At 44.1% G+C, this 57,671-nt stretch carries 58 protein-coding genes (2 of these 58 cut by a window edge); 19 read left to right on the top strand and 39 right to left on the bottom strand.

Annotated elements, in window-relative coordinates:
* The 10 genes from KNO76_RS04415 to KNO76_RS04370 form a co-directional block, all read right to left on the bottom strand.
* On the bottom strand, positions 1-890 hold the 5' portion of the coding sequence (locus KNO76_RS04415) for a hypothetical protein (RefSeq protein ID WP_026826518.1). The gene continues 22 nt to the left of window position 1, outside the view; only the first 890 of its 912 coding nucleotides appear in the window; its start codon is at positions 888-890; its stop codon lies beyond the left edge, outside the window.
* Positions 891-1,433: 543 nt separating this feature from the next.
* On the bottom strand, positions 1,434-1,946 hold the full coding sequence (locus KNO76_RS04410) for a metallophosphoesterase family protein (protein WP_214882958.1): 513 nt from the start codon (positions 1,944-1,946) through the stop codon (positions 1,434-1,436).
* Positions 1,947-1,951: 5 nt separating this feature from the next.
* The gene (locus KNO76_RS04405; RefSeq protein WP_214882954.1) at positions 1,952-2,542 is read right to left on the bottom strand and encodes an XTP/dITP diphosphatase; all 591 of its coding nucleotides are present in this window, start codon (positions 2,540-2,542) and stop codon (positions 1,952-1,954) included.
* A complete protein-coding gene (gene rph, locus KNO76_RS04400) occupies positions 2,539-3,288 on the bottom strand; it encodes a ribonuclease PH (protein ID WP_026826521.1) in 750 nt (249 codons plus the stop codon). Before rph ends, KNO76_RS04405 begins: the two co-directional genes overlap by 4 nt.
* Positions 3,281-4,084 (bottom strand): glutamate racemase, encoded by an 804-nt coding sequence (racE, locus tag KNO76_RS04395; protein WP_026826522.1) that lies wholly within the window; start codon positions 4,082-4,084, stop codon positions 3,281-3,283. Before racE ends, rph begins: the two co-directional genes overlap by 8 nt.
* A gap of 112 nt (positions 4,085-4,196) precedes the next feature.
* Positions 4,197-4,460, bottom strand: a complete 264-nt coding sequence (locus KNO76_RS04390) for a phosphocarrier protein HPr (RefSeq protein WP_214882951.1) — start codon at positions 4,458-4,460, stop codon at positions 4,197-4,199.
* A 74-nt stretch (positions 4,461-4,534) separates the two neighbouring features.
* The gene (locus KNO76_RS04385; protein WP_214882949.1) at positions 4,535-4,975 is read right to left on the bottom strand and encodes an acyl-CoA thioesterase; all 441 of its coding nucleotides are present in this window, start codon (positions 4,973-4,975) and stop codon (positions 4,535-4,537) included.
* Positions 4,976-4,983: 8 nt separating this feature from the next.
* Complete coding sequence (gene sdhB, locus KNO76_RS04380; RefSeq protein ID WP_193343274.1) at positions 4,984-5,772, bottom strand: succinate dehydrogenase iron-sulfur subunit; 789 nt, start codon at positions 5,770-5,772, stop codon at positions 4,984-4,986.
* An 8-nt stretch (positions 5,773-5,780) separates the two neighbouring features.
* Positions 5,781-7,538: a succinate dehydrogenase flavoprotein subunit gene (gene sdhA / locus KNO76_RS04375; RefSeq protein WP_026826525.1), complete on the bottom strand. Its 1,758-nt coding sequence runs from the start codon at positions 7,536-7,538 to the stop codon at positions 5,781-5,783.
* Between the two features lie 16 nt (positions 7,539-7,554).
* The gene (locus tag KNO76_RS04370; RefSeq protein ID WP_026826526.1) at positions 7,555-8,172 is read right to left on the bottom strand and encodes a succinate dehydrogenase cytochrome b558 subunit; all 618 of its coding nucleotides are present in this window, start codon (positions 8,170-8,172) and stop codon (positions 7,555-7,557) included.
* A gap of 213 nt (positions 8,173-8,385) precedes the next feature.
* On the opposite strand from KNO76_RS04370, the gene KNO76_RS04365 reads away from it, so the two are divergent.
* Entirely contained in the window at positions 8,386-8,787 is a 402-nt protein-coding gene (locus tag KNO76_RS04365; RefSeq protein WP_214882946.1) for a YslB family protein, read from the top strand.
* Positions 8,788-8,838: 51 nt separating this feature from the next.
* On the opposite strand, the gene uvrC is transcribed toward KNO76_RS04365, so the two are convergent.
* Positions 8,839-10,629 (bottom strand): excinuclease ABC subunit UvrC, encoded by a 1,791-nt coding sequence (uvrC, locus tag KNO76_RS04360; protein WP_214882943.1) that lies wholly within the window; start codon positions 10,627-10,629, stop codon positions 8,839-8,841.
* A gap of 70 nt (positions 10,630-10,699) precedes the next feature.
* Between uvrC and KNO76_RS04355 the strand changes: the two genes are divergently transcribed.
* Complete coding sequence (locus tag KNO76_RS04355) at positions 10,700-12,013, top strand: dihydrolipoyl dehydrogenase family protein (RefSeq protein WP_214882939.1); 1,314 nt, start codon at positions 10,700-10,702, stop codon at positions 12,011-12,013.
* Positions 12,014-12,055: 42 nt separating this feature from the next.
* Here KNO76_RS04355 and mnhG read toward each other — a convergent pair whose 3' ends face one another.
* The 16 genes from mnhG to KNO76_RS04275 all read right to left on the bottom strand — a co-directional run bounded on the left by mnhG (position 12,056) and on the right by KNO76_RS04275 (position 25,768).
* The gene (gene mnhG, locus KNO76_RS04350; RefSeq protein ID WP_015881097.1) at positions 12,056-12,415 is read right to left on the bottom strand and encodes a monovalent cation/H(+) antiporter subunit G; all 360 of its coding nucleotides are present in this window, start codon (positions 12,413-12,415) and stop codon (positions 12,056-12,058) included.
* Positions 12,393-12,689: a Na(+)/H(+) antiporter subunit F1 gene (locus tag KNO76_RS04345; protein ID WP_026826530.1), complete on the bottom strand. Its 297-nt coding sequence runs from the start codon at positions 12,687-12,689 to the stop codon at positions 12,393-12,395. The genes mnhG and KNO76_RS04345 overlap by 23 nt, the downstream gene beginning before the upstream one ends.
* Positions 12,689-13,174 carry a Na+/H+ antiporter subunit E gene (locus tag KNO76_RS04340; RefSeq protein WP_214882937.1) on the bottom strand — a complete coding sequence of 162 codons (486 nt, stop codon included), beginning with the start codon at positions 13,172-13,174 and terminating at the stop codon, positions 12,689-12,691. Before KNO76_RS04340 ends, KNO76_RS04345 begins: the two co-directional genes overlap by 1 nt.
* A gap of 7 nt (positions 13,175-13,181) precedes the next feature.
* Complete coding sequence (locus KNO76_RS04335; RefSeq protein WP_026826532.1) at positions 13,182-14,666, bottom strand: Na+/H+ antiporter subunit D; 1,485 nt, start codon at positions 14,664-14,666, stop codon at positions 13,182-13,184.
* On the bottom strand, positions 14,659-15,000 hold the full coding sequence (locus KNO76_RS04330; protein ID WP_026826533.1) for a Na(+)/H(+) antiporter subunit C: 342 nt from the start codon (positions 14,998-15,000) through the stop codon (positions 14,659-14,661). The genes KNO76_RS04335 and KNO76_RS04330 overlap by 8 nt, the downstream gene beginning before the upstream one ends.
* Positions 15,000-15,437, bottom strand: coding sequence for a Na(+)/H(+) antiporter subunit B (locus tag KNO76_RS04325; protein WP_026826534.1), 438 nt, complete (start codon positions 15,435-15,437; stop codon positions 15,000-15,002). The genes KNO76_RS04330 and KNO76_RS04325 overlap by 1 nt, the downstream gene beginning before the upstream one ends.
* On the bottom strand, positions 15,409-17,850 hold the full coding sequence (locus tag KNO76_RS04320) for a Na+/H+ antiporter subunit A (RefSeq protein WP_214882934.1): 2,442 nt from the start codon (positions 17,848-17,850) through the stop codon (positions 15,409-15,411). The genes KNO76_RS04325 and KNO76_RS04320 overlap by 29 nt, the downstream gene beginning before the upstream one ends.
* 347 nt (positions 17,851-18,197) lie before the next feature.
* A complete protein-coding gene (gene trxA / locus KNO76_RS04315) occupies positions 18,198-18,512 on the bottom strand; it encodes a thioredoxin (protein WP_026826536.1) in 315 nt (104 codons plus the stop codon).
* A 107-nt stretch (positions 18,513-18,619) separates the two neighbouring features.
* Positions 18,620-19,585, bottom strand: coding sequence for an electron transfer flavoprotein subunit alpha/FixB family protein (locus KNO76_RS04310; RefSeq protein ID WP_026826537.1), 966 nt, complete (start codon positions 19,583-19,585; stop codon positions 18,620-18,622).
* 14 nt (positions 19,586-19,599) lie between these two features.
* Positions 19,600-20,373 (bottom strand): electron transfer flavoprotein subunit beta/FixA family protein, encoded by a 774-nt coding sequence (locus KNO76_RS04305; protein WP_214882931.1) that lies wholly within the window; start codon positions 20,371-20,373, stop codon positions 19,600-19,602.
* Positions 20,374-20,452: 79 nt separating this feature from the next.
* Positions 20,453-21,031, bottom strand: coding sequence for a fatty acid metabolism transcriptional regulator FadR (locus KNO76_RS04300; RefSeq protein WP_214882929.1), 579 nt, complete (start codon positions 21,029-21,031; stop codon positions 20,453-20,455).
* Positions 21,032-21,110: 79 nt separating this feature from the next.
* A complete protein-coding gene (locus KNO76_RS04295; RefSeq protein WP_214882925.1) occupies positions 21,111-22,784 on the bottom strand; it encodes an AMP-binding protein in 1,674 nt (557 codons plus the stop codon).
* Positions 22,785-22,919: 135 nt separating this feature from the next.
* Positions 22,920-23,384, bottom strand: coding sequence for a DUF4825 domain-containing protein (locus KNO76_RS04290; RefSeq protein WP_214878168.1), 465 nt, complete (start codon positions 23,382-23,384; stop codon positions 22,920-22,922).
* Positions 23,385-23,396: 12 nt separating this feature from the next.
* On the bottom strand, positions 23,397-24,521 hold the full coding sequence (locus KNO76_RS04285; RefSeq protein ID WP_214702495.1) for an ABC transporter permease subunit: 1,125 nt from the start codon (positions 24,519-24,521) through the stop codon (positions 23,397-23,399).
* Complete coding sequence (locus tag KNO76_RS04280) at positions 24,511-25,392, bottom strand: ABC transporter ATP-binding protein (RefSeq protein WP_214882920.1); 882 nt, start codon at positions 25,390-25,392, stop codon at positions 24,511-24,513. The genes KNO76_RS04285 and KNO76_RS04280 overlap by 11 nt, the downstream gene beginning before the upstream one ends.
* A complete protein-coding gene (locus KNO76_RS04275; RefSeq protein ID WP_214882917.1) occupies positions 25,379-25,768 on the bottom strand; it encodes a GntR family transcriptional regulator in 390 nt (129 codons plus the stop codon). Before KNO76_RS04275 ends, KNO76_RS04280 begins: the two co-directional genes overlap by 14 nt.
* 180 nt (positions 25,769-25,948) lie before the next feature.
* On the opposite strand from KNO76_RS04275, the gene KNO76_RS04270 reads away from it, so the two are divergent.
* The 6 genes from KNO76_RS04270 to KNO76_RS04245 all read left to right on the top strand — a co-directional run bounded on the left by KNO76_RS04270 (position 25,949) and on the right by KNO76_RS04245 (position 28,927).
* Positions 25,949-26,716 carry a hypothetical protein gene (locus KNO76_RS04270; RefSeq protein ID WP_214882915.1) on the top strand — a complete coding sequence of 256 codons (768 nt, stop codon included), beginning with the start codon at positions 25,949-25,951 and terminating at the stop codon, positions 26,714-26,716.
* Between the two features lie 105 nt (positions 26,717-26,821).
* The gene (locus tag KNO76_RS04265; RefSeq protein ID WP_214882913.1) at positions 26,822-27,232 is read left to right on the top strand and encodes a MarR family winged helix-turn-helix transcriptional regulator; all 411 of its coding nucleotides are present in this window, start codon (positions 26,822-26,824) and stop codon (positions 27,230-27,232) included.
* Between the two features lie 23 nt (positions 27,233-27,255).
* Positions 27,256-27,894, top strand: coding sequence for a nitroreductase family protein (locus KNO76_RS04260; protein WP_214882909.1), 639 nt, complete (start codon positions 27,256-27,258; stop codon positions 27,892-27,894).
* Positions 27,895-27,921: 27 nt separating this feature from the next.
* A complete protein-coding gene (locus tag KNO76_RS04255; RefSeq protein ID WP_214882898.1) occupies positions 27,922-28,206 on the top strand; it encodes a putative quinol monooxygenase in 285 nt (94 codons plus the stop codon).
* 1 nt (position 28,207) lies between these two features.
* Positions 28,208-28,567, top strand: a complete 360-nt coding sequence (locus KNO76_RS04250) for a DUF1304 domain-containing protein (RefSeq protein ID WP_214882896.1) — start codon at positions 28,208-28,210, stop codon at positions 28,565-28,567.
* Positions 28,568-28,648: 81 nt separating this feature from the next.
* A complete protein-coding gene (locus tag KNO76_RS04245) occupies positions 28,649-28,927 on the top strand; it encodes a CPCC family cysteine-rich protein (protein WP_214700600.1) in 279 nt (92 codons plus the stop codon).
* A gap of 32 nt (positions 28,928-28,959) precedes the next feature.
* Here KNO76_RS04245 and KNO76_RS04240 read toward each other — a convergent pair whose 3' ends face one another.
* The 4 genes from KNO76_RS04240 to KNO76_RS04225 form a co-directional block, all read right to left on the bottom strand.
* Positions 28,960-29,391 (bottom strand): stage III sporulation protein AH, encoded by a 432-nt coding sequence (locus KNO76_RS04240; protein ID WP_251127880.1) that lies wholly within the window; start codon positions 29,389-29,391, stop codon positions 28,960-28,962.
* A gap of 12 nt (positions 29,392-29,403) precedes the next feature.
* Positions 29,404-29,766: a hypothetical protein gene (locus KNO76_RS04235; protein ID WP_214702507.1), complete on the bottom strand. Its 363-nt coding sequence runs from the start codon at positions 29,764-29,766 to the stop codon at positions 29,404-29,406.
* Positions 29,767-29,852: 86 nt separating this feature from the next.
* Complete coding sequence (locus KNO76_RS04230; RefSeq protein WP_214882894.1) at positions 29,853-31,385, bottom strand: hypothetical protein; 1,533 nt, start codon at positions 31,383-31,385, stop codon at positions 29,853-29,855.
* Positions 31,386-31,513: 128 nt separating this feature from the next.
* Positions 31,514-31,780: a hypothetical protein gene (locus tag KNO76_RS04225; RefSeq protein WP_251129030.1), complete on the bottom strand. Its 267-nt coding sequence runs from the start codon at positions 31,778-31,780 to the stop codon at positions 31,514-31,516.
* 137 nt (positions 31,781-31,917) lie between these two features.
* Here KNO76_RS04225 and dndD (KNO76_RS04220) point away from each other — a divergent pair, with 137 nt between their 5' ends.
* The 7 genes from dndD (KNO76_RS04220) to KNO76_RS04190 all read left to right on the top strand — a co-directional run bounded on the left by dndD (KNO76_RS04220) (position 31,918) and on the right by KNO76_RS04190 (position 41,003).
* Positions 31,918-34,164 (top strand): DNA sulfur modification protein DndD, encoded by a 2,247-nt coding sequence (dndD, locus tag KNO76_RS04220; RefSeq protein ID WP_214882889.1) that lies wholly within the window; start codon positions 31,918-31,920, stop codon positions 34,162-34,164.
* A 5-nt stretch (positions 34,165-34,169) separates the two neighbouring features.
* Positions 34,170-34,565: a hypothetical protein gene (locus KNO76_RS04215; protein WP_214882886.1), complete on the top strand. Its 396-nt coding sequence runs from the start codon at positions 34,170-34,172 to the stop codon at positions 34,563-34,565.
* A 154-nt stretch (positions 34,566-34,719) separates the two neighbouring features.
* Positions 34,720-35,820 (top strand): DNA sulfur modification protein DndB, encoded by a 1,101-nt coding sequence (gene dndB / locus KNO76_RS04210; RefSeq protein WP_214882883.1) that lies wholly within the window; start codon positions 34,720-34,722, stop codon positions 35,818-35,820.
* Between the two features lie 28 nt (positions 35,821-35,848).
* Complete coding sequence (dndC, locus tag KNO76_RS04205) at positions 35,849-37,504, top strand: DNA phosphorothioation system sulfurtransferase DndC (protein ID WP_214882880.1); 1,656 nt, start codon at positions 35,849-35,851, stop codon at positions 37,502-37,504.
* Entirely contained in the window at positions 37,494-39,506 is a 2,013-nt protein-coding gene (dndD, locus tag KNO76_RS04200; RefSeq protein ID WP_214882877.1) for a DNA sulfur modification protein DndD, read from the top strand. The genes dndC and dndD (KNO76_RS04200) overlap by 11 nt, the downstream gene beginning before the upstream one ends.
* On the top strand, positions 39,503-39,883 hold the full coding sequence (locus KNO76_RS04195; RefSeq protein ID WP_214882874.1) for a DndE family protein: 381 nt from the start codon (positions 39,503-39,505) through the stop codon (positions 39,881-39,883). The genes dndD (KNO76_RS04200) and KNO76_RS04195 overlap by 4 nt, the downstream gene beginning before the upstream one ends.
* 1 nt (position 39,884) lies before the next feature.
* Positions 39,885-41,003: a cysteine desulfurase family protein gene (locus KNO76_RS04190; RefSeq protein WP_214882871.1), complete on the top strand. Its 1,119-nt coding sequence runs from the start codon at positions 39,885-39,887 to the stop codon at positions 41,001-41,003.
* Positions 41,004-41,036: 33 nt separating this feature from the next.
* On the opposite strand, the gene dptH is transcribed toward KNO76_RS04190, so the two are convergent.
* From dptH to dptF, 3 genes are read right to left on the bottom strand one after another with little or no spacing between them, the layout of a single operon-like run.
* Positions 41,037-45,074, bottom strand: a complete 4,038-nt coding sequence (dptH, locus tag KNO76_RS04185) for a DNA phosphorothioation-dependent restriction protein DptH (protein ID WP_214882868.1) — start codon at positions 45,072-45,074, stop codon at positions 41,037-41,039.
* On the bottom strand, positions 45,055-46,464 hold the full coding sequence (dptG, locus tag KNO76_RS04180) for a DNA phosphorothioation-dependent restriction protein DptG (RefSeq protein ID WP_214882865.1): 1,410 nt from the start codon (positions 46,462-46,464) through the stop codon (positions 45,055-45,057). Before dptG ends, dptH begins: the two co-directional genes overlap by 20 nt.
* Positions 46,465-46,488: 24 nt before the next feature.
* A complete protein-coding gene (gene dptF, locus KNO76_RS04175) occupies positions 46,489-48,786 on the bottom strand; it encodes a DNA phosphorothioation-dependent restriction protein DptF (RefSeq protein ID WP_214882862.1) in 2,298 nt (765 codons plus the stop codon).
* A gap of 122 nt (positions 48,787-48,908) precedes the next feature.
* Here dptF and KNO76_RS04170 point away from each other — a divergent pair, with 122 nt between their 5' ends.
* Genes KNO76_RS04170 through KNO76_RS04155 form a run of 4 tightly spaced genes read left to right on the top strand, consistent with a single transcriptional unit; the run spans position 48,909 to position 52,989 of the window.
* The gene (locus tag KNO76_RS04170) at positions 48,909-50,297 is read left to right on the top strand and encodes a DNA phosphorothioation system restriction enzyme (RefSeq protein WP_214882859.1); all 1,389 of its coding nucleotides are present in this window, start codon (positions 48,909-48,911) and stop codon (positions 50,295-50,297) included.
* A gap of 24 nt (positions 50,298-50,321) precedes the next feature.
* On the top strand, positions 50,322-50,507 hold the full coding sequence (locus KNO76_RS04165; RefSeq protein WP_214882856.1) for a hypothetical protein: 186 nt from the start codon (positions 50,322-50,324) through the stop codon (positions 50,505-50,507).
* 1 nt (position 50,508) lies between these two features.
* The gene (locus KNO76_RS04160; RefSeq protein WP_214882853.1) at positions 50,509-52,527 is read left to right on the top strand and encodes an AAA family ATPase; all 2,019 of its coding nucleotides are present in this window, start codon (positions 50,509-50,511) and stop codon (positions 52,525-52,527) included.
* A complete protein-coding gene (locus KNO76_RS04155) occupies positions 52,528-52,989 on the top strand; it encodes a hypothetical protein (protein ID WP_214882850.1) in 462 nt (153 codons plus the stop codon).
* A gap of 250 nt (positions 52,990-53,239) precedes the next feature.
* Here KNO76_RS04155 and KNO76_RS04150 read toward each other — a convergent pair whose 3' ends face one another.
* The 5 genes from KNO76_RS04150 to KNO76_RS04130 form a co-directional block, all read right to left on the bottom strand.
* Positions 53,240-53,443 (bottom strand): hypothetical protein, encoded by a 204-nt coding sequence (locus tag KNO76_RS04150; RefSeq protein WP_214882847.1) that lies wholly within the window; start codon positions 53,441-53,443, stop codon positions 53,240-53,242.
* A 30-nt stretch (positions 53,444-53,473) separates the two neighbouring features.
* Complete coding sequence (locus KNO76_RS04145; protein ID WP_214882844.1) at positions 53,474-53,944, bottom strand: hypothetical protein; 471 nt, start codon at positions 53,942-53,944, stop codon at positions 53,474-53,476.
* A gap of 33 nt (positions 53,945-53,977) precedes the next feature.
* Positions 53,978-54,811: a bacteriochlorophyll 4-vinyl reductase gene (locus tag KNO76_RS04140; RefSeq protein ID WP_214882841.1), complete on the bottom strand. Its 834-nt coding sequence runs from the start codon at positions 54,809-54,811 to the stop codon at positions 53,978-53,980.
* A gap of 254 nt (positions 54,812-55,065) precedes the next feature.
* Entirely contained in the window at positions 55,066-55,476 is a 411-nt protein-coding gene (locus tag KNO76_RS04135; protein WP_026826566.1) for a DUF350 domain-containing protein, read from the bottom strand.
* A 12-nt stretch (positions 55,477-55,488) separates the two neighbouring features.
* Positions 55,489-57,671 carry the 3' portion of an endonuclease MutS2 gene (locus KNO76_RS04130; protein ID WP_214882838.1) on the bottom strand. It continues 172 nt past the right edge of the window, so 2,183 of the gene's 2,355 nt are visible here — the last part of the coding sequence; its start codon lies off the right edge, out of view; it ends in the stop codon at positions 55,489-55,491.

Here is a 57,671-nt window from a genome sequence, read left to right as displayed (position 1 = left end):
AAGCGCAGATCCGCCTCTAAAATCGCAGCTGCCAAACCATCGACCGCCTTGTCATGCAAAATCGCTTGTTTCGCTTGTGCGAGTGACTCTTCGATATCCTCTGTTGGAACCGGCACATACGGATAATGCGTGTACATGTAATTCATCAACAACTGGGTTCCGATCTCATCACCTTCCACTGATTTTTGAAGTGACAATACAGTCTTCTCCCATTTCTCAATGTGCGCCGTCGCCTCTACTTGCGACATCTCGTTCATCGATTCTCCATCCGTCCATTTGATGTTCGCAAGCTCGGTAAACGCTTTTTCTAATACAATCAGTTTGATGAGCTTTGGTCGCTCCGACTCGAGCAATTCGTGAAGCACATTGTCGAGCACCGAATCGATATTAAAATGGACATGTTGTAACGCTTCAATTTGCTCCCCTGTACTCCCTCGCGTCAACGTCCGTTTCAACTTGGCAATCGCCGCCGGAAACTCAGTCATCTTTAAAACTTGAAGTACCTGATGCGCCTGTGTGTTGACCGTATCTTTATCTTTTTGCCATTCAAGATACTGGTTAATCCAATGCGCCGCTTCAAACGGTTGGTCACGCATAATGTAATACTGCGCAATCTGAAGCCCACCAGAGGCCGGTTCCTCTGCTTCCGTCATCTGAATCGCGACAAGTTCCTGTAGTTTTTCGAGTGTTTCCGGATCATCCGGTCGTTCCATCGCACATTGGAAGATTTCCATGAAAATAAATGGGTCACCCGGAATCACCTGATACCAATCCCATAAAATCGGTTCGATCCGCTGTCGTTCCCCAGAAGCATCCGCCTCTTGAATCATCTTATGCAGACGCGACCAATTCCCAGGGAACGGATAGTCTTGGTCCTTTTCCTTCTCCATCTTCCCTCACCCTCTCTTCCATACTCTTTCATCTTCCTTTAGGACGCAATTCCTTGTCAATCGATTTCCCGGAAAATGAAAAAAGAGATGATCTCCGTAGAGACCATCTCTATTTTAAATGGAAGCGTCCCAAGAGGGATTCGAACCCCCGACCGACGGCTTAGCTTACCACCATGACTTTCGTCACCAACATTGCGTTGTTTGTAGTCTGGACTATATCTTCACCATTTCAGGTGCGACACGTGTAGTCTCTACGGAACCTCACGAGCATGATGCCCCTCCATTGATTCTACCTCTACGTTCGTAGCCATTCGAATCAACTCGACCCGATTATACGGGAATGAGTTTCCTCGGTATTACCATCAGCATCATCTGTTAAGGCTTCACCGATATAGTGTCGTCCACTTTATAGGTTTCTGTTTCCCTATAAAGGCTCCTATTTGTCTTGAAGGCCGTTGCTCTATCCTGCTGAGCTATTGGGACATTGACATGAAAACTATAATAGAAAAATGGTTTCCTGTCAATCGATTTCCTATATGAAACTCATAGTTTTCCTACGATGTCCAAATCTTCGACGTGCGAACCGTCCTCCGAGCGATAGAAACGCACTGCAGCTTCTCCTTTTTCTAGGTCAAGTAACGCATACGTTTTGTCCATTCGTCCCCGCGGCATTCGTATCGAACCCGGGTTGATGTAGACGACACCATCCTCGATCAAAGCACCCGCCACATGCGAGTGACCGAACAAGACGACGTTCGCGCCGACTTCTTCAGCCCGATATCGCAAACGATTCAAATCGAATTTGACGTCGTGATGGTGCCCATGGACGATCAGAATCGTACCGGCATCTGTCGTCTCGATTCGCTCGAGTGGAAGGTCTCCCCCAAAATCACAATTCCCACGGACTGTCCGATACGGTAACAAATGTTCATCGACCAAAGCGAGTTGTGAGTCCCCACAATGAAACGCATCATCGATTTCTGCTTCATGTCGTTCAAAAATCGTTGTCAGTTCTTCGGTCAGACCATGACTATCACTCACTATTAGAAAACGCATAAGCTTCATCCTTTCATGAATGGTGTGATTTCTGCCTCCAACTTCCGTAGTGCTTGTCCACGATGGCTGACGACCGCCTTCTCTTCGCGTTCAAGTTCTGCCGCTGTCTTATGGAGCGATGGGACGATAAAGAGCGGGTCGTATCCGAAACCATTCTCGCCTCGTGGCGAGTAGCCGATTGTCCCTTCAATCGTTCCGCGAACGGTCAACGTTTCTCCAGTCGGTTTCGCCAGACAGAGCGCACAAACAAAACGGGCCGTACGATTCGTTTCCCCGTTCAATTTTTCAAGAAGAAGGGCATTGTTCGCCTCATCCGACTTTTCTGGGCCGGCGAAGCGGGCCGAGTACACACCTGGTGCCCCGTCGAGCGCATCGACTTCAAGACCTGAGTCGTCCGCGAGTACGGCGTGTCCGAAATAAGTAGCCACCTCTGTCGCTTTTAATGCAGCATTTTCTTCAAATGTCGTACCAGTCTCATCAGTTTCCGGTGCATTCGGATAGTCGAGTAGTGACTCGATCTCGAACCCGAGCGGGGTCAACATCCCTTCGAGTTCCTTCACTTTTCCAGGATTGTGTGTCGCAATAATCAACTTCATAAAGTCTCCTCCGAACGTTCTCCGACGTACCACCACGAAGCACCGAGTGCTTCTTCAGCCGCCTTGAATAATGATTCGATTCCTCGCTCGGCGAGACCGAGCATCTCGTTCATCTCTTGAAGCGTAAACGTCGCCTCTTCTCCAGTACCCTGTACTTCGACGAAACGACCACTCGCCGTCATGACGACGTTCATATCAACTTCTGCCGCGGCGTCTTCCAAATAATTTAAATCGAGCACGAGTTCGTCTGTCCGCCCGACAGAGATTGCGGCTACACCTTCTTTAATTGGTGTGTCCTCGAGTTTCCCTTGACGTATCAACCGATCGACAGCCAAGACGAGCGCACAGAATCCACCAGTGATGGATGCCGTACGTGTACCGCCATCCGCTTGAATGACATCGCAGTCAATCCAGATTGTTCGTTCTCCAAGCCGTTCTAAATCAACGACCGACCGAAGTGAACGAGCAATCAAACGTTGAATCTCCATCGTTCGTCCCGACTGTTTCCCGCGTACCGATTCCCGGACTGTCCGGTCCCCGGTTGCTCGTGGTAGCATCGCGTACTCGGCATTGATCCAGCCTTGTCGCTTCCCACGTAGGAAGTTTGGGACACGTTCTTCGACAGTCGCTGTACAAATCACTTTCGTATCACCAATTGAAATAAGGACAGACCCTTCCGCATGTTTATTTACATGAGGCACGATTTCAACCGTGCGCAGTTCGTCATATCGTCTAGTGTCACGCAATGCCTGTCACCTCCACTTTCTCCGCATGGACCGGACGACCGAGCCATTCGCTCGCAAGTCGGTCAAACAGTTCAATGTCGCCGGTCGCATAAAAAGCATGCGTCGGGACTGTATCTAATCCATTCTCGAGTTCTTGATAATCAAGGATTGCCGCAACCTCAAGCGCAGTCTCGTCACCAGATGAGATGAGGTGGACGCTCGGTCCGACCACGTCTTGGATGACGGGAGCGAGAATCGGATAATGCGTGCAACCGAGGATGAGCGTGTCCATCTCGGATGTTTGGAGCGGACGTAGTGTCTCTTCCACTACTTGATAGACACGGTCCCCATACACTTCCCCTGCCTCTACGAGCGGAACAAACGGCGGACAGGCGAGCGAGTATACGTCTACCTCACCCGCAACGTGACGGAGCGCCTTCTCATACGAGCCGCTCTCGATTGTCATCTTCGTACCGATGACACCGATATGTTTGTTGCGCGTCCCTTTTACGGCCGCGCGGGCACCCGGGTCGATGACTCCAATGACCGGGATATCAAGACGTTTCCTTGCCTCTTTCAAAACGACGGCCGTAGCCGTGTTACAGGCGATGACAATCATTTTGACATCTCTCTTTAATAAAAACTCAATGAGTTCCCATGTGTATGCTTCAATCTCATCGTGCGGACGCGGCCCGTACGGACAGCGTTCCGTATCCCCGATATAGATAATTTCCTCTTTAGGGAGTTGACGCATCAATTCTTTGACTACTGTCAATCCGCCGACTCCTGAATCGAGGACTCCAATCGCTCGTTTCATTTGTATCACTTCCATTCTCACCTATCTTATCAAAAAACATCGGACGGAAAAAGAAACGTTCCCATGACAAAAAAAGACGAGGTCGCCAATGGCGCCTCGTCCCTTACCCAAATTACTGAGCAAGACCTTCGCTAGTGAGCATGTCAGAAAGCGTTTTGATCGCTTCTTCTGCATCTTCACCTTCAGCAGTGATCTTGATTGTAGAATCTTTTGCGATTCCGAGTGAAAGTACACCCATGATTGATTTCAAGTTAACTGTTTTGCCATTGTACTCAAGGTTGATGTCTGATTGGAACTTAGATGCTGTGTTAACAAGCTGAGTAGCTGGACGAGCGTGAATTCCTGAATCAGCAACGACTGTGAACGTTTTTTCCATGAGATGATGGTCTCCCTTCAAAATTCAATTCTACAGGCGAACCAGCAGAATATTTTTTGTTTGTGAACTCATTATCAAATGATAGCGGATTCGCAAAAATTCCGCAAGCGATTTTTATATTCCGGAGCCCATTCCATAGGACGACCTTCTTTCGACAAATGAACAAGGCTTGTCCGTCCTGCGAATAAAAGTCGGTCTCCGTCATACGCCCCGTAATGAATATCACATGAAGTATTTCCGACCGTCAAGATATTGGCATGCACGGTCAGCTGTTGACGTGGCATGACTTGTCGAACATAGTCACATTGCGCATCGGCGACGACGACAAATCCATCCTTCAAGGAGAAACCTGTCGCCTCTAACAACTCGATTCTCGCATCTTCAAAATAGATGAACGGAATTGTGTTATTCATGTGACCATATGGATCGCATTCAGAAAATCGAACTTTCACATCGAGCGCGATCCCTGCTTTGACACTTGTTTCCCAACCCGGCTCTCGAAAGTACTTGGTCATCGGCTCGCTTATGCCTCGACCGCAGAACCGGTGCGACCTTTGTCACTACCGAAGAACTGTTTGAACGAGTGAAGCGTCGTTTGACGGTTCATCGAAGCGATCGACGTCGTGAGCGGGATGCCTTTTGGACAAACTTCGACACAGTTTTGTGCGTTTCCGCACTGCATGATACCTCCGTCTTCCATGAGTGCCTCGAGGCGATCTTCCGCGTGGAAGGCACCTGTTGGGTGTGAGTTGAAGAGTCGAACTTGCGAAATAGCCGCTGGACCGATGAAGTCCGATTTGTCGTTCACGTTCGGACACGCTTCAAGACAAACCCCACAAGTCATACATTTCGATAGTTCATACGCCCATTGTCGTTTGTTCTCCGGCATACGCGGTCCTGGACCGAGGTCGTATGTGCCATCGATCGGGACCCATGCCTTCACTTTTTTCAACGCGTCGAACATACGTTGACGGTCGACTTGAAGGTCACGGATGACCGGGAACGTCTTCATCGGTGCAAGACGAATCGGTTGCTCAAGTTTATCGACGAGTGCCGTACACGATTGGCGCGGCTTCCCGTTGATGATCATCGAACAGGCCCCACACACTTCCTCGAGACAGTTCATATCCCAGTTGATCGGTGTCGTCTTGTCCCCGTTCGCGTTGACCGGGTTACGGCGGATTTCCATCAATGCCGAGATGACGTTCATGTTCGGACGGTACGGAACCGTGAATTCTTCAGTATACGTCGCTTGGTCCGGTCCATCTTGGCGTTCGATGATGAAACGGATGTCTTTTTGTTCAGATTGCATTGGCGTCGTCATTTCGTCTTCGCCCCTTTCTTCGAGTAATCCCGCTTACGTGGCGGGATTAACGAAACGTCGATTTCTTCATAAGAGATATCGACTTCCCCATCTTTGTAACGTGCCATCGTCGTCTTCATGAACTGCTCATCATTACGTTCCGGAAATTCCGGCTTGTAATGGGCACCACGACTCTCGTCTCGCTTGAGGGCGCCGAGTGTGATGACGCGTGCGAGGTCGAGCATGTGGTCGAGTTGTCGAATGAACGATGCCCCTTGGTTGCTCCAACGTGCCGTATCCGTAGCCGAGATGTTATGGAAACGTTCACGCAATTCTTGGATTTTCTTGTCGGTCGCTTCAAGCTTGTCATTGTAGCGAACAACCGTGACGTTGTCCGTCATGAGTTCACCGAGTTCACGGTGGATTTGATACGCATTCTCTGTACCATCCATCGCGAGGATCTCGTTGAAACGCTCGATTTCTTCACGTTCGTTGAAGTTAAAGAGTGCGTCCGAGACGCTTTCTGTCGCTTGATCAAGACCACGCATATAGTTGACCGCCGCAGGACCGGCCTCCATTCCACCGTGAACGGCTGAAAGAAGAGAGTTTGCGCCGAGACGGTTCGCACCGTGCATCGAATAGTCACATTCACCGGCTGCGAAGAGTCCTGGTATATTTGTCATTTGGTCGTAGTCGACCCATAGTCCGCCCATTGAGTAGTGAACGGCAGGGAAAATCTTCATCGGTACTTTACGTGGGTCATCTCCTACGAACTTCTCGTAAATCTCGAGAATCCCACCAAGTTTGATATCGAGCTCTTTCGAGTCTTTATGAGACAAGTCGAGGTAAACCATGTTCTCACCGTTGACGCCGAGTTTTTGATTGACACAAACGTCGAAGATTTCACGCGTCGCGATGTCACGCGGTACGAGGTTTCCGTAAGCAGGATATTTTTCTTCGAGGAAGTACCATGGCTTCCCGTCTTTGTATGTCCAGACACGTCCACCTTCCCCACGAGCCGATTCACTCATGAGACGAAGCTTGTCATCACCAGGAATCGCTGTCGGGTGAATTTGAATAAACTCCCCGTTCGCATAGACCGCGCCTTGGCGGTAAACCGCTGCCGCTGCTTGTCCTGTGTTGATGACCGAGTTTGTCGACTTCCCGAAGATGACCCCTGGACCACCTGTCGCCAAGATGACCGCGTCTGATGGGAACGCTTTAATTTCCATCGAGCGCAAATCCTGACAGACCGCACCGCGGCAGATTCCTTCTTCATCCACGATTGCACGAAGGAATTCCCAACCTTCATATTTCTCGACAAGACCTTGTGCCTCGTATCGGCGAACCTGCTCATCAAGCGCGTAGAGAAGTTGTTGCCCTGTTGTTGCTCCTGCATAGGCCGTACGGTGGTGAAGTGTTCCTCCGAAACGTCGGAAGTCTAAGAGCCCCTCAGGCGTACGGTTGAACATAACACCCATCCGGTCGAACATGTGAATGATTTTCGGAGCATTGTCCGCCATCTTTTGAACTGGCGGTTGGTTGGCGAGGAAGTCGCCTCCGTAAACCGTGTCGTCAAAATGTTGCCAAGGAGAATCGCCTTCTCCTTTCGTATTGACGGCTCCGTTGATGCCACCTTGGGCACAGACTGAATGTGAACGCTTGACCGGTACAAGCGAGAATAGTTTTACCGGAACACCCATCTCTGCCGACTTGATTGTCGCCATGAGTCCAGCTAGACCGCCTCCGATGACGATCAAACTTTGATTTGCCATGTAAAATTCCCCCTAATTACAAGATGCCTGCAAACGTCAAAATTGAACGGATGCCGACAAAAGATAGTGCCAAGAACACGACACCTGATACGTAGCTCATGAGACGTTGCGAACGAGGTGACTGTGTGATTCCCCATGTGATCGAGAACGACCAAAGACCGTTTGCGAAGTGGAACGTAGCCGAAAGGATTCCGACTATGTAAAAAATGAGCATGAGCGGGTTGTCGACGATGTTTTGCATCATCTCCGCATTGACTTCAACGCCACGTAACTTCGCAAGGCGCGTTTCCCAAACGTGCCACGAGATAAAGATCACGAGGAAGACTCCTGTGAAGCGTTGTAAAATGTACATCCAGTTGCGTGCGTATGAATAGCGGTTCGAGTTGATCGATCCAAGAAACGCATAGTACACGCCGTACACTCCATGGAAAATCATCGGCAATGCGATAATCGTCACTTCAAGGAAGTACAGATACGGTAAGTTCTCCATAAATTTTGCTGCTTTGTTGAATGACTCCACTCCATCGACGATGTAGTAGTTGACCGACAAGTGAACGATCAAAAACAAACCGATTGGAATGACCCCAAGTAGCGAATGGACTTTACGACTAAAATAGTCACGATGCGCTGCCATTCTAGTTCCCCCTTTTCACGAGCATTGGCTCGTTTTGTCAATAAAAGCGTTTTCAAATGCAGATATAGCTTTCTGTCTTTTATTCTACTCTTGTGAAATTTGTATGACAAGACAACCTAGCCGATTTGTGCCACATTCTTTTCAAAAATTCAGGATGACCAAATTCCGATTGGTCGTTATAATAATATAGAGAGATTGGAGTGATGGGATATAATGGAAACGATAAGCCAACCAATTTTCGCGATTGAACTTCTTCGCGACTATGTGTTGACGGACTTGCTAGGTGAAGATTACGCCCAAGTCATCTATTGGTCAGGGAAACGGGTCGCCCGTAAATTCCCGACGATGTCTGACGATGAACTGATTGCCTTCTTCGCAGAGGCAGGTTGGGGCGAGTTAACACTCAAGAAGGAACGAGGGAGTAAATTTACATATGAATTGACCCCACCACCTGCGACTCAAGCTAAAGCGACAGGCTACTATCAACTAGAAGCCGGATTTTTAGCCGAACAGATTGCAGGTCGTTTCCAGTGTGTTGCAGAAGGCTACGCCGATCCCGCTCGAAAAGCCGTCCAAATCACCGTCCAACTAGACCGGAAAGACGATTACAAATAAGAGTCGATGCCCTCCGCATCGACTCTTATTTTTGTTTCTGCTTCAACTCTCTCATTCATCCGTCTCCTCATGTACATATTGAAGCACGGTCTCCGCTAATTTTTCAGGCAATCCTGCTTCCTTCAATTGTTCAAGCGATGCCAGACGGATTTGCTTCATCGAACCGAAATGTCGGATGAGCTGTTGACGACGTTTCGGACCGACACCCGGAATCTCGTCTAGTATCGATTTCGTCATCTTCTTCGTCCGCAAGCTACGGTGGAAGGTGATGGCGAAACGGTGGACCTCATCTTGCATCCGCTGCAACAGATAAAACGCACTCGACCGTGGATGGAGCTCGACGACAGCACCACTTTCTCCGAACAACAGTTGGCTCGTCCGATGTCGGTCATCCTTTTTGAGCGAGCCGACCGGTAAGTCGAGCCCGAACTCGTTTTGGATGACGTCGAGCGCCGCATTCAATTGCCCGACCCCCCCGTCGATCAACAGAAGATCTGGCAGTCGCTTCTCTTCCGTCAACAAGCGACGGAACCGTCGACGGACGACTTCACGCATCGTCTCGTAGTCATCCGGCCCTTGGACGGTTCGAATCTTATACTTCCGATATTCTTTCTTAAGTGGCTTCCCGTCCTCGAAGACGACGAGCGCTGACACGGCGTCCGCCCCTTGAATGTTCGCGTTATCGATGATATCGACGCGTGACAAGTTGGGGATCCCGATGGCTTCCCCGAGTTCTCGCATCGCGAGTAGCGTGCGCTCTTCGTCACGGGCAAGTAACTCGAACTTCTCGTTCAACGCAATCGTCGCATTCTTCGTCGCCAAATCAAGCAACTGTTTCTTTGCCCCACGTTTCGGTTGCATCACCTTCGTACCAAGCGCTTCGTTTAGAAGATCGAGCCGAACCGTCTCCGGAACAAGAATCTCTTTCGGGACGACGTTTTGTTCATAAAACTGAACGATGAAACTTTCGAGTTCTTCCGAAGGTTCTCCGTGCATCGGGAAGAGCGAGACATCTCGCTCAATCATCTTGCCCCCACGCATATAAAACACTTGGACGCACATCCAGCCTCGGTCAAGCGTATAGCCGAAGACGTCACGCGCTGTCGGGTCGGCCGTGATCATATTCTGTTTGTTCATGATCGATTCGACCGCTCGAATCTGGTCACGCAGTTCAGCTGCCCGTTCGAATTGCATCTCTTCAGCGGCATGTCCCATCTCGACGTTCAGCTTCTTGAGCGTCTCACTCGTCTCGCCGTTCAAGAAGCGCCGGATTTCACTGACGATCTCTTTTTGCGAATCCGTGTCAATCGCTAGTTCACATGGTCCTAGGCATTGGCCGATGTGATAATACAGACAGAGTTTCTTTGGCATCGGCTGACACTTCCGGAGCGGATACAGTTTATCGAGGAGACGTTTCGTCTCATTCGCCGCATAGGCGTTCGGATACGGTCCAAAATAATGTCCGCCGTCTTTCTTCAAGTTCCGTGTCGTCAAGAGCCGCGGATACGGTTCATTCGTGATCTTGATATACGGGTACGTTTTATCATCTTTCAAACGGATATTGTACTTCGGGTCGTGCTTTTTGATGAGTGTCATCTCAAGCAGGAGGGCCTCGAGCTCGCTCGCCGTCACGATGTATTCAAAGTCACGAATCTCGGCGACGAGGCGCATCGTCTTGATGTCGTGGGCGCCCGTGAAATAAGAGCGGACCCGATTCTTCAAGTTTTTCGCTTTACCGACATAAATGACCTCGCCGTATTCATTTTTATGCAGATAGCATCCCGGTTCATCCGGAAGTAGCGCTAATTTATGTTTTATGTGGTCGCTATGACTCAATTCCATTCACCTCAGTTTAGCTTCCTCCTAGACGGGAAAAAGAGTGTGATATCTCGTCAGAGGAGGATTTTATATTATGAAACGATACGATGTCATTATTATTGGGAGCGGGTCTGCCGCGAGCCAAGCCGCCACGATTTTACGCGATGCCGGTAAAGAGATCGCCATTATTGAAAATTGGACGTTCGGGGGAACGTGTCCTCAACGCGGGTGTGACCCGAAAAAAATGCTTGCCGAAGGGGCCGAACTACTCGCCCGTGCCGAGCGTATGCGCGAACTTGGCGTAGAAGGCAGCCTCTCACTCGATTGGTCATCTTTCAAAAAGCGGATTGATGAATACCGCTTCTCGATTCCTACGTCTAAGACGCAACATTGGAACGAGATGAACATCGATTTATATCAAGGAGAACCTCACTTTATCGATAAAGACTCAATCGTCATCGATGGTCACGAACTTTCCGCCCCTCAATTTTTGATTGCGACAGGTCAAACGCCCCGCCCTCTTGATATCCCAGGAGGCGAACATGCCATCACGAGTGATGATGTGTTCGACCTCGACGTCTTACCTGAATCGATTCACATTGTCGGGGCCGGTTATATCGCATTTGAATTCGCTCATATTTTCCGACGTTTCGGAAGCGAAGTGACACTCCTCATACGTTCACGTGCATTGAAAGCATTCGACCCGAACGTCGTCCACCGACTCGTCGAGGAATCGAAGCATATCGGCATTACCGTCCGACATGACGTTGAGCCAACTAGAATCGATGGGAACATCTTAACGTTATCAGATGACTCTACCCTTGAAGGAGTGGTCCTTAACGCCACCGGACGAATCCCGAGCATCGAGCGACTCCACCTCGATACGGCCGGAGTCGAAACAGACCACGACGGTGTACATGTGAACGGTTATCTTCAGTCGAGCAATCCAAATATTTATGCAGCTGGTGACGTCGCCAGCAGTCCAAACCCGGCACTCACACCGTTTGCTGGTCAGGAAGGACGAATCGCCGCATTGAACATGCTTCATGGGAATACACGGGCACTCCCGGAGCGTCCGGCACCGACAATCGTCTTTACAACGCCACCAATTGCCAAGGTCGGACTGACCGTGGAGGAAGCGGAAGCTGAGGGCATCGCCTTCGACGTGAAAGAGACGGACATGTCCCACTTTTTGACTTACAAACGAATCAATGACCCGACCGCCTATTCGAAACTATTGATCAGCACAGAAGGTCATGTGATTGGGACACACTTGATCGGTCAGCACGCCCCTGAGCTCATCAACTTATTCTCTTTCATTATACAGAACAAACTGTCGCATCAACACGTCAAACACTTAGAGGTCGCCTATCCGACCGCCGCTTCCGACCTCACCTATCTCATCTAAACAAAAGACGGGACTCGCCTCGTGGCGAATCCCGTCTTTTTCTCATTCGATTCCTTTATCTTTATCTTCTTTCAGTGCGTCTTGTAACGACTTCTCCCAAAGCGGGACGCCTTTCGCGTGCGCCGCACGCGAAATGAGGTGCCCGCCAACGGGAGCCGTCAAGAGGACGAAGAAGAGACCGAGCAAAAGTCTTGCGTCAAATACCCGTTCATCGACATATACGTGAAGGACGGCCGCAAAGAGGACGAACATGACACCGAGTGTCGCACTCTTTGAGGCAGCGTGTGTTCTCGAATAAATATCTGGGAGACGGATGAGACCGATCGCGGCGACGACAGTGAAGAAGACGCCGATGATCGTGAAGATGCCGGTAATGAGATCAAAGATCATTGTCGCGGTCATGTTGAATAATCTCTCCCCTCTCTAAGAATTTCGAGAACGCCACCGTTCCGATGAAAGCTAGAATACTGAGTAGCAAGATGACTTCAAAATAAAGGGTCGTATCGAGCAGGATCGACAGCAGGGCAACGACCGAGATGAGCGCAATCCCGATGGAATCGAGCGCGATGACTCGGTCTGCCGTCGTCGGTCCCTTGACGACGCGATACAACATCATCAACATCGCAAGCAAGAGAATGGCGAGCGAGATGTAGATGAGAATGTCTAGTAAATCCATCACTCTGTCGCCTCCTTAATGCTTGATTCAAAGTTATCGTAAATGTCTTTTCGTAACGCTTCTTTATCCGGCATATTGAGTGCGTGGATATAGAGCACAGAATTGTTTTTTGACACTTGAACGACGAGCGTCCCTGGTGTGAGTGTGATCAGCATCGACAGCAAGCTGATTTTCCATCCCTTGTCGAGTGACGTCTCATAGCGGAAGATTCCTGGTTGAATCTTCAGTTTTGGACTGAGGACGAGACGTAACACCTCGAAGTTCGCAAGGAACAGTTCACGGATGAAAATCAAGAGTAGTTTAAATAACCGCCAAACACGCGCAAAATAGAAACTACCTCCACCCGATTTGAAGAATCGGCGCATCATGAACAAGATGAGTAACCCGAGTATATACCCGATAAAGAATCCGCTCGATGTGAACGATCCCGTGAGGAACATCCAGATGAACGCCAGGAAAAAGTTAATCAATAGTTGATATGCCATCTGTATTTCACTCCTTTATCACGGCATCGATATAGATTTCTGGATTGACGAGCGGCTCGATTGCTTGCGTGATGTACGGATGGATGGCTTCTGCCCCGAATCCGTAACCGACCGCAATGACGAGCAGCAAGAAGGCAGGGACAATTAAACGTTTCGTATATGGGACGAGCGGTCCATCATACTCACGCTTCGCCTCTCCCCAAAATCCGTTCAAGAAGATTTTCATGACCGAATAGAGGACAAAGAGACTCGATAAGAGGACGAGCAACGGACCGAACAACTGCCCTTCATCCATTCCACCTGACACAATTAATAGTTTCCCGAAAAATCCACTGAGTGGCGGGATTCCCGCGAGCGAGAGAGCTGCGACGAAGAACGTCCATCCGAACAGCGGGAAACGGGTGATGAGCCCTCCCATATCACGGAGTTGACCTGATTTGGTGATGCCAATCATCATCCCGACGAGCATGAAGAGAACCGCCTTGATGATCATATCGTGAATCAAATAGTAAAGCGACCCTTCAAGAGACGTTTGCGTATTGACCGAGATTCCGTACAAAATGACCCCGACCGCGATCATAATGTTGTAGATGATGATCAACTTCACATCGTTATAGGCGATTGCGCCTGTCATCCCGATGAAGATCGTGAGGACAGCGAGCACCATAAGGAACGTCTGTAAAAACTCACCGTTCCCATCAAAGAGTAACGTATACGTCCGTAAAATCGAGTACACCCCGACTTTCGTCAAGAGTGCCCCGAACATCGCGAGAATCGGGGTCGGTGCGACCACATATGCTCCCGGGAGCCAGTAGTGAAGTGGCACGAGTGCCCCTTTCATCCCGAAGACGATGACGAAGAGTACACCGATGACGGTGATGACGTCCGGATTGTCGACGAGCGGGATCTTCATCGCCAAGTCTGCCAAGTTGAGCGTGCCCGTCACGCCATAAAGCAGAGCGACCGACATGACGAAGAGCGCCGAGGCGATGATGTTCACGAGCAAGTACTTGATCGACTCCCGTAACTGGACACCACGTCCACCGAGTACGATCAACACGTATGAAGACATCAAGAAGACTTCAAAGAAGACGAACAAGTTAAAAATATCACCCGTTGTAAAGGCACCGTTCACCCCGACGAGCAAGAACAACATCGCGATGTACAAGTAGTTCCCTTCATACGAATCTGAAAAATAATGGACGGCGAACCATACGACAAATAGTGTGAGTAGTGTCGACGTCGTCACGAGTAGGGCTGACAGCATATCCGATACGAGACTGATCCCGAAAGGTGCTTGCCAGTTCCCGAGGTTGAGGGTTTGAATTCCCTCAACGGAGACCGTGTGTACGAGAAAGAGTGACACGATCGAAGTAATGACTAAAGCTCCAAGAGCCATCCCGCGCTGCAGTTGGACCCGTTTTGGCATGAACATCATAATGATGGCCGCAAGCGCAGGAATGACGATTGGAAAGACCGGTAAGTTAATCATACGATTCTGTTCCTTTCATTTCTTCCATATTGTCCGTGCTGAGCTCCTGGTATGTGCGGTATGCAAGTACGAGGAAGAACGCCGTTACACCGAAACTGATAACAATCGCCGTCAAGACGAGCGCTTGTGGTAACGGATCCGTAAATTCAGTCACGCCGTCCACAAGGACAGGGGCATCCCCTGTCTTCAAACCTGCCGTCGTCAAGACGAGCAAGTGTGCCGCGTGGCTAAATAGTGCCGTGCCGATGATGATGCGCAACAAACTTCTTGAGAGAACAAGATAGACCGCACACATCGTCAGAACACCGATGATGATGCTAACGAAGATTTCCATTATTCACTCTCTCCAATCGTTTGAATGATCGTCATGGTGACACCGATGACAACGAGATAGACCCCTAAATCGAACGCAATCGCCGTATGGAGTGTCTGCTCACCGAGAAGTGGCAAATCAAACTTTCCGTAGGCGTGCGTTAAGAACGGACGATCAAAGAAAATTGAGTGAAGACCTGTCGCGAGCGCAATCAATAACCCCGTCGCTGTCATGAGACGATAGTCGATTGGGAGCACGTTCGCGAGCGTCTTCGAATCAAATGCAAGTAGCAGTAAGACAAGTGCCGCGGATGTCATCAACCCACCGATGAAGCCTCCACCTGGTGAATAGTGACCGGCAAAGAACAAATCGATTGAGAAGATGACGATGATGAAGAAGATGATAATCGCAGCCGTCTGCAAAATGACATCATTGACGGGTTTGCTGTTTTGCTTCATGTGCACCTTCTCCTTTCGTACGTCGTGATGTTCTAAATTTAATCATCGTGTAAATCCCGAGTGCCGCAAGTCCGAGAACGACGATTTCAAACAAGGTATCAAATCCACGGAAGTCGACGAGGACGACGTTAACCATGTTCTTCCCTGCTGCGAGCTCATATACGTTCTCTTTATAAAATTCCGAGATTGACGTGAGCGATTTATTCGTGAGCGCCATGAAACTGAGAAGCGTCACGGTCGTTCCTACAAGAATGGCCACGATGGCATTCCCTACTTTGAAGCGCATGCGTACTTCCTTCTTGCTTATCTCTGGCATGTGATAGAAGACGAGCAAGAACAGTGCCACAGAGACCGTCTCGATGACGAGCTGGGTGAGCGCCAAGTCAGGTGCACCGAAGAAGACAAAGAAAAGGGCTACGCCGTAACCAACGACTCCAAGTAAGATGATGGACGGGAGACGCGACTTCATGAATAGAATCGCGAGCGCACCGAGCATGACAACAGCTCCGAGAACATATTCATACGGCGCAATCTCAGCCAAGTTCTCGAATGAGAACTTATACATATCGAACCACCAAATGCTAAAGAGCATCATTCCTGAAAGGAAGACGAAAATATAAATCAAATACGACCGGATGAAACCAGTCATATAGTTGTCTTTAAAGCGATACGCTGCCTTATTCGACCAAACGAGCGTACCATCGTACACTCCGTTAAGCGTCAAACGGTGTGGGATGCGATTGTAAATCCCCATCCATTTGCCCATCTGCCAAAACAGTAAGGAACCGAGGAGGACGACCCCGATAGTCATATATAGTTCAGGCGTGAGTCCGTGCCAGAAGTAGATGTGGACATCGACTTCCTGGCCTTGTGCGACGAGTGTCGGATAAATCGACTCGACGGCTGGCTTAATGAGCGAGTTCGACAACACGTTCGGGAAGAACCCGAGACCGACAACGAGAAGCGCTAGGATGACCGGCGAAATCAACATGCCGATTGGTGCCTCATGCGGTTGTTTCGGTAACTGATCGAACTTCGCTTTGCCCATGAACGTCCGTGCGAACAGCATGATGCTGTAAATGAACGTAAACACACTACCGATGAAGGCAATGACCGGGAGTAAAATCCCGATCGTATCGAGCGCAAAGAAGTCGGCTGAGAAGACTTTCGTCGTCGCCTTCAAGAACATCTCTTTACTCAAGAAACCGTTAAATGGCGGAAGACCTGCCATCGACAACGAACCGATGATGGCAATCGTGAACGTGATCGGCATGACGGTCATCAGACCACCGAGTTTTCGAATATCACGCGTGCCCGTCTCATGGTCGACAATCCCAGCCATCATGAAGAGCGAACCTTTGAACGTCGCGTGGTTAATCAAATGGAAGATAGCGGCGATTGTCGCTACCATAAAGATATTGTCATCCATTCCGTCATAATGAAGGGCAGCTGCCCCGAGACCAAGAAGTGACATGATCAATCCAAGCTGACTGACCGTAGAGAACGCCAAAATCCCCTTCAGGTCGGTCTGCTTAACAGCGTTGAACGATCCCCAGAACATCGTGAACATCCCGACTCCGGCAATCGTCCATAGCCATACTGATGACTCCTGAAACACCGGACTCATACGGGCCACAAGATAGAGACCCGCCTTGACCATCGTTGCTGAGTGGAGGTACGCACTGACCGGAGTCGGTGCCTCCATCGCATCAGGTAACCAAATGTGGAACGGGAACTGCGCAGATTTCGTGAAGGCCCCGAGCAAGATGAGAATCATCGCAACAAGGAAGAACGGACTCTCGGCGATAACACCTGAGTTCGCGACCATGTCACGAATGCTGTACGAGCCGATCATCGACTCGAGTAAGACAATCCCCCCGAGCATCGATAATCCACCGAATACAGTGAGAAGCATTGATTTTTGAGCACCGTAACGAGAACGCTCTTTTTCATACCAGTATCCGATCAACAGAAACGATGAAATCGATGTGAGTTCCCAGAACATATACATGACAATCATGTTGTCCGAAAGAACGACCCCGAGCATGGCGCTCATGAACATCAAGAGATACACATAAAAATGTCCTAACGATTCCTTATCCTTATTCAAATAATAAATCGAATAGAGGACGACGAGCGCCCCGATCCCCGTAATGAGGAGGGCGAATAACAGACTGAGTCCGTCGACGTATGCCGTGAAGTTAATCCCGAGAGACGGCATCCACGAAATCGTCGCTGTCACGACGTCCCCTGCACTCGTAATCGGAATGAATCCGGCGAAGTAGGTGACGAGGACGACCGGAACGATCAGGACGAACCAACCTGTATGAATTTGCTTCATCCCCCGAAACAAAAACGGGATGAACGGTGCCGCGAGGAGCGGCAACAAAATAGCTAAATGTAACACCGACAAGAAAATTCCTCCTTCGAACAGAGTCGTACACTTAATAGAGCCGTAAAGTAAGGTCACTTGACTCCATCATGTCTTCCTCATGAGTATAGCGTAAATTTTCAGTCTGTTTCCATGATAAAAGCTTCCAGTTCAAACGCTTCCTAGTTATTTTTTTCTGTCTGTTAAATATGAAGGAAGCCGACGGAAATCTTATAAAAAAAATTAGAAATCAGACGTTATGTATCGGAAAATGACCCGAGTAATACCCTACGGAATAACTCATTCTATTCCCTAGTTGCCTGTTCTTTTCCTTCTTTTACAGTCGACAAAACAAAAAAGCAGCCGATAAACCATCGGCTGCTACGCAATTATTGTGCTGTCGCGATAAACTCTTTCAATGCTTCTTTCGGTTGGAAGCCCATTGTTTTAGAAACAGGCTGACCGTCTTTAAACATCATGAGTGTTGGAATACTTTGAATTTGGAAAGCACCCGCGACTTCAGGATTTTCGTCTACGTCGAGTTTTACGATTTGGACTTGGTCACTCATTTCTTGATCAAGTTCTTCAAGAACTGGCGCGATCATGCGACATGGTCCACACCAAGTTGCCCAAAAATCAACGAGGACTACGCCCTCTTTAACATCTTGTTCAAACGATTGAGTCGTTGCGTGTTTAATAGCCATTTATAAAAACCTCCCCAATAAGATGAGAGAGTCCTGATTTAGAACTCTCATGCAATTCATGTTCAGAGTATACCACGGAGGGTAACAACCCCAAAACGTTTTGCTTATTAGCTATTGACGAGGTGCTTGCGGAATTCTTCCGTCAACATCGGAACGACATCGAACAAGTCACCGACGATTCCATAATCCGCTACGCTGAAGATGTTCGCTTCTGGGTCTTTGTTGATGGCGACGATCACTTTCGCGTTACTCATCCCTGCCAAGTGTTGAATCGCTCCAGAGATCCCGCATGCGATATAAAGATCCGGTGTGACGACTTTACCTGTCTGTCCGATTTGAAGCGCGTAATCGCAGTAGTCGGCATCACATGCTCCACGTGAAGCACCGACAGCTCCTCCGAGCAGTTCGGCCAACTCTTCAAGCGGTTTGAATCCATCTTCGCTCTTTACACCACGTCCGCCTGCGACGATGACTTTTGCTTCCGCCAAGTCGACTTTTCCTGTCGCCTTACGAACGACTTCTTTGACGATCATCGCGAGGTCTTTCAATTCAACTGCTGGCGTTTCAACGGAGACGCTTGCGCCTGCTTGACGAGGAAGCGCATCGATGTTGTTTGGGCGGATTGTGAAGAACATGACCGAATCTTTGAACTTCACTTTCTCGAACGCCTTCCCTGAGTAGATTGGGCGAACGAATTCTGCATCGCGGCCTGTTCCTTCAATGGAAACAACGTCACTGATGAGTCCGGCATCGAGACGTGCTGCAAGTTTCGGTGCAATGTCTTTTCCAAGTGCCGTATGGCCGAGGACAATCATTTCCGGTTTTTCTTGCTCGATCAACTGACGGAGCACCTGTCCATAACCGTCTGGCGTATAGTGTTTGAGACGCTCGTCTTCGACGACGAGGACGCGGCTTGCGCCATGTTCTCCGAGTTCTTGGGCGAGTGATTGCACGTGATCCCCAATCACGACTGCCGTCACATCGTCTGTTAATTGTTTCGCCGCAGCGATGGCTTCAAATGATACGTTACGTAACGCGCCTTCACGCGCTTCTGCGAGTACTAAAGCTTTCATCTATGATCTCCCCCTTAAATGACTTTCGCTTCCGTGCGAAGAAGTTGTACGAGCTCATTCACTTGTGTCGACATATCGCCTTCAAGGATACGCCCGGCTTTCTTCTCCTCTGGTAAGAATCGTTCGATCGTCTCGATTTTCGCCTCAATTTCATCTTCATCGAGTTCGATGTCCATGAGTTCGAGTTGTTCGAGCGGCTTTTTCTTCGCCTTCATGATTCCTGGCAAGCTCGGGTAACGTGGCTCGTTCAATCCTTGTTGTGCCGTCACGAGGAGTGGGAGTGTGACTTCGATGACTTCCGTGTCCCCTTCCACATCGCGTGTGACCGTTGCCGTCGCGCCATCGATTTCAAGACCGGTAATCGTCGTCACGTAGTTCATGTCGAGAAGTTCAGCAACACGCGGTGCGACTTGTCCGCTACCACCGTCGATTGCGACATTCCCTGCGAAGATGAGGTCTGCGTCTTGTTCTTTCAAATACGTCGCAATGACTTTTGAAATCGTGACGTGGTCCGCATCCTCGACATCGTCTTCGATTGAGATGCGAACGGCTTTGTCCGCTCCCATCGCGAGCGCTGTACGAAGTTCCTTATCTGCATCTTCTGGTCCTACCGTGATGACCGTGACCTCTCCCCCGAGTGCGTCACGTTTTTGAATCGCTTCTTCGACTGCATATTCGTCATACGGGTTGATGATGAACTCAGCACCGTCTTCTTGAATTTCCCCATTCTCGAGCTGAATCGCTTCCTCTGTATCAAACGTACGTTTCAGCAAAACAAAAATTTTCATGGTTGATCCCCCTTTAGTCAATTCTTCCCATCATTCATGAATCAGCATTCATTTTTTGAGCTAGTGATAGGGCTCACTGTTAAGTAAGCCCCTTTTTTAACATATGGTGCACGTTCGGAAGCGTCGACAAAAGATCATACTTGAAGCCACTCGCCATCCAGCTCGTCACAACCTCATCGATTGTGCCGAAAATCATTTGACGGGCGAGTCGATAGTCTAAATCGGTGTCGAACTCTCTTGTCTCGATTCCATGTTTGACGACAGAATCAATTAAATTCAAGTACGGTTTGAGCACTTCTCCAATTTTTTGGCGAAGTACCAGGTTCGATTGTCTCAGTTCGATTTGTGTCACGACAGCGAGGTCGTAATCGGCCGATAGTTGCTTTAAATGAGATTCTATCAACTGATATAGCTTATTACTAGCTGTCCCCTCATTCTCGATTTGTTGCTTCGAGTAGTCGATGAACAGCCCCATCTTCGTTTGGAACAACTCGATCAAGAGATGCTCCTTGTTTTTGAAGTACAAGTAGATTGTACCGTCCGCGACACCCGCCTCTTTGGCGATAGCTGTCACCTTTGCACCGTGATAGCCATGATTTGCAATCACTTTGACCGCCGCATCAATGATTCGGTCACTTTTTGAAATGTTATTTGTCATAAACCCCAAGCTCCTTACCTCTGCAGAAAAATGAATGATGGTTCATTCATTTATTATTCTATCATGCATACGCTTGGTGTCAACTGCTTTGTTTCACTTTCTTCGCCTTCTCTTCGTCGACGAGAACGCGACGTAAAATTTTACCGACGAACGTCTTCGGCAACTCATCACGGAACTCATACAACTTCGGTACTTTATAGGCTGCCAGCTTTTCACGACAATGTTTGTCGAACTCTTCTTCCGTCACGTTTGTGTTGTCACGGAGGACGATGAACGCCTTGACGGTCTCACCGCGATACGGGTCAGGGACACCGATACAGACCGCTTCCTTGACGGCTGGGTGTTCATAGAGTACTTCTTCGATTTCACGCGGATAGACGTTGAAACCACCTGCGATAATCATGTCCTTCTTCCGATCGACGATATAGAAGAACCCGTCCTCACCCATATATCCGAGGTCTCCGGTCGCGAGCCAGCGATCCTTCAAAACGGCTGCTGTCTCCTCCGGTTTCTGCCAGTATCCTTTCATGACCTGCGGACCACTCAGCATGATCTCCCCAATCTCACCAATGTCCGCCTCGGTCTCCCCGTCCGCTTTTACTATTTTAGCAGAAGTATCTGATAGCGGGGCACCGATTGAGCCGACGATGCGTTTATCCCATAAGAAGTTCGCATGTGTGACTGGAGACGTCTCAGACAAACCGTATCCTTCAACAATACGACCTCCTGTGATTTTCTCAAACTCTTCTTGCACCTCAATCGGAAGTGGTGCCGAGCCAGAGATACATGCTTCGATCGAAGACAAGTCGTACTTCTTCAATTTCGGCTCGTTCAGGATCCCAACATACATCGTCGGCGCACCTGGGAAGAAGTGTGGTTTCTTTTTCTGAATCGTCTTCAGGACATCCGTTACTTCAAAACGCGGCACGAGCACGAGCTCATAGCCGTTCGTGACACCGAAGTTTAGACAACACGACATCCCGTAGACGTGGAAGAAAGGTACGACACAAAGAACGCGCTTCTCATCCCCACGATTATACTTATAGAATAAGTTCGTGATTTGATCCGCGTTCGCCGTCAAATTGAAGTGGGTCAACATGACGCCTTTCGGAAGACCGGTCGTTCCGCCTGTATATTGAAGAACAGCGACATCTTCTTTCGGATCGATTTCGAGCGGTGTGATTGGGTTAAAGTCCTTATAATCTTTGAACGGCGTCGATCCGGTCGTATCGATGACGATATTGTTCTCACGTTTCACTTTGATCGGATACAGTTTGTTTTTCGGGAAAGGTAGGTAGTCAGCGATACTCGTTGTAATTACGGTTTGAATCTCCGTCTTCTCACTGACACGAAGCGTTTTCGGATATAGCAGGTCGAGGGTGATGACAATTTTGACACCTGCGTCCGTGACGAGGTTTTCTAGCTCTCGTTCCGTATAGAGCGGGTTCGTTTGGACGACCGTCCCACCTGCATAGAGCACGGCATAGAACGAGATGACGTATTGAGGACAGTTCGGAAGCATGAGGCTGACTCGGTCGCCTTTTTCAAGCCCTTTCGATTGAAGCATCGTGCCAAGTCGACGTGCGGCATCATCGATTTCCGCGAATGTCCACTCCTTTCCGATAAAGGAGACGGCCGTACGATTCGGATAATCCTTTGCTGCGCGAGACAACGCCTCATAGAGCGGCTTTACCTCATAATCGATTGACTGGGGCATTCCTTCTGGATAATCTTGTAACCACGGTTTGTTCATCGCTGTTCCTCCTTGGAAATGAATACTCATTCAGTTAACCCCATTATAATGCTAAGAAAACGCTCTCATCTACCCTTTACCCGATAATTTTCAGAATATATCAAAAAAGCGATCGGATTTGTCATCCAATCGCTGTCAAACTCGCCTGAAATAGGAATCTGTCGCATCCAGTTTTTCAAGCTTTTGATTCATCACTTTATTCAACTCTCCTTCATGATGAATGTTCGAAAAATCTGTTCCGAACCAAGCCTCCATCTCTGGTCGGGAAAAGGCATACGTCCGGTTCGGGAAGGCGAAACGGACGATCTCTGCGTTCGGAATGAGCGTGAAATATGCAGCCGCATTCCGAATCGCCAGACGCTCTTGCTCCGCCCGCTCCATTCCCGGGTCTTCGTAACGGACGGTCAACCCATAAGGACGCTTCTTCGTCTGCAGTTCGACGGATCGATAACACTCATGTAGCGGCAAACCTTCGGCAATACCGACGACGGCGGCATTGTCTCCGACTTTCGAACCTCTAAATTCAAAGGCGTTCGGTTCCGGATTCGCGCAACCTGATAATGAGATGACGAGTACGAGCAACAGATAGAAGCGTTTCATGGATGTACCTCCTTACGATTTTAGTTTCAAGTTGAATCGGTAGAGCAGGCGCTTGGCGAGTAAGTGCGCTAGAAATGCACCAATTACAAAGCCGACGAGATACAACATCACGCTTTGCGGGTAAAAAACACCCGAGAAGAACACGCCGCCTAACATCGCGAAACAAATGACGATGACGATATGGATGAGCCACAACCAGTTCGAAAACATGAAGAAGCGACCATTGTTCTCTTGAGGTGCTTCCTTGAACATCCACAGCCCTAGACCAAATGTGAGAACGATGAAGACAATAGGACTGAACAGTCCTATTGTGAGAAACTCAGTCCACTCCGCTCGAGAATCAAAGAGTAAATACATGTCCGTATTGACGATGTTATTCAAAGGTGACAGGATTCGCATCGGCACACTTTCAAACGCATCTTCAAAAAATGTATAGGAAGCATTTGGAGATAAGGCAAAAAGTGACCCTTGAATGAGGAGTAAGATCCCCATCGGAAAGACAAGGGCGACGAACGTCCATACGACTTGTGAAATCGACTCTCCTCCAAACGACCCCATCCATAGCGAGACAGAGAAAAATGAGATTCCCGATAATAGTAAGAAAAGAATCAACCCAAACACTTTGAATTCATTGCCTTCGAGCAAGAAGGAGTAGTCAGAAAGACGGATGATGAGGAACATCAACGTTCCACCAACCAATGTCGCTGCAACGATACCCGTCACGCCAATCACCCACTTTGATATGTAAAGCTGGGTGCGGGTGTATGGTAGTGACATCGAAAAGTCCGACATTTGACTGTTTCGTTCACTTCCAATCAAGACAGACGCCATGAGCGCACCGAAGACGACAAATAAGAAAATGACGACCCCCATCGGAATGAGTGATTCAAGTCCACCAAGATAACCATAGTCAGAATTACTATTGAAAAAATCCTCGGTATTCATTGTTTCTACATTTCCCTGTAAAACATCCGAATACTGACTTGGATTTTCTTGCATGTCGCTAATCTGTTCTTCATATACTTGCATTTCTGTCCACACTGGCACCGTGAAGGCAACGACCCCTAAGAAGACGAGCAAAATCCAAAGAAGCGACACTTGTTTCCAATCTTTCTTCAACAACACTTTAGACGGCATGAGCTTCTCCTCCTAACTGGATACGGAAGACGTCCTCGAGAGACATCGGGATTTCTTCGATGAGCATCGGATTGTATGAATCGACGAACGCCTCGAGTTCTTCCGTCCGTTCTTTCGCCATGAACAGCACGACCCGCCCTGTCACGCTGATGATTTCGATATCTTTTCGTTCGAGCAACTCGACCGGGACATGGTCGTTAAAGACGACTTGCCACTTGATACTGAGAGCACGCGCCTCTTCGAGTGACATGATCGCTTTGACACGTCCGCTCTCGATCATGATGATACGGTCGGCGATTCGTTCAAGTTCATGTAACTGGTGACTCGAGACGATAATCGAACAGTTCCGTTTCTCGACTTGGGAGATCATCAGTTTCAATACGTCTGACTTGGCGACGACGTCTAAACCGTCCGTCGGTTCGTCCAAAAGATAGTATTTCGCTTGGACGGCGAAGGCGAGCGATAACGTGACGAGCGCCTTCTGTCCTTTTGAAAGTTGGCGAATTTTATTGTTATCGATGTTGTAACGCGTCAATGTTTCACGGAATGCAGAACGATTGAACGATGGATAGATTGACTCATACAAGTCTGTCGCCTCGTTCACTGTGTAATGTTTGAGCGCATCTGCAGAATCCGGCACGAAGATGACGTCCCGTTTCAATCCCGCGTCTTTGAAGATACTTTTCGTTCCATATAATACGTCTCCCATATCTGGGCGGATGATGCCGACCATCGTCCGGAGAAGCGTCGTCTTACCGGCACCGTTACGTCCGACGAGCGCGATGATTTCTCCTGATTCGACCGTAAAGTCGATGCCGTCGAGAATCGTCTGACGGTCAATTTTTTTACTTAACTGTTCAACTTTCAGCATTGGCTTCCCCTACTTTCTCATATTCCCTCCGCAATACGTCGATGGCTTCGTATAACGGCACGTTCGCATAATGGCAATCAATCGCAATTTTTTTAATCGACGTGATGACCGGACCTCTCGCCGCATCATCGTCCACCCAGTCCTCGGAAACGAACGTCCCACGTCCACGTCGCATCTCGAGCAGTCCGAGTCGCTCCAACTCTTGATACGCCTTACTGACCGTATTCGGATTGATGACGAGATCGGTGGCGAGTTCACGCACGGACATCACCTTATCTCCCGGTCGTAAAATTCCACGGATAACGAGTTCTTTCGTTTGATTGACGATTTGCTCGTATAGCGGTTCTGAACTTTTCATATCGATTTTGTATAACATGGGTCACACCCTCTCATAATCAATGTCACTCTTTAAGTGTATTATATGTATTAGTACACGCAATTACAATAGTTCTTTGAGGGCACTTTTAGTTTACAGGGAAATGGAAATGATTTGAATAAGACTTTGGACCGAGGTATTCTCGTTCAATATCAGGTAGATTGAACGAGAGGTGACGAAATGATTAGAAAACGAATCGTAGCAAGTATGACCGGTGGGCTTCTTGCTGGCGGGCTCTTCGTATATACGACACATGAAAAGTCAGAGGCACGGGATGCATACAGTGCTTATGTGAAAGAAACGTATCAGGAACAACCCGACATCGATTTATCTCGCGACTGGCATATGGGAGGATTTACCGGGGAAATGACTTTGACGAAAGAACCGTTCGCCGGCACCTATTTCCTCGAGACATATAGTGACGGCTCCATCCATGACAACGTGCTCGAGACGTATTGGGAACGCGAGGCAGAGCGGACGATTCACGAGAGACTCGTGTCGCAAAGAATCTTAAAAGAAGAAGAGACCGTCCGCGCGGAAGTACCGCTCGGAGTGTCCGATGATGCGCAAGCAAAAATCTCTCCGACCCCGACGTCTATCTATAAAACGAATCCGAAGACGTATCTCGACGTCTCGATCATGTTTCATGAAGACTGGAACAATACGGACGAACAGAAACAACGGATTCTCGACGTCATCCGTGCAGTGGAGTCCGACGTCTATTCGGTTCACTTCTCGTTCGACGGAAAACCAGGAGGCAACGACGACTACACAGAACGGTACATGATGTTCACGCGCAAAGCGTCTGATATCGACCCGTCCTTCCTCGATGTGCGAACGATTGAGGACTTGAACGAATACGATCGTCTATACGGATTCGACGAGACGACATTCACGACAGAATATCATTTTGATGGCACTCCCATCGAAGACGAGACGACACGATAATTTTGGTGTCGTCTTTTTTGAGCGTTTGACTTTACAGACAATCCGAAACGTTGTATCCTTTGACAAGTCAACAATTGATAAGTCAATTGAGAAAGGTGGGACGCAATGGACCTACGTGAAATCAGCCGATTACTTTACCAAATCAAGTTGGCGGAACAAAACGTCGCATCGTCGTTCGAACGGGAGACGGGCTTCAGCCTGACTCGCTACGAGATGCTACAAATCGTCAAAGAACGAGGCGTCTGTTCGCAACGCGTGATTAAAGAAGAAATGAAAATCGACAATGCCGCGATCACCCGACATTTAAAAATCCTTGAAGAGAAAGGATATGTCGTCAGAGAGCGGAACGCGGAGAACCATCGCGAGATGTTCGTCCGCGTGACAGAGAAAGCAGAGCAAGATCTAAGGGATTGCGAGCGAGACGAACGGGCAAACCACCTCGTCTTACAAGCCTTGTCCGATGAAGAGATTCACCACTTATCCGGGTTGCTTCAAAAATTGAACAGCCACGCCTAAACAGAGAAAGAAGGAATTCACCAATGGCAACTACATTCGAAAACAACACATTTACAGATATCATGTTCGACCGCAAATCAATCCGTGTGTATGATGAGAACGTTAAAATCTCACAAGAAGAGATGCTCGAAATGATCCAAGAAGCAACAACGGCTCCATCATCCGTCAACATGCAACCATGGCGCTTCGTCGTCGTTGAGAGCCCAGAAGCGAAAGAGACGCTCAAGCCACTCATCCGTTTCAACACACGTCAAAACGACACGTCGTCAGCGATGCTCCTCATCTTCGGAGACATGGAGTGCTACGAGTACGGTGAACAAATCTACGATCAAGCGGTCGCAGAAGGCAAAATGCCACAAGAAGTGCGTGACCAACAGCTCGGCGCAATCATCCCTTACTACAAAAACCTCTCGAAACAAGAGATGAACGACATCGTGAAAATCGACGCTAGTCTCGCAGCGATGCAATTCATGCTCACAGCACGTGCACACGGCTATGACACGAACCCGATCGGTGGATTCGAAAAAGACCAACTCGCAGAAGCGTTCGGTCTCGATAAAGATCGCTACGTACCCGTCATGATCTTGTCTGTCGGAAAAGCGGCAGAAGAAGGTTATAAATCTGTACGTCTTGACGCTCAAACGGTCACTTCGTTCAAATAATCTATCACACAATCGGAGGAATTACCCATGATCTTAGTAAATGCCACTTTCGATATCCAAGCATCACAGCGCGAGAACTTCTTGCGTGACATCCAAGTCTTAATCGACTCATCAAAACAAGAAGCGGGTTGCGTCGGATATGACTTATACGAGTCAACTTCTGTCGAGAACCGTTTCGTCATGATCGAGAACTGGGAAGACCAAGCCGCTCTTGAGCAGCATAACCAAAACCCGGTCCTCATCAACTTCGCACAAAACGTCGCGAACTATGTGTCAGCGAAACCGGTCTTGCAAGTAGCAGCGGTCAACTAATTTGTCGACGCTCACCCTTGTGCTCGGGACGCTCGTCGCGATCGAGTTCTTCTATATCTTCTATATAGAGACGATTGCGACGGCATCTTCCTCGACGTCACGTATCTTCCGCATGTCGAAAGACGAGCTGACGAGAGACTCCGTATCGGTTTTGTTCAAAAATCAAGGCGTCTATAACGGATTGATTGGGGTCGGGCTCTTATACGGGCTATACGTCTCCCCTAATCCGCTCGAGATTGTCACCATGATTCTGACCTATATCATCCTCGTTGCCCTATATGGCAGTATCACGAGTGACAAGAAGATTATCCTGACACAAGGTGGGCTCGCCATCTTGACGTTGATCTCGATGGTGATGTGATGACAGAAAAAGCGTTCGACCTGAGAAAAGGTCGGACGCTTTTTGCTTGTATCCTCTATACTAAATAATGAGGTGATGATGGTGAGATACACATGCCCATGTTGTGGCTACCAGACGTTAGAAGAGGAACCACCAGGCACATACGACATTTGTCGAATCTGCTTTTGGGAGGATGACGGGGTTCAATTCGACAATCCCGATTATGAAGGCGGTGCGAATATAGTGTCGCTTCGACAGGCTCAACAAAATTACATTCAATTTGGTGCGAGTGATCGGCTCTTTTGTGATTCTGTCAGAAAACCAAATGAATGTGATAAAAAAGATTCAGACTGGAGACCACTCCCTAGCAAGTTGACTTAATACAAGGTCACCCGTATATAAGGTGACCTTAATCATTCATCTAATTTAATCTGATCCCACAACGCTTCATCGACGACAAAGAACGCTTCATGGGAACATACCGCGAGCACGCACGTATCCCCCGCGTAAAACATCAAGTCTTCTGGAAGTTCTGGATGGATCCAACTGAACAACGAGCCACCATGTTCTTTTAGGAATTGCGTTGTCCTGTAATTGATGTGAAACGAATACTGATACGCCGTATCCCCAGACAGTCGTGTTGTCTCCCATTCACTTACGATGGTCCGTTCCATCAAATCCCAACGAATCTCTTCAGTCAGTACATCCATATACGCCAGACGCTCGTCTTCGATCTCCATTCGTCGCCTGTCTTCCACGAACGCAAAATGAGTACAATGCTTGAACAACACATCAATGAGCGCCTCATAGCGCTTTCCCTTTACATCTTGAGTGATCATCAGCATGCTTCAAGCCTCCTATGGCGAAGATACAAAGATGCCCGTTTCTTCTGTAATCTCGAACGAATCATGATTCCATCTGACTTCAATCGTCCCGACTCGTTCGGGTTCTTCGACACTTCGATATAATCGCCTTACCTCCATGTCAAAAGTGAAAAAGCCACTGGATTGTTTCATATATCCCTCTTCATTCACATATGTATTCGTCTGATCCCCAATCAGCTCGAACGAATCACAGCTCTCATCTTCACATTGTACCGAATACGTTTCCTCGAACCAGCTCACAAAGTCAGTCTCACTGGGTTTAGACGTATATATCGGTGCCACCCAAACTCTAGCTACAATCAACACAATAAAACCGATGAACAACCATTTTTTCATACGCTCTCCCCCACTTTCACTATCCAAAGTCTACCATATCCATTTCATCAAAAAACCGCCCTGACCGAAGTCAGAGCGGAGTCCTGTTACAAAACGAAAATCGCTGCAGATACACCGACGACACCAACGAGCGCCATCGCATATACCGGCACACGTGGCATTTCGCCATTGTTGTCGAGTGCTTTCCCGAACATGTAGAAAACGATCGGGTGCACGAGGAACGGCATCGAGAAGATGAGCGGGATGAGAAGCGATGCTTCCGTCCCGAACATACCGCCTTGGACAGCTGCGAACAAGCCGAAGTGCGAGATTGCTGACGATTGTGCCATTGTCGTGTAATCAAATGCAATCGTGCTGAACGTCAAGATGACGAGACCACCGAAGACGGCCATCATCTGCCATCCGAACGAGAACTGCATGAGCGCTTTGACTTCTTTAAAGTCTTCCCCGTTCGCCGCACGTAAGTTTTTCAACGCAAGCGCCGTGAGCGCGAGACCAATCAAAACAATGATAGCTGTCGGCCAGATCCAGAGCGCGCCGTTGTCGGCACTGACTGCAAGAATCGAGAAGACGAAGATGTGTCCGAAGAACGGGATGTTGATCATGATTGGCGCACGTTTTGCCGCCACTTGACCGAAGTCTCCGGCTGTACATGCACCTGTGAGACCACTGTGCGAAAGTGACCCCGCCATACCTGGCGCAAGGTTACGGATGTGACCCGTACGAGCAAACCACATGATGAGCGCGATTCCACCGAACATCCAGAACAACTGACCGAAGAAACCGTACACGAGAATCGAGTTCATGCCTTCGATCGCGAACGCGTCACCGATTCGTGACCCACCGACCATGAAGTTGGCAGCCAAGACGACCGGGATCCCTGCGAAGAGAAGCGCGCGGACAGACGGCCCATACGTCCAGTTATGGAAGATGGCACCGAGTGCCGACGAGATCAACATCGCAAAGAAGATTTGCGGAAGTGCGATAATCGGCTGAACCGCTGTCGCAATCAAGAATGAGACGAACAAGATGACAAGCAAGAGAACTGTCTCGATGACACCTTTTTGCATGTATACTTTCTTGTCCTGAATCTGTGCTTTATGGTCGATGAGTAAGAACGACACCGCAAGACCTAGAAGTGCGAGGATTGGGTAGTAAAGCGCAATCCCTTCTGCCGTACCTGGCTCGATTGCCATGCGGAAGAACCCTTCCAAACCGACGAGCAAGAAGAACGAACGAAGGATAAAGATAAACTGCGTACGCCCTGTCCCGAGGAACATCTCTTCTTTAGAAGGAACGACGATGTCCTCCATGTCGAGCTCTTGTTTGCTTAAGATTTTACGAAGTTCTTGTCCACCGACGAAGAACGAAACGACCAACGCGATGATTGTCGTCCGTGACAAGAAGTCGACGAGCGGGAATTCAGGAAGACCTGGAGTCGCGATACCGAGCTCGACCATACCGAATCCGAGACCGAGACCGAAGATGACGAGGATCGGCGAGAAGCGCGTCCCTGCCACGACCATACGAGATAAAATGACCATCGGGATGATGAAGGCCATAAGCAACCAGAATTGGTTGATGAGTTGCATTTGAGATAATTGCTGTACAAGTTCCATTGACTAACCCCTAACATAATTTTTAGCACACAATATCGAAGTGTACAGGAATGAACATTATGTGACAACAGGGTGTGATGTTTTGTAAACATTGAAAGCGGAACCAAGTGAAATTGGTCCCGCTTTCGTTAGTTATTGGATTGTCTGAGGCCCCAAATGCCTTTATTTCCTGTGGAATAAAAGAGGTCTTCTTTTCCGGTAAAGCTCGCTGAATCACTGGAATGCGCACGGATCTGTTTATTGACGTGCCTTTTCCAATCTTTATAACAATCGAGCTCGAGTTGGTAGTATGATTTTTCAACATACGCATAGATGTCTTTTAAAGACGCCGTCCCACCATGGTATTGGAGGGCGAATTGGATTTTGCGTAGTAATAGGCGTTTCACATCTTTCATCTCCTTATATAAATAGCAATTATGTATACCTAATTTATCCATACCCTTTCTAAAAAAGTTACAGGTTTTTAGGTTCATTTCCTTTATAATAGGAATATAGACCTGAATATCTCATGTTTGGAAGAAAGGAAATCGATATGAACCAAAAGATTTACAACACTGAAAGAGAGATTTTAGAGGAAGTTGCTTTACGGCATGACCTTTCCCCTAATCTACTTCAAAACATTCTCACAACATCGAAGGCTAATTACTATGGGGAAGCAATAACCCCAACAAAAAGACAAAAAGAGTTAGAAGAAGAATTAAAGTATTTGATTAAAAAAGGTAATTCTCTAACTCAATCTATTGGTAATTCTAAAAAGTCAGGCTTGAAGTTTGTGCGGATCCAATTAAATAATTACAAAACTTATTTAAATACGCAATCAATCAATTTCGATACACATACAGATGAGAAAAACATCGTTTTAATTGGCGGGTTAAACGGTGCAGGTAAAACGACAATCTTAAAAGCCGTTCGCTACTTACTATTTGGTAGACGAGGAATGACGGATGCTGAATTCCAGCAACAGTTCACCAATACTATTAATAACTCTTTTTTTGAAAAGGGTGGACGAGAAGCTAGTGCTTCACTGATTTTCGAACCAGGCGATGGTCATCATTATGAAATTAAAGTGGTTTGGCAATATGATAGTAAGAAACGGGTTGTATCCGAGAATAAAACATTCAGCAAACGAACGATTGGTGCAGCACGTCCAAAACGAAATGAAGAAATCACCCCACATAATGTGGATGATTTTAATCGAACAATTGATAAACTAATTCCATTTGACGCCTCTCAATTTTTAATCTTTGATGGTGAAGAAATTCGACGTATTATTTCATCTCGAAATTCTTTAGACTTTAGGGTAACCATCGAGCGTATGAATGGATTCTTACATTTTAATAATTTAATAGCCGACTTAGATAAAATCTATTCTCGCAAACAAAACGAACTCGCAGTCGCTCAAAAGAGTACTGAGGTCTTAAAATTCAACAAAAAAATTATAGACCTCAAAGAACAACTTAGTGAATGGTCTGAGAAAAGAAGCAAGAGCGAAGAACGAGTTTCCACCTATAATAAAAAACTTGATTATTTTAAGAAGCTCCGAAACGACAAGTTAACGCAAAATAGTGAATCACGTGAGGAGTTTGCTGCCTCAATGAGTGCATTGCAGATTCAATATAAGCAAACAATGGACCAAATCTCTAAACTTTTTGCTGAGCAAGCAATTCCATCTTTTGCATCCAAAAAAATCAATCAATTAAAAGAGCGTTTAAATGCTGAGCAACAAATCATTTCAGACCAACAAAAAATTGAACAAGTATTGGCGCCTTATCACCAATTCATGTCTAAACTTTTATCTGAACCAATCGATCCACCGTTGACAGAAGAACAACTTCGACAAGTTGAAGAAATTGGGAAAGGGATTTGGTTATCCAATAAAACACAACATACTCCAATCAAGAGAGAAGACCAAAACATTTGGCACGACCTTTCCCCAAACGACCGCAGATATTTAATGAGTATCAACGCAGGAACAATCAAGCAACAGATTGTTGATTTAATCAAAAAGTCGAACAACATTAAACATTCGATTAATCAGTTACAGCAAAAAATCGAACTTGCACCCTCTGCTGTAAGTGTCGATGAAGAAGATAAGAACATCCAAGAGACGACAGAAATGCTTGGAAAAGCGAAAAACCTTTATATGAAGCTAAAGAAAAAAGAACAAGAGTGCATTCAAGAAATTCGTTCGATTGAAGCAAAGTTAAAAGGTACTAAGTCTACCGCATCAAATGCAATCGATTTAGAAGACGATGTTAAAGTTATTGGCGAAATTAAATTTGCAATTGGAGAGTACGCAACGAAAGTACTAGATTGGAAAATTGATGTGATAAGCCGTGAGTTTAATAAAATGCTCAATACCCTCATGCGGAAACAGGATGAATTCGGTAGAGCATTCATTGACCGAGACATGATGATGATTCGAATTGAAAATGAACGAGGTGCAGAAATCGCCATAGAAGAACAATCAGCTGGTGAAATGCAAATCATCTCTTCGGCATTCATTTGGGCAATGATTAAAGCTGCTGACTTAGACCTACCTATGATTATTGATACACCTCTCGGGCGTCTCGATAGTTATCACCGAAGAAACTTAGTTGAACATTTCTACAAACATATTAGTAAACAGGTTGTTATTCTTTCCACGGATACCGAAATCACACCTGAATATGTGAATCTAATGAAAGAATATACTTCAAAACAGATTATGTTGGACTATAACCAAAACGATAAATATACACTCATTCGTGAGGGGTACTTCGAAATTGTGAGAGGATAAAAATTATGGACTCAAAAGGAATAAAACTATCTAAAATTACAAAAGACCGAATCGATGAAATTATTCAACACTTGGATCACTTTGCGCCAAAAGACGCTAGACCCTTTGTCGTAAAAATATGTTTAATGCACGGGATTGAAAATTTTAATAATCAATCGCCATTACCCGACGAACTTAAAACTGGTGCATGGGATATGGGTGCGATCATCAATGGAAATGACTATCTCCTGGGTAAGCATTTAATCATCAATGACATGCAAAAGGAAATTACAGAAGAAAAAGACATTCGTGATGCAATGCGAAAATATATCGAACTAGGTACGATGAGCATTTATTCACTTATAGAATCAAGCAGTGATTTATTTGAGGAGGATTTTTTGATCAAACTATTAACAGCTTAATCTCAGCGGATTCCCGCTGAGATTTTTTATCGAAATTTCTATATTGCAAAGTCTGTTCGCTATTTTTATACGAACACATATGTTAGACTTTCATTATAAAAACAATAAGTTACGTACGTAATATCGTACGTGATAAATAGAAGGAGGATATTGCATGGACCCTAATTTCAGCTATAACTTCCCCGCATTACGAGGAAAACAGGCAGAAAAAGAATATTTCGTCGTTATGTGCCCGTTAAAACTGATCCCAAAAATCTTCTTATTCGATGAAGAGGAAGTCCCGCCACAATATCGTTCACAGCGGATTTTAAATAAATCTAGAGTTCCAGAGATTACGAATTACATTGTAGACCAGTCCAAGGACTATGTATTTTCATCCCTTACAGCTTCCATTGATGGTGAAATTCAGTTTACTCCGTTTACAGATGAACCAAACTTTAAAGACTTAGGCAAACTCTCGATAGCACTGGATTCCCGTTTTTTAATTAATGATGGTCAACACCGGAGAGCAGCGATTGAAGAGGCTTTAAAAATTATGCCTGAGCTTGGTAATGAAACAATTTCTGTTGTATTCTTTCATGATGAAGGTCTAGAACGATCTCAACAAATTTTTTCAGATTTAAATCGACATGCCGTTAATACAACGTCATCTATCGGTATTTTATATGACCATCGTGATCAGTTATCGCTCCTAACTAAAGAAATCGTTGAAGAGATTCCGTTGTTAAAACGGTATACAGAAATGGAGAAAACGTCCCTCTCCAAGAATTCACCAAAACTTTTGGCGTTAAATCATATTTATAATGCAAATAAACGACTAATTAATAAGAAAAAAGGTGCTCTTTTAACTGAAGAAGACGCATTGAACATCAAAACGTTTTGGCTAACTCTATGCAATAGTATTCATGAATGGGAACAAGTATTTAATAAAGAAATCTCCCCTCGTGATTTACGTATGATTTCAATTGCGGGTCAAGGTTTATTTATCGAAGCAGCGGCTGAAGTTGCGCGCTCTTTAATTGAACAAAAACCTGATACATGGACAGCCTACCTTACAAAATTTAAAGATATTGATTGGAGCCGTTCAAACGAAAAAGATTGGAAAGGTCGTGCCTTTAACGAAAACGGCAGAATTTTAAAGAACAACTACACTATTCGATTGACTGCCATACGAATCAAATCGCTAATCGGCATCAAGCTCACGAAAGAAGAGAAAGATTTCGATCAACAAAAACCAAGCATGAACGTATTATGACTGTTTTGGCACGAGAGGATGACAATTTATGACACAAGGTATTATTAGTAACTTATTTACTCAGCATGAAGGAGATACTGTTTCTAGACGCTCCATCGATTTGATCAAACGTGTTTATTTAAATGACACACGTCCATGGGTGGTCGGATTTAGTGGCGGAAAAGATTCTACACTAACGACTCAACTCATTTTCGAAGCGTTGCTAGAGCTTTCACCAGAACAGTTGCATAAGAAGGTATTTATCATTTCTTCTGACACTTTGGTAGAAAACCCACTCGTCGTTTCCATGATTAACGGCTCTTTACACCGCATGCAGGAAGCCGCTTTAAAATATAATCTCCCGATCGAAACACAAAAAGTTAAACCACTTACAGAAAAAACTTTTTGGACGAATATTATCGGACGTGGCTACCCTACTCCGAACCAAACGTTTAGATGGTGTACAGATCGTCTTAAAATCGATCCTGCTAACCGCTTCATTAAGGATAAAGTGTCAAAATACGGCGAAATTATTATGGTACTTGGTGTCCGTTCATCTGAGAGTACGAGCCGAGGCCAATCAATAAAAGACCATGAGATTTCAGGTAGCGAATTGATGCGACACACATCACTAGCGAATGCATATGTATTTGCTCCAATTAAAGAATTTGTTCTAGATGATGTTTGGAGCTACCTTCTTCAAAACCCAGCTCCGTGGGGAGAAGACCATCACAAGCTGCAGAAAATGTACATGGATTCAAGTAGCGAATGCCCATTAGTTGTTGACCAAAACATTAAAGAAAGTGCTGGTTCTTGTGGGAATAGCCGTTTTGGTTGCTGGACATGTACGGTTGTCAATCAAGATAAATCGCTTACTGGTTTTATTCAAACTGGTGAACATGACTGGTTAAAGCCATTATTGAAGTTCCGTAATAAAATGGTGCTCATTCGTGACGACCGTTCTAAACGAATGCATAAACGAATGAATGGCGCCTTCTATTTATTAGAAGTTCAACATGAAATCAAAGAAGATGGAATCTACATCGTGCAAAAGAAAAAAGGCGGTCGTGCTGCCACTTCTCATAAAGTAGTTGACCGAATTGAAGATTTGACTGATGAGTCTGTTCTTGCTGTTCCGAAAGCACAATTAAGTCAATTTATCGCAAAACACAATATTGACTTGAGCAAACCTGAAGAGTTTAATATTCACTTTGTCGTTACCGAAACAAACGAGGATGGGCAATCAGTATACTCACACCTTGGTCTTGGTCCTTTCACACTAGCTACTAGAACTGAATTAATGCGCGACTTATTGATTTTACAACGTGATTTAAAAGTTCCAAATTCCGTCGAGTATAAATTAATACAGGATGATGAATTACGAGCGATTCGTCGCTTATGGCTTCGTGAAGGAGATTGGAAAGATACGCTACCTGACCTTTATCGCGAAGTATTCGGATTTGATCTAGATTGGGAACATGATGATCGTCAGATTTTAACGAGTGACCAAGCGAATGATTTAGAACTTCTGTCTCAAAAGCATGGTCTTGACTTCAATATGGTTCAAAAACTATTTACAACAGCAAATGATTTTCTAGGAGTAAAGGTTAAACGAGGATTTAATAAAGATGTCGCTGCGCTATTGAGCCAGGACTATCTAACCCTTTACAAAGAGCAAGGAGTTTTAGAGAGAGATGAAGATTGAATCGATTGTCTTAAAGAATATTGGAGCATATAAAAATCAAACATTTGATTTCAAGAATGAAAACTCTAATAAAAATGTTATTTTAATCGGTGGGAAAAATGGAGCGGGTAAAACAACCTTTTTAAACGCACTTCGCACTGGATTATACGGTAGTCAGGCGTTTGGGATTAAAGCACCCACTCCATCCTACTTCAAAGAAATTGAGAAGTTAATCAATAGCGAAGTAAGAGATCAACGAGAAAGATATAGTACCACTAAACAAGTTTCTAAAATCCAAATTACTTTTACAACAACAACGAATCAAACAACATCACGCTATTTATTTGAACGATCATGGGGAATCGACGCTAAGAATATTAAAGAATACTTTAATATCTATCGTGATGGAAATACCTTTGCACTAGCAGAGAAGGATAAGAGTCAAGTCTATTCATTATTCTTAGAGCGTACTCCCCTCTATTTGTTTAATGTCTCATTATTTGATGGAGAGACAATTAATCAAATTATTAATGAAGGGAAACTATCTGAGTACCTAGATGATTTGATGAAAAGTGCATTTAAATTAGAGATTCCAGATTTATTAACGGAAACAATCGAATCACTTGTACGAGACGAAGCCAAGACTAAGCTATCTAAAGATAAATCAAAACGTTTAGATGAGCTTAAAAAACAGCTAAGTGAATCCGAACAAAAATTGCAAAACGTTCAAGTCGATAAGTCTCAGCTTCTTCAGAATATCGAAGTTAGTGAAGCAGAAACAACTGCCTTCTCTGAATCGTTACGCGCACACGACGTGATTAGTAAAGAAGAAGAAGCAAAATTGAAAGAGGAAATAAGAAACCTAGAACAAGAACGACAGAAATTAAAGCAGTCTACGTCAGACTTTTTCAGTGAGTACTACGCTTTTTCTATCAATCATCACTTGCTTGGAAAAGCTGCAGAACAAGTAGAATCAGAACTATTGATAAGAAGTGTAGAAGATTTAGAAAAAGTCTTCACCGATGAGTTCTATATGAATGTTTCACGTAATTTAGGAGGATCTGTAGAACATGATTCACTGAAGAATGAGTTCAATGCGGCTTTAAAAACGGCTGTTCCGAAAACTGAAATTATTCATGATGCTTCGTTCGGTTCGAAGGCAAAAGTTGAAAATATGATTTCTTCAGTAAACGCTCAATCTTCCTCATCTCTCTTGGCAAACATTAATCGCGATGACGAAATCATAGAGGAACTGAAGATATTACGAAGAAAACTAGTGATTCGAGAAGAAAATCATGCGGATTTTGAAAAACAATTTGAGGAATTGAATCAACTCAAAGTTAGTAATCTTCATTTGAACGAGCAGTTAGAACGTATTGTTAAACTTGAAGAAGAGCTCCAAAATCAGTACTCGATGTTAGTGGAAGAAAACGCTTCGCTTCAACAAGAAATTGAGAAAATCACTTCAAAATCGAGCTTATTATCACAAAATGCTACTTCAACATTAGCTTTACTAGAAGACTTCAAACTTCAACAGCGTTATAAAGTCATTCGGAGTGTTGAAGAAAATGCGTTACGCATGTTAAAAACATTAATGCGTAAAGAAGATTACGTAGATAAGCTATCTATTCTCCCTGAAGATTTCTCTTTAACTTTGTCATCTAAGGACCAGTCTCAAATTTCTGTAGCTACTCTATCTTCTGGTGAGAAACAGATTCTACTCCTTTCATTAATCTGGGCAATTTTCAAAGTTTCCGAAAATCAAATGCCATTTATCTTCGATACTTTGTTAGGGCGATTAGATCGAGATCACCGTTATAACATTTTACGTAACTTACTTCCTAACTTTGGTGAACAAGTGTTAGTGCTATCTACAGACTCAGAGATTAGCAAAGATTACTATGACGTATTCAAACCATCGATTTCTAAAGAGTATAGTCTTCAGTTTGATAATGAACATTTAGAAACACGAGTCATTCCATCGTATTTTGAATTTGAAAACGCGCAGGTGAAAAACTCATGAACTACCGTCTTAAATTAACTGAACAAACGCATCTCTATTTTAAAGAGATTGCAAACTCAACTCATATCACACCAAACATCCTAGCTCGTTTCGCCGTTGGAATATCATTAAAAAACGAAAAAACTCCAACAAGCGTTAAGGGTCAATCCATTTCAAATTTTGAAATCAATCGTGCCACCTTAACAGGAGAACACGATGAGATGTTTAAAATGATGATTCTTCAACATGCGAAGCAGCACATCGAGGAAGAACAATATTTCCCAGATTATTTTAATGCACATATTACAAGAGGTGCCGAAGAGCTTTATCAAATGTTCCAATTTTCTAGAAGTACCAATCAATTCTTAAGAGAGTTATTAGCTCTCCAGGAGGGATAATATGCTGTATCTAGACAACAGCTCAACCACACCTGTATATCCAGAAGTGCTTGAAGAGATGCTTCCCTTCTTTCTTGAAGAGTTCGGAAACCCTTCTAGCAAGTATTATTCACTGGCAGAAAACTCTAAAAACGCTGTTGAACATGCTCGAGAACAGTTAGGTAAATTTCTTAACTGTTCTTCTACCGAACTGTACTTCACTTCAGGAGCGACCGAAAGTAACAACTGGATTTTAAAGAGTGTAAGTTCATCTTTGCCGGACCATCAAGTGATTACAACGGTAGCCGAACATTCATCTAATTTGGAAATCGTCAATTATTTAAATGAGCACCTTAACATTCCTGTTGAATACTTATCAGTCGATCGATTCGGAAGAATCAATTTTTCTGAATTAGAGTCTTTGCTAAAAAAACGTCCTACCTCAATTGTTTCAATCATTTGGGGAAATAATGAGTTAGGATCTTTGAATGACATCCAAAAAGCTTCAGAACTCTCTGCTCAGTACGGTGCACTTTTCCATACAGATGCGACACACGTCGCTGGAAAAAAGAAAATTAGTCTTTCAGAACTAACTCATGTACATTTTTTATCCGCTTCCGCTCATAAATTCAATGGACCAAAAGGGATTGGAATTGCTTATGTGAAAAAAGATGAGGACGGGATTCCAAGAAAATTGACACCACTGATCCATGGTGGTGGTCAAGAGCAAGGTATTCGAGGGGGAACACTTGCTGTTCCTCTGATTGTAGGAATGGGAAAGGCGGCTGAAATGCATCAAGCAGCCTTGTCCAAAAACATAAAAAAGTTAGAGAAACTTGAAGCGTATTTAGTTCAACTGTTAGCCCAAAAGTTTGGTTCGAACATACAATTTAATAGTGATTATACGAATAAAATTCCTGGCATTGTGAACGTTCAATTCATTGGTATTAACAATGAAGTTCTCGTAAAACAACTGGCTCCCGTCATGGCGGTCTCAACTGGATCTGCATGTAGCTCCAGTAAGCCGAGTCATGTGTTGCAAGCCATCGGATTATCGCTTGAAGAAGTTCGATCTTCGATTCGCTTTTCATTATCTTCTAATACAGAGTTGAAAGACTTGGAAATATTCCAAGAGCTATAGAAAATCGCCAGTCACAATGGACTGGCGATTTTCTTATATTCGATTTTCCATACGAAATTCTGAAAGCATTTCTTCTTTCGGAATATCCTTATGGTTATCTAAAATCTCTTTTCGAATTTCTTCAATCGAATAAGAACTTCCACTAATGCCGTACTGCTCTGGCAAATTGAAGAGTAGGATATCATCCTCGCGCGTAATCATAGATACAGTCTCTTCAGATTTAAACGAAATCACGACCCCTTTATTAAAGTAGTCTGTAAGATTATTCGAAATCTCGTATTCACCTTTCATTAATTTTTCAATGACATGAAGACGCTTTCCTTCAAAATCATATTGATGGTCTTTTTCCGACCATAGTTTTCCTTCGAAGAGCTTTTTAGCATTGGCTAAGAAAAGGTGCGCAAAGAACATTCGGTAGTATTGTTGTAAAAACGTCGGATTGTTTTCACCGATACCTAAATCTGCGTCAAATAGGTACTTTGTTTGAACGATCTGATTTCTTGCCTTATCCAACACATTGCTTAAATTCCGACCAATCTTTACTTCAACCGGATAATAGTGCATTTTTACTTGGGCGTCTTTTTCTTCGACTCCAATTAAAAGGAGATCATCAGAATAACTACCTGACTTGCCTAATGCTTTCACTGTAAACGGAGAATTTGTATGGTTTAATCCAACTGCTTTAGCGACTCGCAAAATTTCTTCAAGTGAAATAGGTACCCATGTGATTTCATCTGTCGCAAACATAGCAAGTGAATATTTTACAGCTGCTAGTAGACTGAATTTCTCTCGACTCTTATGAATATTATGGGCTGTTGCGTTGCTCAATCCTTGTTGAATCATCTCTAACAACCACTCGCCGTTAATCACATTGAATGTTTGAATGATTTCACGAATGCTTTCAGTTGAATTAATATCCGGTTTTTCCCTTGTTAAATACTCTTTAATTACCGATTGATACTGGTCTGTTTTTTTTGTAACAGTGATTGCATCGTAGCGATACGAAGAAGATTGATCATTGTAATGAATGATAATCAATTCATTATTGGGATTTCCTTGCTTAGAAGAGAAATACCCTAAATCAACGGTTGGCTCAATCAAAGTTACCCAATGAGAACTGTCATAAATGTTTTGAAGTCTATGACTATCTCTCGCCCCAGTAATGCTCGCTAGTGCAGTCATGTTATGGGTGAATGAACTACTACCGTTGTCTTTCATGTGAACATTGAGCTCGTTAAAAGACTTTGCACTACGCATCAATAAATCTTCTTCACCAATCGAATGGCCCTTCAATCCAAATCCCATGCTAAATTGTCCGTCTCTAATCGTTGGCGCGAGTGAAGAATATAGCCCTTTCATGGCATTGCCACTTTTAATCCCTTCCATCTTATCAGGGAAAATTTGTTCTTCACCACTCATTTTATAAAAACTAATATGAGCATATTCATAATCATCGAATTTCGCGTTCTCAATATGATAATGGTTTATGAGTGATTGAATTTTTTCTGCAACCTCTTCTGGTGACAACACAAAGTTTTTTGGAACTAAGTCATATACAAATTCAAAATGTTCCCAATCTCCACTCATGAAGTCTTTAGATGCAAACTGATCAAATGCACTATTATACTTTCCAGATTCACTGTATAATTTCAATTCGACCGGAACAAGTCGCTCACTGTTTTGTTCGATGTTTTTCTTAAGTTGCTCAAACATCCATTCCACAACACCTTTTAACACCATTTCATCATTTATAACTTCTATTACATTCATTTGAATTGGTGCAGTCAATGAATGGTTTGCTCGGAAAAATAACGAAGAGAAATGGTCGACAAATTGACTCATCTTCTCTTTTACAACTTCTGACAAAAAGCGATCCGCATTTGCGACGACTACTTTCTCTTTCACACGATAAATCATCCATTCAGGAAGAGTAGACTGCGCTTCAGTTTTATACTCTTTTCCCTCATACCATAAATATGGAGCTAAAGCATCTCCACGTAACCTTTTAAGCACACTTTCTGATACTTGATCTTGGCCCAGTTGGTTATTTAACTCCAATTGAAACGCAACATTGATTGGATGAAACGGAGTGAAGTATACAATTTCTTCTTGTTTGTTATGAAGTACACCAAGTTTCATAATTGAATGACCTAATTCAAATAGTCTATCTGACTCCTCAATCGACTCAATTGCTTCAACGTATGTTTTTACATAGTTTTCTGCAACTTCTTTGTATTGATCATCCCAATGAGTCAACATCGGTATCGATTTTTTTATCTTAAAGAAATTAATGAACTGATTATAGGCTTCCCGTAAATTATAGTATTTACCAAATTCAAGATTAACCGGGTTAATCGCCCCTGAAGATAATACAGCTGAATAGATTCCATCTTTCACCCATTGTAATTCATAGTCTAAAAAATCTTTATATTCATTTTGTGGGTAGTAGACTTGGTTTTTCAGAATTAACTTTCCATCTGTCCCTAATACAATTGAAGTTCCTTTTTCCCGCTTTTCTTTGAATAATCTTATGTTCGGTACTGGGTGTGGTTTGGATGCATCTATACTAAGCTTAATATTAACCGGTTGATTTTCTCCAACTTTCAATTTTAGTAATTGGTGATCTTCAAAAGCATCTTGGTCAAAGTGGTACGTAGAATGTGGTTCTTCTTCACAGACAAGTATAGCTGTGTCTTGAATAATTGGATTTATGGAACCATTTCCCAAACGTAGCTCCCCTTCTTTGTTCCCTAGTGTTAAATACTCTTGATTCATTCCTTTATCACGCTTCACTTCGTAAGTTCCAGCATAGTCTTTAAGAACTTCCTGAGAAAATGGTAATACAATAATATTCAATTCCGAATGTAACGTACTCTCATTCTTCACTCTATATTTAACAATGCACTGCATGGGTTGATTAACTTTTTGAATGTTCAAGTTCAAATATAGGCTGTTTGACTTCACACTGGATTCTACGAGCAGATTTGGATTAGTATATTCGATTGTTACTTGAGACTCTTCAAGGTTCTTTCGTATACCTTTTCCTTCGATTAAGTATTTCGCTCGTAATGAAATCATCTCTTCATGATATGGATTAAATAACGCGATGTAACGTACTCGTCTTCCTGTTTTCGTCGACTTATGCGGTCGATCCCACATGGTGACAGCTATATCCGTATTAACTGTAGAAATTCCTTCTAATTCAAAGTTTTTATTGTTTTTTACTGCCTTTAGTTTAAATACTTCTTGTAGCGTCAGCTCACTCCAATTGTCGTCCTTTAGTTTTGAAACTCCTTGTTCGCTAAACTTCTTTGGTAACTGCGTTTCAATCGTTTCATTAAAGTGACTCTCTTGAACAAATTCAAACAAATCACGATTCTCTCGAATTCGTTCTCGGATTTCTTTTTTAGAAGACGTTTGAACGAAAGCATCTAATTCTCGATCATGAAATAGTCTAAGTTTTTTATAGTCTTTCTCTGTAAGTACTTGTTGCTGCATCAACGAAAGAATTTCTTCAAAGTCAAAAAATGAAACTCCTTTAAACGAACTAAACTCCTGTTCAATTTCTTTTAAATGGAAATCTAACACTTCGTTCAAAGCACCTTTAGAACCAGCCATTTCCCTTAGTTCGTTCTTTAGCTCTTCTAATATTTTTTGTGGATTTAGTGGCATGCCATCTTTTTGAAGGTTCGCACCACCACCGTCAATACTATCAAGTTGCCCGTGATAAATGACTAATAGTGAGTGGTTTATACCGCTACCTTCTTGTTCACTTACCAAGTTACGTAACTTAACAAAGAAGTCGGGTTGAACACCTTTTGTTTGTGTCGCAACAATCAATCGACTTCGACCGTAATCGATCGAGATTGTCGAGTATTCTACAGACCCGTTCAACTCGTACTCAAATGTATTGATTCGGTCGCTCGCTACTTCTTGAAGATATTTTTTCATAAATTCCACTTGCTGTTCTTCTTCAAGTTGCAAGTAGTATTTGTCTCCAGAAATCGGATTATTTGAAAGGAAATGACTGTTTATTTTTTCAGTTATATATTCATAAAATTGGTTTGACATATTGAGCCTCCCCACTATCGCTCTTCTTATCGATGACATTTATTTTTTCTAACATTAAAAGGAATGCGGTTGCTGATTCATTATCAAAATTTACTCCACGTTGGCGTAAACGATCAAGCAGCTCTACAAATGTAATGCGGTCTTCTTTGCAAGAGACTGCACTTAAAAGAATTAGCATCTCTTGGTTAAGTGATAGGACATATCCTAACCGGCCACGGCGTTTTGTAAACTGAGAGTTTGCAATATTCTTTACCTGATCTCCGTATCTCTTTTGCGCCGCCTCTGGAGTAGTCGTTTTCATTGTAGAGAACAGTTGTTTAACTGTCTCATTGAAAGTTTCACTTTTCTTCAAATCTTGATTTAACCCTGAATATTGTAAGATTCTCATTGATTGAGCATCTACGTCTTCGAGAAATTGATTTTGAGCTTCAGAAGTTAATTCGTTGAACTCGTTGAATAATTCGTCATATGTCATAATCCGAGACTTTGAATCATTTAATGTCTTATTATTCGTATTACAACTTAACTGAGCTAACGTTAGTTCGTGCGCAAACAAATTTTCACTAGACGAAGACAATAAACTCATTCCGGAGTTAATTGTTTTCCTGCGTGAAGTGACAGTAGTCTCAGGACTTAGCGTATAGAAAAGATTAGTTGGATGGTCCCAATTAGACAATTCGAAACCATTAATTTTTATTGTGGTTTGTGAAACAACAAAATGAAGGTAATATTTCATTAAAGAATTCGCTTCTTTCAAGAAATACTGTGGATGCTTGGACAAATAGATTAAGTCTTCCGAAAGGAGTTTCATTGGTTGTGCTGATTGTAAGGCGTATTCGTTATCGAATTTACGACTTTTTAGTTTTGGAAGTAATCTAACAATCATTTTGTCTAATAGCGTCTCATGTTCCGTTGTTTCAAAAATAGCTCGAATTTCATCTAATTCTTTTGCATCTAGTGCTTCGCAGGTCAAATCAGCTAAGTATGTCCCTAACTTTCTCTTCGTCGCACTATTTCCTTGGATATATTTATACATACTTGGATGAGTTATATTCAGTCCGCCATTACTTTTTACAATCAAATCAGTATAAAACGCATGCACCTCATCTTCATTATCTGGGTTTGTCTCAGTCTGGTCTAACAAACTTTCCATAACATGTTCTGTGTTAAATAATTTGGTGGCCAACTCTTCTTGTGAAATTCTCCTTGCAAACGTTCCAAATTCATTTTCCCACTCATTCAATGCACCCTTTATAGAGTCACTTTGACTCGTAGTAAAGGGAAACAATTTATAAAAGTTTGCGGTTTGTCTTCGTGCAATTTTAGTTCTAGTTTTATCAAGAGCAATCACTTGCTTCTCATCGAATATTTTATCTGGTAACAACCTCATGATTTTATACCTTCTCTCGAAAACTCATAATTTACTGAAAGTCACTTTTTCCTCATCACTGAATGGATCAGTCTCTTGTTTCAAAATAAATGCTTCACCTGATTGAATAACATATACTAAAACCTCATCGTTGTTATTGTTGTAAGTTCGAATAGCATTCGCAAATTCGCTGAATCGAATCGCATCATCAAAATCCAGTTTAGAGGGTTGATACCCTTGATCAATTTTAGAAATCAATTCAAACATTTTGTAGTCAATCTCTAATTTAACTTCTTTCTGATTTTCTCCAACGGCAAACTGAATTAATAATGAATTTCGGAACTGATTAATTTTTTCAGCATTTGTCTGCGATTTACTGATAGGCTGCAGTTTAAATAGAACTGGTTTTGCAATCCGATAACGCTTTGAAACTTTAGAACTGGTATCAAATAAATACATCTTCTTATCTTTTTCATAGCCGAACCAAAGCATTAATGCATTTTTGAATATCGTATATAAATCTTTCAAGTCATTTCGGTGCCCGGTATAGTAGCTATATAAGTACTTAGAATACTCCTCAATCGACTGTTGCGAGATGCTTAACTCGATTGGATTTGATAAATATAACAATCGCAACAGAGCTTGCGTATAATTATGGGCTCTCTCAACATCAAGCATTTCCAACTCATATGCTTCTTTTGTAATCGGATCAAATTTCGACACGATTTCATCCACATTCGACTCTAATGTTAGTTTTAAAATAAGCTGGTCAACCTTTTCTGACCGTTGCAAAACCGGGTCTTCACGACGAAGCATTTCTGCTATAGACGAATCATTCGAACTCATGAATATTTTTTGATGCACTCCATGCATGAGCAATGATTCCAGTAACACATTTTGTTTACTAATCTGAGACCACTTTCCTGGAATTATCATTTCGTAAATTAAATTAAAGAATTGTCTCATCGAAAGAACTGTTTTCTCTTTCAAAAGTGCATGAGAAAGTAACATAACAAAATTACGACGGATATTCTCATTGGTCATCAATAAATAGTTTCGATGAACAATCGAATCTATATTATTGTTTTTATCTTCGGTGTAGGCTAAATAGAAAGGATTCTCTTCATTCTGAGAAAATATTTTATCCAATACCCTCATTAAAAAATCAGACTCAGTCCCATTTCTCGTGAGCTCATACATTGGATAATCAGAAAAACTAACCATCGAAAAACTCTCATGATTTAACGGTGAAGATATTTCATTGTCAAATATTCCCGAACTTTCGATATAGGAAATCAATGCTTCAAACGAATACTCATTTGGAGTAGTTTTTAGGTAATCGTATAAAAATTTATGGAGTACTCCTAAGTTGATTGCGAGAACAAACTCTTCATCTCCAGATTGAAGTAACTGATCAGAGAACGGCAATAACTTTTCAAATAATGTCTCCATAGCTGTCTTATGTGGTGACAGACTTTCTGTTGCGTCATTCCAAACTTTGTCTTTATAACGCTTCATCAGTTCAGGTTCGACTGATTGAAGGTTTGAAAGAATATGTGATTTACCATCTCCAACACTTCCGACTAACAATATGAGGCGTTTTTGCTCAGGTTTAGATAATAATTCAACTAACTTCTTCTCTATCGGTCGCTCTACATGTAAATACTGCTTTAATGGACTGAGTGGTAACTCGGCACTTTCTACCGCTTCTTTTGATGACTCATTTAAACGAGAAAATAAATTATATAGATAGCTCTCATCCGGATTTTCCACTGGAGCTAAATAATTATATAAGACTTTACTTTCCTCAAAAGATTCAGTGTCAGATTGATTTGCCGCTTCGTCAGCAGATTCATTTGAACGAAGTTTGGCCATCAGGCGACTTTCCAGTACGTCCAACAAGTCATCATGGTTGCCAAAATCATTCTTTGAGAAAGGTTTTGGAGGTGCATACTTAGGCATTTCTGGCGGATTCTCAAACTCCAAAATGTATGAATCAATTATTGTGTGCAATGCTGACCAAATTTGAGGTAATACTTGATGAGATTCTTTCGTAAATGACTCATGGGCAGCACTGTTCCCATTCTTACGAATAAAATGAAGTTCACTTGCTACAGTTCGGTCGATGATTTCTTCTTGCTGTAACAATTTGATATTTTCATTTAAGTTATATGTATTTTGTAGTCCTTTAATATCCAGCCAGTTATTCACGATTGCCTCAATCATTTTTCGTGAATTCAATAATGCACTCTCGGGATCTTCAAAATATCGATCTTGAACTTTTTCCCCAAGTTCTTCTGCTTTAGGATTTATTTGTTTAAGAAACGAGAAAAAATAATCCATGTATAATCCTTCCTTTCATTAACCCTATATAAAATTTATTATTAACTATTTCTTTTATTATATCTATAATGGTGATAGATGGTAGGTTTTACCTACAATAATAATGATAAAGGAGCTGTAGTATGGATTCAACATCTACTATACCTTCGCTTCCAAATTGGTTTTCTCCCAGAGATTATCAGTTAACCGCCATTTCAAAATGGGAACATCATAATTATCAGGGGTTGTTGGAGATGGCTACCGGTACCGGAAAAACTCTTACAGCCCTGACGGCAATCACGTATACATTTCAACATACAAAGCGGCTTGCTGTAGTCATTTTGTGTCCTTATCAGCATCTTGTCGACCAATGGGCGAAAGATGCCAAATCTTTCGGCATGAAACCAATACTATGCTATGGGTCGAAGAATAATTGGTATTCATCATTAGGTGGTATGATAACTAAATATAATTTTAAAATAACAAGTTTCATGTGTATTATCACTACAAACAATACATTTAAAGGGGAAGCTTTCCAAAATCAATTAAAGAGAATTACTGATCACGGAACACTTGTAGCGGATGAAGCTCATAATTTAGGGACCGATCAGGCGATTAAATCATTGCCTTCACAATTCCAAAATCGACTTGCATTAAGCGCTACACCGATTCGTCATCATGATGAAATTGGAACTGAACGGTTATTAAACTACTTTAACGGTTCAATATATAGCTTTTCTTTGGAAGAAGCGATCCAAGCGGGTTATTTAACAAAATATTATTACTACCCCCACTTAGTTGCCCTTACTGAAGAAGAACTAGAACAGTATCACGAGTTGACAAATAAAATCTCAAAACTTATCAGTATTCAAGAAAGTAGTTCAATAGAAGCAACAGGGAACGATAAAAGCATGCTGGAAATGCTATTAATCAAGCGAGCACGATTAATCAACGCAGCAAAAGAAAAAGATCTTCTTCTGAAAGAACAACTTCAATCACAATCGGATCTGTCAAAAACTATTATTTATTGTGGTGACCATAAAACAGATGACGAGCGACATGTCGATTATATATCTGATTTTTTAAATAATGAATTACACATATCCGCGAGAACTTTCACTTCGACAGAAAAGAAAGAACTCAGAAAACAACTTCTTAAAGACTTTACTGATGATCACATTAAAGTCTTGGTCGCAATTCGTTGTTTAGATGAGGGGGTGGATATTCCATCTGCTGAAACAGCATATATATTAGCAAGTACGACAAATCCCAAAGAATTTATTCAGCGTCGAGGAAGAATTTTAAGAAAAAGCCCAGGAAAAAAATACGCGTACATTCACGACTATATTGTGATTCCTCGACCACTAGAAGAAATTGATTTGTTAACGGATCAAGAATTCAATATTGAAAGACGGTTGCTAATGAATGAGTTAAAACGTATTAACGAGTTCGCTTCAATATCTGAAAATCAATTTCAAGCACTGCAAGTGATCAATCCAGTTAAAGAAGCATTTAATTTAATTGACCTGTGATGAAACATTAGGAGGTGAACATGTATGGAACACCGTTCTTCAAATGAAAAAAATGTGAATGCCTTACTTGATGAACTATCAAAAACTGAACAACGTATTCTTCAAAATATCATTCGTCTTGAGAAAGCATACTTAGATAAAGAAGGAAGTTTTACAGCGGCACAACTACCGGATGAATTCTCGAAAATTATTAAAAAGGAGTACATCTAAAATGATTCTAAAGCGCTTAGTACTTGAAAACTTCCGTCAATACTATGGTGTCAATTCTATTCATTTTGCCTACGGTGCAGAAAAAAACGTTACCGTGATTCATGGTGAAAATGGGAGCGGAAAAACTGCTCTGTTAACTGCATTAATTTGGGGATTCTATGGTAGAGAATTAAAACTTCCAAACCCAGATTTTATATTCAATAACAAAGCAGTGAATGAATGTTCTGAAAATCATACTGACTTAAAAGCGGAAGTTCAAATTCAATTTGAACACAACGGCTATTCATATGAACTACAACGACGTCTTGAAGCAAAATACGATTACGACCAAAAAAGTTTGACGTTCCCGAAAAATAAAGTTAGCAATCAAAAAGTTGAATTGACAAAAACCAATCTAATTAATAAACAAACTACAAAAGTACGTGATATTTCTTATGAAATCAATCGCATTCTCCCATATAAGCTTCACACCTTCTTCTTCTTCGATGGTGAAAGAATGGACCACCTCGGTAAAAAAGAAGCCTACTCGGAAATTCGTGATTCAATAAAGAGAATGATGGGATTAGAGTTGTTCGATAATTCTATTGATCATCTGAATAAAACAATCGTCAAATTACGGGATGAAGTATCTAAAAACGTCGAAGGTGAGTTAAGCCAAAAATACTCGCGCGTAAATGAATTAGAGAAAGCGAAATCTGCGAAAAAAGAAAAACTCTATGAATTAGAAGCAGAAGTAAGTGCGGCCAAAAAAGAACTCTCAAGCGTCGAGGATGCACTTCGAGATGGTGCAGAAACTCGAAAATACCAAATTAATCGTGAAAAATTATTGGAGTCAATTAGCTCAACAAAACAAGCATTTGATAAGAAAATGAAAGAGTTAGGTTTTCTATTATCTCGTTCTGGTTCTCTAGCCTTCTCCTCGTTAGCAATCAAACGGTTTGAAAGAATTGCTCAAAAGGATCGAAGTGAAGAGATTGAAAAGTTAATTCATCCAGATTTAATCCCATCCCTCCTTTCACGCGAAGAATGTATTTGTGGACATCGAATTGACGAAGAAGCACAACGATATTTAACAGCCACTCAACAGGAGGTAATGGGGCTATCAGAGACCAAAAATGAAGTGGACCAGCTCTTATTTCAATTAAGTGGATGGGATGTCTCTAGAGATAATTTTTATCGAGAAATAAGAAGACATCTAATGGAACGCGAAAGTATGCGTGAAAAAATTCAAGTATATGAAGAAGAACTTAGAGAGATTGAAGAGCATATGAAGTCGAATGCTCGAAATATCGAGGATTCTAAACAACTGATTGGGAGAGAGTCCTCCATTCAAAAAGCAATCATTGAAACAGAAGCCAAAATCGAACATTTAAAAGAAGCATTGAGTGAATTTAAAAAAGAAGAAGAGCAACTGCAAAAAGAACTTGGTAAATTATCTAAAGCTGAAGAACGACAACACAAATTTCAAATTGCTCTCGCTTCAGCAAATAAAATTAAAGAGACCCTCACAGGGCTTTTAAAGTTGAGAGAATCTCAAGTCAGAACGGAACTAGAAGAAAAAATTAAAACAACGTATGCAAAACTATTAAGAAAAGACTATACGATTTCCTTAACTGATCATTACGAACTACTTGTGACAGACTCACAAGGAAAACACGTTGGCTTATCACAAGGTGAATCGCAAATCACAAGTCTAGCTTTTATTGGAGCGATAGTTGATTTGACACGTGAATATCAAGTTAAAGAAAAAGGGCATGCGCTTGATGAAGAATTGAAGTTGGGTAATATTTACCCTCTCGTCATGGACTCACCCTTTGGAGCGCTTGATGCTGATCACCGTTCTCGTGTTGCAACTAACCTCCCGTTGCTTTCTGAACAAGTGGTCGTCATCGTCTCTACATCTCAATGGCGCGGTGAAGTAGAGTCTGCAACTCAACAACGAATCGGTAGTGCTTATCGGTTAGTCAATCATATAAATGATACATCTGGTGAGCGAACTGAAATTTTGGAGGTGTATTAAATGAGTAGACGTTCTGTAAGACGTGATGGTGCCCAAAACGAAATGTACGTTACTCTCAAAGACGACGTCCAACTGTTTGAGTCATATAAAGATGTCTTCATGGCCGCTTTAATGTATGGATACACAAACGAACGCAGAAAAAAGATAAAAAATGGTCCCGAAATTTTACTAGGAATTTTCTCAAGTCAAGATATACAATTCATGAAGATGATCATGTATTTAGAAAAGGAGTACGAGCTTTTCTCTACTGAAGATGAAGCGGAAAGCGCAGATATGAATTTCGAAAACTTCGAGATTATTGAAGAATATGCTGCTGGTGGTTTGGAAGGACTATATCATGAGCTTCAGAATCACTTATCTGATTCTGAAGCTGCTCAAAACGCATATTTAGATTTGATGATGAAATATGAGAACCAAGATTTTAGCACTGAAGATTTGATTAATGAGCTACCATTGAAATAAACAACAAAGCACTACTGTTCAAGGAATTTCGTTCCTCTTATGGCAGTAGTGCTTTATTTGCATACAGTTATCTCATCTTCCCTTGCGACACAGTTCAGACATATTATTCACTCGAACTCAGTGATTTAGTTTTCAAATTATCATTAATTATTTTATCAACAATGAACTACAATCGGCTCTTAGTGTATCTGAATACAAGTTTTATCGACAATAAATTCCCTACCCTAGATTTGAGAAAGATATGATTTTGTTATTCCACCACCTCAAACGCCTTCACATACGCCACATGATTCAACATCACAATCAACTCATCCTCAAATTGCACGAATCCGTCACTCGCATGTCGAAACGCTTGGTAAACCGATTCCAGTGCCCCCTGCCGCGAATCTGCCTCTATCATATAAGTCAGTTCTTCTCCATTGACCAAATGGAACTCGATTTCGTATGATTTCATCCTACCCTCACCCCTTCTTTATCGATTTTCTTATTCTTCTGGCACATCCGACACTTCCGTCACAATAACTCCCGTATCCCCGACTTTCCCTAAATCTTCTACGGTCGGGTCTTCATACGCCAGCACATGAAACTCCTGCTCGATTGTGCGGATGACATAATGTGCGAGCGCGCCACGGTTACGGTTCACCCGATCAATCGCCATCTGTTCACTAGCGAATGACATCAGGCGTGACTCAGACAGTTTCACAATGGGATGCTCGTTCCATAATCCGTCTTCTTTCATTCCGTGCTCTTCTAGTGTCCCTAAAAAGACGGCATACTGCTCGAAACGAATCCGGATGCGGTCGCGCTCCGCGTCCCATGTGAGGAGCATTGTCGGATTCTCCGCCCCATAGAACGTCCATTCTAACGGATAATACGCTTCATCCTTCATTTGAAACGATTCCATGTCGAGTACGTAGCGCTCAGTCGACATCAAGTAGTGTAAATCTAGTTTCATGAATGATCTCCTCCTAGAAAACACAACATCTTGTTATAAGATTTCCCCTTCTTGACGTAAAATCTCTTCAATTTCTATGAATTCCCCTTCGATAATCTCAAGGTTCTCTCGTTTCACTTCTTCCACACTTTCGACAAACTCTGCTTCCGTCATGTTTACGCCTTCTTCAAGCGTATTCATGAGACGATTGCCCATCTTCGTCATGGACGAGTACGTGATTCCTCCTGAGATGACACCTCCTGCGAGCGGAATCATCTTCGAGATCCCTTTGGCGAACGTATCTTTTGTCATCTTCACCCCAATCATCGCTGACATTTTCTTGATAATCGGATAGTACACCGTTTTCATCAACGCTTTGTTCGGGATTTTTTTCAACGCCTCTTTTGACACTTGCGCGGACAATGCCTTGATGGTAGCCGTCGCGCCACCCACTCCGAACATGACACCTAAAAAGAGAATCAACTCTCCATTCACACGTTCGACATCTAGTTCCCCGTCTTCCCAAAAGTCATCGTACGCATATAAATACCCGATTTCTTGCGCCAAACGGAGTGCGAAACCGAAGAATTGCGCCGTATCGGCCGGTATCGTAGCGGCAAGACCTATGCCACCAGGTAGACCGGCCGCAAACGAGGCGCTCGAGCTCTTCATCGTCTGATTGGCAATGTTTCGTTTCGCCACCTTTTTGATGACTGAAAGCGGGACATTCGCCTCAAGCGGTCCCTTCTCTACAACTTCTGCCAACTGATTCGCTGGCACGTACTTACTGAAACTTTGAGCTAAAAACTCTCTGCGGTCTACTTTCACCCCAGGTAATTTCACTGCATTCGTCATCAAGACTTCAAACACTTCTGACCCGTTCGCCATGACCTACACCTCGTCCTTCTTATGTATCTTGTTCCAAAATCTAGTTTCAGTATATACGGTTCCCCACATGAATTGTAAAACACCTTCCTAATTACCTATATATTTTATATTTAAAGTTCACGAAATCAAAAAGGGAGCATCCAAACGGATCCTCCCACTTTCTTCAATAAAAGATATACCATAGTGCCGCTGCCACTAAGAACAGCCCGGCCCCGACAAACAAGATTTTTGCCAATCGTTCGTATACCATGTCTTCACCTCACCAATGCCGCGCCGACGACGAGGGAGACCCCAATCGACAGCAAGAATGCCAACAGTCCGACGGCGATATTTCCTTTTTGAATCTCATCGTTCACCTTCAGTGTCGGTGTCAAAAATTCAAACAACCAGTAGGTCGCGAGAAGAAGAGCGAATCCGAACCCACCCCCGACGAAGATGTCAATCGTGCTCTCATAATAGCTCTCGACGACACGGAAGATGTTGGCGAGACCGACAATCTTTCCGCCTGTCGCGAGGGCGACGGCGATATTTCCTTTTTGAATCTCGCGCCAGTTGCTGTAGGGCGTCGTCACCTCGAAGATGGCCAGACCGACGATAATCATCAGTCCTGCCATCGAATAGAGACCGAACGATTCCAGCATGACGGCAAACATTAACGTGCCCATTCCCGACTCCCCTTACTTCAGTTCGACGACCGTGACACCGAGTCCACCTTCACCCATTCCACCCGGGCGTTGGCTCTTCACGTGACGATGTCCTTTTAAGAATTCTTGTGTAGCCTGACGCATCGCCCCGGTACCAAGTCCGTGGATGATGCGGACGTTGTCATAGCCCGACACGAGTGCTTCATCGATATACTTATCAAGACGCATGAGTCCCTCTTCGACACGGACGCCACGAAGGTCGAGCTCGGACTTCGTCGAGCTCTGTCGTTTGAGCGAGCTCCCTTTCGACTGAAGCGACTTCTCTTTCGATGGACCGATCTTCTGAAGGTCATCCGCTTTGACGTTCACTTTCATGATGCCGACTTGGACGTTGTACTCATTGTCATTGATTTGTTTCACAATGTAGCCTTTTTGGTTGAACGTCGTCACTTTCACTTCTTCGCCTTTACTGAACGTACGTTTCTGTTGGGCTTTTTGTTTCACTTTTTGGATCTTTTTATCTTGAAGCGTCGGTTTGGCCGACTCGAGTTCTTTCTTCGCTGCGATAATCTCGTGCTCTTTGACGATGCCCTGCTCCCTGAGCTTCTTCAAACGGTCGATGACTTCGTTCGCCTGACGCTTCGCCTGCTCGACGGCCTTCTCGGCTTTCGCCTCAGCCGCACTGTACAAGTTGTCGCGTTCGCGCTCAAATTCGGTCATCTTCTCTTCAAACGTTGCCTGCTCTTCTTCGAAGTCATGGCGTTTGACGATGAGTTCTTGCTCGAGCTGCTCGGCGCGTTGTTTCGCCGCTTCGAGCTCGTTGATCATCGATTCGACCGACTCCGCGTCACTACCGACGTGACTACGTGCCTTATCGATGACTTGCTCGGACAATCCGAGACGACGACTGATCTCAAAGGCGTTCGAGCGACCCGGTACACCGATCAAAAGTCGGTACGTCGGGCTGAGCGATTCGATATCGAACTCCATCGAGGCGTTCATGACGCCTTCGCGGTTATACGCGTATGCCTTCAGTTCCGAGTAGTGCGTTGTCGCCGCGACACGTGCCCCGCGCCGTTTCACTTCATCTAGAATCGCGATGGCGAGGGCTGCCCCTTCTTGCGGGTCCGTCCCAGCACCGAGCTCATCGAAGAGGACGAGTGACATGAAGTCGATCTTGTCGAGCATGCCGACGATGTTCGTCATATGCGAACTGAACGTCGAGAGACTCTGCTCGATCGATTGCTCATCCCCGATGTCGGCATAGACGGCGTCAAACACGGAAAGCTCTGTCCCAAACTCTGCCGGGACGTAAAGACCTGACTGTACCATCAATTGAAGGAGTCCGATCGTCTTCAACGTGACGGTCTTCCCGCCGGTGTTCGGCCCTGTGATGACGAGGGACGTGTAGTCTTCCCCGAGCTCGACCGTGATCGGCACGACCTCATCTTTCGGGATGAACGGATGACGTGCCTGTTTCAACTTGATCTCTCGATTGTCGTTCAACTTCGGCTCGGTCGCTCTCATCTCTTGACCGTAGGCGACTTTTGCAAAGATAAAGTCGAGTTCGGCCAATACGTTGAGGTTCGTCATGACCGCATCATGCACCCCACCGACCTCGTTCGAGAGCGCACTCAAAATCCGATCGATCTCGGCGCGTTCTTTCAGACGAACTTCTTGAATCTCGTTGTTGATGGAGACAATCGCTTGCGGTTCGATGAAGAGCGTCTGACCGGAAGCTGACTGGTCATGGACGATTCCGCCGAACGCCTGGCGATACTCTTGTTTGACCGGCACGACATAACGGTCGTTTCGAATCGTGACGATAGCATCTGAGAGCATTTTCGCGTTATTGCGAAGGATATTGTCGATTCGTGAACGGACGCTCCCTTCATAGCTCCGAAGCTGTGTACGGAGCCCACGGAGTTGTGAGCTCGCCGAATCTTGGACCGTCCCCTGGTCGTCGATCGCATGGCGAATCGATTGTTCGACTTCGATAAGTTTCGTCAATTTGTCCGCATACTCATCAAGGCGCGGGATTCGAATCTCCTCATTGTCCTCATGGAGTTTCTCGAAGAAGTTTTTCACCTGGCGACCGCCGTACATGACAGCAGCAACGGCGAGCAATTCGCTCGTCGAGAGGACCGAGCCGATAGCGGCGCGCTTCACTTCCGCACGGACGTCCGTGAGCCCACCGAGGGGTAGACGATCACGGA

Origin of the sequence: Exiguobacterium sp. s101, from assembly GCF_018617835.1 — a bacterium.
Lineage (GTDB): Bacteria > Bacillota > Bacilli > Exiguobacteriales > Exiguobacteriaceae > Exiguobacterium > Exiguobacterium marinum.
The sequence above is the reverse complement of the archived record's forward strand: the minus strand, read 5'-3'. Positions and strand labels throughout refer to the sequence as shown.

Coding starts and splice junctions, on each gene's coding strand:
- KNO76_RS04165 (WP_214882856.1), top strand. CDS start 50,322: ATGGAACACCGTTCTTCAAATGAAAAAAATGTGAATGCCTTACTTGAT.
- KNO76_RS04330 (WP_026826533.1), bottom strand. CDS start 15,000: ATGGAAATCTTCGTTAGCATCATCATCGGTGTTCTGACGATGTGTGCG.
- KNO76_RS04310 (WP_026826537.1), bottom strand. CDS start 19,585: ATGAAAGCTTTAGTACTCGCAGAAGCGCGTGAAGGCGCGTTACGTAAC.
- KNO76_RS04285 (WP_214702495.1), bottom strand. CDS start 24,521: ATGCCGTCTAAAGTGTTGTTGAAGAAAGATTGGAAACAAGTGTCGCTT.
- KNO76_RS04345 (WP_026826530.1), bottom strand. CDS start 12,689: ATGGATTTACTAGACATTCTCATCTACATCTCGCTCGCCATTCTCTTG.
- KNO76_RS04410 (WP_214882958.1), bottom strand. CDS start 1,946: ATGCGTTTTCTAATAGTGAGTGATAGTCATGGTCTGACCGAAGAACTG.
- mnhG (WP_015881097.1), bottom strand. CDS start 12,415: ATGACCGCGACAATGATCTTTGATCTCATTACCGGCATCTTCACGATC.
- KNO76_RS04365 (WP_214882946.1), top strand. CDS start 8,386: ATGGAAACGATAAGCCAACCAATTTTCGCGATTGAACTTCTTCGCGAC.
- KNO76_RS04255 (WP_214882898.1), top strand. CDS start 27,922: ATGATCTTAGTAAATGCCACTTTCGATATCCAAGCATCACAGCGCGAG.
- KNO76_RS04370 (WP_026826526.1), bottom strand. CDS start 8,172: ATGGCAGCGCATCGTGACTATTTTAGTCGTAAAGTCCATTCGCTACTT.
- dndD (WP_214882889.1), top strand. CDS start 31,918: ATGAACCAAAAGATTTACAACACTGAAAGAGAGATTTTAGAGGAAGTT.
- KNO76_RS04270 (WP_214882915.1), top strand. CDS start 25,949: ATGATTAGAAAACGAATCGTAGCAAGTATGACCGGTGGGCTTCTTGCT.
- KNO76_RS04265 (WP_214882913.1), top strand. CDS start 26,822: ATGGACCTACGTGAAATCAGCCGATTACTTTACCAAATCAAGTTGGCG.
- KNO76_RS04230 (WP_214882894.1), bottom strand. CDS start 31,385: ATGGAACTTGTACAGCAATTATCTCAAATGCAACTCATCAACCAATTC.
- KNO76_RS04290 (WP_214878168.1), bottom strand. CDS start 23,384: ATGAAACGCTTCTATCTGTTGCTCGTACTCGTCATCTCATTATCAGGT.
- KNO76_RS04390 (WP_214882951.1), bottom strand. CDS start 4,460: ATGGAAAAAACGTTCACAGTCGTTGCTGATTCAGGAATTCACGCTCGT.
- dptG (WP_214882865.1), bottom strand. CDS start 46,464: ATGAGGTTGTTACCAGATAAAATATTCGATGAGAAGCAAGTGATTGCT.
- trxA (WP_026826536.1), bottom strand. CDS start 18,512: ATGGCTATTAAACACGCAACGACTCAATCGTTTGAACAAGATGTTAAA.
- uvrC (WP_214882943.1), bottom strand. CDS start 10,629: ATGGAATTGAGTCATAGCGACCACATAAAACATAAATTAGCGCTACTT.
- KNO76_RS04225 (WP_251129030.1), bottom strand. CDS start 31,780: ATGAAAGATGTGAAACGCCTATTACTACGCAAAATCCAATTCGCCCTC.
- KNO76_RS04140 (WP_214882841.1), bottom strand. CDS start 54,811: ATGGCGAACGGGTCAGAAGTGTTTGAAGTCTTGATGACGAATGCAGTG.
- KNO76_RS04155 (WP_214882850.1), top strand. CDS start 52,528: ATGAGTAGACGTTCTGTAAGACGTGATGGTGCCCAAAACGAAATGTAC.
- KNO76_RS04240 (WP_251127880.1), bottom strand. CDS start 29,391: ATGCTGATGATCACTCAAGATGTAAAGGGAAAGCGCTATGAGGCGCTC.
- dptF (WP_214882862.1), bottom strand. CDS start 48,786: ATGGATTATTTTTTCTCGTTTCTTAAACAAATAAATCCTAAAGCAGAA.
- KNO76_RS04280 (WP_214882920.1), bottom strand. CDS start 25,392: ATGCTGAAAGTTGAACAGTTAAGTAAAAAAATTGACCGTCAGACGATT.
- KNO76_RS04145 (WP_214882844.1), bottom strand. CDS start 53,944: ATGAAACTAGATTTACACTACTTGATGTCGACTGAGCGCTACGTACTC.
- KNO76_RS04260 (WP_214882909.1), top strand. CDS start 27,256: ATGGCAACTACATTCGAAAACAACACATTTACAGATATCATGTTCGAC.
- KNO76_RS04300 (WP_214882929.1), bottom strand. CDS start 21,031: ATGACAAATAACATTTCAAAAAGTGACCGAATCATTGATGCGGCGGTC.
- KNO76_RS04195 (WP_214882874.1), top strand. CDS start 39,503: ATGAACTACCGTCTTAAATTAACTGAACAAACGCATCTCTATTTTAAA.
- KNO76_RS04235 (WP_214702507.1), bottom strand. CDS start 29,766: ATGAAAAAATGGTTGTTCATCGGTTTTATTGTGTTGATTGTAGCTAGA.
- racE (WP_026826522.1), bottom strand. CDS start 4,084: ATGAAACGAGCGATTGGAGTCCTCGATTCAGGAGTCGGCGGATTGACA.
- KNO76_RS04190 (WP_214882871.1), top strand. CDS start 39,885: ATGCTGTATCTAGACAACAGCTCAACCACACCTGTATATCCAGAAGTG.
- KNO76_RS04275 (WP_214882917.1), bottom strand. CDS start 25,768: ATGTTATACAAAATCGATATGAAAAGTTCAGAACCGCTATACGAGCAA.
- KNO76_RS04385 (WP_214882949.1), bottom strand. CDS start 4,975: ATGACCAAGTACTTTCGAGAGCCGGGTTGGGAAACAAGTGTCAAAGCA.
- dptH (WP_214882868.1), bottom strand. CDS start 45,074: ATGTCAAACCAATTTTATGAATATATAACTGAAAAAATAAACAGTCAT.
- KNO76_RS04355 (WP_214882939.1), top strand. CDS start 10,700: ATGAAACGATACGATGTCATTATTATTGGGAGCGGGTCTGCCGCGAGC.
- KNO76_RS04335 (WP_026826532.1), bottom strand. CDS start 14,666: ATGATTAACTTACCGGTCTTTCCAATCGTCATTCCTGCGCTTGCGGCC.
- dndD (WP_214882877.1), top strand. CDS start 37,494: ATGAAGATTGAATCGATTGTCTTAAAGAATATTGGAGCATATAAAAAT.
- KNO76_RS04135 (WP_026826566.1), bottom strand. CDS start 55,476: ATGGGCACGTTAATGTTTGCCGTCATGCTGGAATCGTTCGGTCTCTAT.
- sdhB (WP_193343274.1), bottom strand. CDS start 5,772: ATGCAATCTGAACAAAAAGACATCCGTTTCATCATCGAACGCCAAGAT.
- KNO76_RS04150 (WP_214882847.1), bottom strand. CDS start 53,443: ATGAAATCATACGAAATCGAGTTCCATTTGGTCAATGGAGAAGAACTG.
- KNO76_RS04295 (WP_214882925.1), bottom strand. CDS start 22,784: ATGAACAAACCGTGGTTACAAGATTATCCAGAAGGAATGCCCCAGTCA.
- KNO76_RS04215 (WP_214882886.1), top strand. CDS start 34,170: ATGGACTCAAAAGGAATAAAACTATCTAAAATTACAAAAGACCGAATC.
- KNO76_RS04170 (WP_214882859.1), top strand. CDS start 48,909: ATGGATTCAACATCTACTATACCTTCGCTTCCAAATTGGTTTTCTCCC.
- KNO76_RS04325 (WP_026826534.1), bottom strand. CDS start 15,437: ATGAAGCAAAACAGCAAACCCGTCAATGATGTCATTTTGCAGACGGCT.
- dndB (WP_214882883.1), top strand. CDS start 34,720: ATGGACCCTAATTTCAGCTATAACTTCCCCGCATTACGAGGAAAACAG.
- dndC (WP_214882880.1), top strand. CDS start 35,849: ATGACACAAGGTATTATTAGTAACTTATTTACTCAGCATGAAGGAGAT.
- sdhA (WP_026826525.1), bottom strand. CDS start 7,538: ATGGCAAATCAAAGTTTGATCGTCATCGGAGGCGGTCTAGCTGGACTC.
- KNO76_RS04160 (WP_214882853.1), top strand. CDS start 50,509: ATGATTCTAAAGCGCTTAGTACTTGAAAACTTCCGTCAATACTATGGT.
- KNO76_RS04405 (WP_214882954.1), bottom strand. CDS start 2,542: ATGAAGTTGATTATTGCGACACACAATCCTGGAAAAGTGAAGGAACTC.
- KNO76_RS04340 (WP_214882937.1), bottom strand. CDS start 13,174: ATGGCATATCAACTATTGATTAACTTTTTCCTGGCGTTCATCTGGATG.
- KNO76_RS04305 (WP_214882931.1), bottom strand. CDS start 20,373: ATGAAAATTTTTGTTTTGCTGAAACGTACGTTTGATACAGAGGAAGCG.